The organism is Sedimentitalea sp. XS_ASV28 (assembly GCF_041224545.1).
In the GTDB taxonomy this organism is placed as follows: domain Bacteria; phylum Pseudomonadota; class Alphaproteobacteria; order Rhodobacterales; family Rhodobacteraceae; genus Sedimentitalea.
The window spans coordinates 1-41,170 of sequence record NZ_JBGFGP010000089.1 but is presented as its reverse complement, the minus strand read 5'-3'; the positions used below and the strand labels follow the sequence as shown (position 1 = coordinate 41,170).

The 41,170-nt window shown below is 62.9% G+C and carries 38 protein-coding genes and 6 pseudogenes; 23 read left to right on the top strand and 21 right to left on the bottom strand.

The annotated features are described in order from the left end of the window. Positions 1 to 287 (top strand): annotated as a pseudogene (locus tag AB9K34_RS04715) (DDE-type integrase/transposase/recombinase); the annotation flags it as partial. A gap of 136 nt (positions 288 to 423) precedes the next feature. Here the strand turns inward: AB9K34_RS04715 and AB9K34_RS04710 are convergent. The 3 genes and pseudogenes from AB9K34_RS04710 to AB9K34_RS04700 form a co-directional block, all read right to left on the bottom strand. Further along, positions 424 to 531, bottom strand: a pseudogene (locus AB9K34_RS04710) (IS6 family transposase); the annotation flags it as partial. Positions 532 to 655: 124 nt separating this feature from the next. Continuing rightward, complete coding sequence (locus AB9K34_RS04705) at positions 656 to 1,102, bottom strand: GAF domain-containing protein (RefSeq protein WP_369953277.1); 447 nt, start codon at positions 1,100 to 1,102, stop codon at positions 656 to 658. A gap of 23 nt (positions 1,103 to 1,125) precedes the next feature. After that, positions 1,126 to 2,787, bottom strand: coding sequence for a gamma-glutamyltransferase family protein (locus AB9K34_RS04700; RefSeq protein ID WP_369953276.1), 1,662 nt, complete (start codon positions 2,785 to 2,787; stop codon positions 1,126 to 1,128). A 97-nt stretch (positions 2,788 to 2,884) separates the two neighbouring features. Between AB9K34_RS04700 and AB9K34_RS04695 the strand changes: the two genes are divergently transcribed. The 4 genes from AB9K34_RS04695 to AB9K34_RS04680 are packed head-to-tail and all read left to right on the top strand — an operon-like array spanning position 2,885 to position 6,868. Then, positions 2,885 to 3,673: a GntR family transcriptional regulator gene (locus tag AB9K34_RS04695; RefSeq protein ID WP_369953274.1), complete on the top strand. Its 789-nt coding sequence runs from the start codon at positions 2,885 to 2,887 to the stop codon at positions 3,671 to 3,673. A 40-nt stretch (positions 3,674 to 3,713) separates the two neighbouring features. Further along, positions 3,714 to 4,652 carry a tripartite tricarboxylate transporter substrate binding protein gene (locus AB9K34_RS04690; protein ID WP_369953273.1) on the top strand — a complete coding sequence of 313 codons (939 nt, stop codon included), beginning with the start codon at positions 3,714 to 3,716 and terminating at the stop codon, positions 4,650 to 4,652. Beyond that, the gene (locus AB9K34_RS04685) at positions 4,649 to 5,272 is read left to right on the top strand and encodes a hypothetical protein (protein WP_369953272.1); all 624 of its coding nucleotides are present in this window, start codon (positions 4,649 to 4,651) and stop codon (positions 5,270 to 5,272) included. Before AB9K34_RS04690 ends, AB9K34_RS04685 begins: the two co-directional genes overlap by 4 nt. Before the next feature lie 9 nt (positions 5,273 to 5,281). Continuing rightward, positions 5,282 to 6,868 carry a tripartite tricarboxylate transporter permease gene (locus AB9K34_RS04680; protein ID WP_369953271.1) on the top strand — a complete coding sequence of 529 codons (1,587 nt, stop codon included), beginning with the start codon at positions 5,282 to 5,284 and terminating at the stop codon, positions 6,866 to 6,868. 264 nt (positions 6,869 to 7,132) lie between these two features. Here the strand turns inward: AB9K34_RS04680 and AB9K34_RS04675 are convergent. Beyond that, a pseudogene (locus tag AB9K34_RS04675) lies at positions 7,133 to 7,823 on the bottom strand (IS6 family transposase). Positions 7,824 to 7,834: 11 nt separating this feature from the next. On the opposite strand from AB9K34_RS04675, the gene AB9K34_RS04670 reads away from it, so the two are divergent. The 5 genes from AB9K34_RS04670 to AB9K34_RS04650 all read left to right on the top strand — a co-directional run bounded on the left by AB9K34_RS04670 (position 7,835) and on the right by AB9K34_RS04650 (position 12,010). Continuing rightward, positions 7,835 to 8,218 (top strand): DUF6522 family protein, encoded by a 384-nt coding sequence (locus AB9K34_RS04670; RefSeq protein ID WP_369953270.1) that lies wholly within the window; start codon positions 7,835 to 7,837, stop codon positions 8,216 to 8,218. Positions 8,219 to 8,415: 197 nt separating this feature from the next. Further along, positions 8,416 to 9,399 (top strand): ABC transporter substrate-binding protein, encoded by a 984-nt coding sequence (locus AB9K34_RS04665; RefSeq protein WP_369953269.1) that lies wholly within the window; start codon positions 8,416 to 8,418, stop codon positions 9,397 to 9,399. 2 nt (positions 9,400 to 9,401) lie between these two features. Beyond that, on the top strand, positions 9,402 to 10,193 hold the full coding sequence (locus tag AB9K34_RS04660) for an ABC transporter ATP-binding protein (RefSeq protein WP_369953268.1): 792 nt from the start codon (positions 9,402 to 9,404) through the stop codon (positions 10,191 to 10,193). 1 nt (position 10,194) lies between these two features. Further along, entirely contained in the window at positions 10,195 to 10,977 is a 783-nt protein-coding gene (locus AB9K34_RS04655; RefSeq protein ID WP_369953267.1) for an ABC transporter permease, read from the top strand. 121 nt (positions 10,978 to 11,098) lie between these two features. Further along, positions 11,099 to 12,010, top strand: coding sequence for a DMT family transporter (locus tag AB9K34_RS04650; RefSeq protein WP_369953266.1), 912 nt, complete (start codon positions 11,099 to 11,101; stop codon positions 12,008 to 12,010). Here the strand turns inward: AB9K34_RS04650 and AB9K34_RS04645 are convergent. The 13 genes and pseudogenes from AB9K34_RS04645 to AB9K34_RS04585 all read right to left on the bottom strand — a co-directional run bounded on the left by AB9K34_RS04645 (position 12,007) and on the right by AB9K34_RS04585 (position 26,411). Further along, positions 12,007 to 12,591: a UbiX family flavin prenyltransferase gene (locus tag AB9K34_RS04645; protein ID WP_369953265.1), complete on the bottom strand. Its 585-nt coding sequence runs from the start codon at positions 12,589 to 12,591 to the stop codon at positions 12,007 to 12,009. The two genes, AB9K34_RS04650 and AB9K34_RS04645, sit on opposite strands and share 4 nt — an antisense overlap. Before the next feature lie 27 nt (positions 12,592 to 12,618). Continuing rightward, positions 12,619 to 14,010, bottom strand: coding sequence for a UbiD family decarboxylase (locus tag AB9K34_RS04640; protein WP_369953264.1), 1,392 nt, complete (start codon positions 14,008 to 14,010; stop codon positions 12,619 to 12,621). A gap of 81 nt (positions 14,011 to 14,091) precedes the next feature. Then, a complete protein-coding gene (locus AB9K34_RS04635) occupies positions 14,092 to 15,036 on the bottom strand; it encodes an amidohydrolase family protein (RefSeq protein WP_369953263.1) in 945 nt (314 codons plus the stop codon). 31 nt (positions 15,037 to 15,067) lie between these two features. Further along, on the bottom strand, positions 15,068 to 15,997 hold the full coding sequence (locus tag AB9K34_RS04630; RefSeq protein WP_369953262.1) for an amidohydrolase family protein: 930 nt from the start codon (positions 15,995 to 15,997) through the stop codon (positions 15,068 to 15,070). Between the two features lie 326 nt (positions 15,998 to 16,323). After that, positions 16,324 to 17,358, bottom strand: coding sequence for a GTP-binding protein (locus AB9K34_RS04625; protein WP_369953261.1), 1,035 nt, complete (start codon positions 17,356 to 17,358; stop codon positions 16,324 to 16,326). After that, positions 17,355 to 19,667: a xanthine dehydrogenase family protein molybdopterin-binding subunit gene (locus tag AB9K34_RS04620; RefSeq protein WP_369953260.1), complete on the bottom strand. Its 2,313-nt coding sequence runs from the start codon at positions 19,665 to 19,667 to the stop codon at positions 17,355 to 17,357. Before AB9K34_RS04620 ends, AB9K34_RS04625 begins: the two co-directional genes overlap by 4 nt. Then, complete coding sequence (locus AB9K34_RS04615; RefSeq protein WP_369953259.1) at positions 19,664 to 20,161, bottom strand: (2Fe-2S)-binding protein; 498 nt, start codon at positions 20,159 to 20,161, stop codon at positions 19,664 to 19,666. The genes AB9K34_RS04620 and AB9K34_RS04615 overlap by 4 nt, the downstream gene beginning before the upstream one ends. Continuing rightward, a complete protein-coding gene (locus tag AB9K34_RS04610) occupies positions 20,158 to 21,021 on the bottom strand; it encodes a xanthine dehydrogenase family protein subunit M (RefSeq protein ID WP_369953258.1) in 864 nt (287 codons plus the stop codon). Before AB9K34_RS04610 ends, AB9K34_RS04615 begins: the two co-directional genes overlap by 4 nt. A 93-nt stretch (positions 21,022 to 21,114) precedes the next feature. Then, positions 21,115 to 21,831 carry a GntR family transcriptional regulator gene (locus tag AB9K34_RS04605; protein ID WP_369953257.1) on the bottom strand — a complete coding sequence of 239 codons (717 nt, stop codon included), beginning with the start codon at positions 21,829 to 21,831 and terminating at the stop codon, positions 21,115 to 21,117. A gap of 255 nt (positions 21,832 to 22,086) precedes the next feature. Continuing rightward, a complete protein-coding gene (locus tag AB9K34_RS04600) occupies positions 22,087 to 22,986 on the bottom strand; it encodes a LysR family transcriptional regulator (protein ID WP_369953256.1) in 900 nt (299 codons plus the stop codon). A gap of 28 nt (positions 22,987 to 23,014) precedes the next feature. Next, entirely contained in the window at positions 23,015 to 24,313 is a 1,299-nt protein-coding gene (locus AB9K34_RS04595; RefSeq protein WP_369953255.1) for an amidohydrolase family protein, read from the bottom strand. 445 nt (positions 24,314 to 24,758) lie between these two features. Continuing rightward, a pseudogene (locus AB9K34_RS04590) lies at positions 24,759 to 25,301 on the bottom strand (IS5 family transposase); the annotation flags it as partial. A gap of 120 nt (positions 25,302 to 25,421) precedes the next feature. Continuing rightward, on the bottom strand, positions 25,422 to 26,411 hold the full coding sequence (locus tag AB9K34_RS04585; protein ID WP_369953254.1) for a LacI family DNA-binding transcriptional regulator: 990 nt from the start codon (positions 26,409 to 26,411) through the stop codon (positions 25,422 to 25,424). Positions 26,412 to 26,613: 202 nt separating this feature from the next. Here AB9K34_RS04585 and AB9K34_RS04580 point away from each other — a divergent pair, with 202 nt between their 5' ends. Genes AB9K34_RS04580 through AB9K34_RS04555 form a run of 6 tightly spaced genes read left to right on the top strand, consistent with a single transcriptional unit; the run spans position 26,614 to position 32,460 of the window. Next, positions 26,614 to 27,630 carry a TRAP transporter substrate-binding protein gene (locus AB9K34_RS04580; protein ID WP_369953253.1) on the top strand — a complete coding sequence of 339 codons (1,017 nt, stop codon included), beginning with the start codon at positions 26,614 to 26,616 and terminating at the stop codon, positions 27,628 to 27,630. Continuing rightward, a complete protein-coding gene (locus tag AB9K34_RS04575; protein WP_369953252.1) occupies positions 27,630 to 28,163 on the top strand; it encodes a TRAP transporter small permease in 534 nt (177 codons plus the stop codon). The genes AB9K34_RS04580 and AB9K34_RS04575 overlap by 1 nt, the downstream gene beginning before the upstream one ends. Continuing rightward, entirely contained in the window at positions 28,160 to 29,437 is a 1,278-nt protein-coding gene (locus AB9K34_RS04570) for a TRAP transporter large permease (protein WP_369953251.1), read from the top strand. The genes AB9K34_RS04575 and AB9K34_RS04570 overlap by 4 nt, the downstream gene beginning before the upstream one ends. 10 nt (positions 29,438 to 29,447) lie before the next feature. Continuing rightward, on the top strand, positions 29,448 to 29,987 hold the full coding sequence (locus tag AB9K34_RS04565) for a VOC family protein (RefSeq protein WP_369953250.1): 540 nt from the start codon (positions 29,448 to 29,450) through the stop codon (positions 29,985 to 29,987). Then, on the top strand, positions 29,984 to 31,252 hold the full coding sequence (locus AB9K34_RS04560; RefSeq protein ID WP_369953249.1) for a RuBisCO large subunit C-terminal-like domain-containing protein: 1,269 nt from the start codon (positions 29,984 to 29,986) through the stop codon (positions 31,250 to 31,252). The genes AB9K34_RS04565 and AB9K34_RS04560 overlap by 4 nt, the downstream gene beginning before the upstream one ends. Beyond that, the gene (locus AB9K34_RS04555; protein WP_369953248.1) at positions 31,252 to 32,460 is read left to right on the top strand and encodes a four-carbon acid sugar kinase family protein; all 1,209 of its coding nucleotides are present in this window, start codon (positions 31,252 to 31,254) and stop codon (positions 32,458 to 32,460) included. Before AB9K34_RS04560 ends, AB9K34_RS04555 begins: the two co-directional genes overlap by 1 nt. A 405-nt stretch (positions 32,461 to 32,865) precedes the next feature. Here AB9K34_RS04555 and AB9K34_RS04550 read toward each other — a convergent pair whose 3' ends face one another. Next, positions 32,866 to 33,417 carry a helix-turn-helix domain-containing protein gene (locus tag AB9K34_RS04550; RefSeq protein ID WP_369953247.1) on the bottom strand — a complete coding sequence of 184 codons (552 nt, stop codon included), beginning with the start codon at positions 33,415 to 33,417 and terminating at the stop codon, positions 32,866 to 32,868. A 146-nt stretch (positions 33,418 to 33,563) separates the two neighbouring features. Here AB9K34_RS04550 and AB9K34_RS04545 point away from each other — a divergent pair, with 146 nt between their 5' ends. From AB9K34_RS04545 to AB9K34_RS04520, 6 genes are read left to right on the top strand one after another with little or no spacing between them, the layout of a single operon-like run. Further along, positions 33,564 to 34,652: a TRAP transporter substrate-binding protein gene (locus AB9K34_RS04545; protein ID WP_369953246.1), complete on the top strand. Its 1,089-nt coding sequence runs from the start codon at positions 33,564 to 33,566 to the stop codon at positions 34,650 to 34,652. 5 nt (positions 34,653 to 34,657) lie between these two features. Further along, the gene (locus tag AB9K34_RS04540) at positions 34,658 to 35,152 is read left to right on the top strand and encodes a TRAP transporter small permease subunit (RefSeq protein ID WP_369953245.1); all 495 of its coding nucleotides are present in this window, start codon (positions 34,658 to 34,660) and stop codon (positions 35,150 to 35,152) included. A gap of 1 nt (position 35,153) precedes the next feature. Continuing rightward, entirely contained in the window at positions 35,154 to 36,776 is a 1,623-nt protein-coding gene (locus AB9K34_RS04535) for a TRAP transporter large permease subunit (protein ID WP_369953244.1), read from the top strand. A 12-nt stretch (positions 36,777 to 36,788) separates the two neighbouring features. Continuing rightward, complete coding sequence (locus AB9K34_RS04530) at positions 36,789 to 37,448, top strand: glutathione S-transferase family protein (protein WP_369953243.1); 660 nt, start codon at positions 36,789 to 36,791, stop codon at positions 37,446 to 37,448. Further along, positions 37,445 to 37,912 (top strand): MOSC domain-containing protein, encoded by a 468-nt coding sequence (locus tag AB9K34_RS04525; protein ID WP_369953242.1) that lies wholly within the window; start codon positions 37,445 to 37,447, stop codon positions 37,910 to 37,912. Before AB9K34_RS04530 ends, AB9K34_RS04525 begins: the two co-directional genes overlap by 4 nt. Before the next feature lie 4 nt (positions 37,913 to 37,916). Further along, positions 37,917 to 38,855 (top strand): 2Fe-2S iron-sulfur cluster-binding protein, encoded by a 939-nt coding sequence (locus AB9K34_RS04520; RefSeq protein WP_369953241.1) that lies wholly within the window; start codon positions 37,917 to 37,919, stop codon positions 38,853 to 38,855. 29 nt (positions 38,856 to 38,884) lie between these two features. Here the strand turns inward: AB9K34_RS04520 and AB9K34_RS04515 are convergent, their stop codons facing one another. The 3 genes and pseudogenes from AB9K34_RS04515 to AB9K34_RS04505 form a co-directional block, all read right to left on the bottom strand. Continuing rightward, positions 38,885 to 39,280: a PIN domain-containing protein gene (locus AB9K34_RS04515; RefSeq protein WP_369953240.1), complete on the bottom strand. Its 396-nt coding sequence runs from the start codon at positions 39,278 to 39,280 to the stop codon at positions 38,885 to 38,887. After that, positions 39,270 to 39,497, bottom strand: coding sequence for an AbrB/MazE/SpoVT family DNA-binding domain-containing protein (locus AB9K34_RS04510; RefSeq protein ID WP_369953278.1), 228 nt, complete (start codon positions 39,495 to 39,497; stop codon positions 39,270 to 39,272). The genes AB9K34_RS04515 and AB9K34_RS04510 overlap by 11 nt, the downstream gene beginning before the upstream one ends. 348 nt (positions 39,498 to 39,845) lie before the next feature. Then, positions 39,846 to 40,750 (bottom strand): annotated as a pseudogene (locus AB9K34_RS04505) (ISKra4 family transposase); the annotation flags it as partial. Here AB9K34_RS04505 and AB9K34_RS04500 point away from each other — a divergent pair. Next, positions 40,692 to 41,034 (top strand): annotated as a pseudogene (locus tag AB9K34_RS04500) (IS5/IS1182 family transposase); the annotation flags it as partial. The pseudogenes AB9K34_RS04505 and AB9K34_RS04500 sit on opposite strands and share 59 nt — an antisense overlap. Between the last annotated feature and the right edge of the window lie 136 nt (positions 41,035 to 41,170).

Genomic DNA, 41,170 nt, shown 5'->3' with positions numbered 1-41,170 from the left:
CAAGAGCGGCGCAAACCTGGCCGGCCTGCAGGCGGTGAACATGATCCTGAAATTCACCGGCGACGGCCGCCCGGTCGAGATCCGGCAGGTCAAATACCTGAACAACATCCTTGAACAGGATCACCGCTTCATCAAGCGCATCGCCCGCACGATGGATGGGCTTCAAGGCGTTCCACTCGGCCGCGGCGACCATCGTCGGCATCGAGACGGCCCATATGATCCGCAAGGGTCAGAACCCGGCCAACGGAGCCAACGCCTTTCAGGTGTTTGCCGCGCTGACAGCATAACTATATCCGGCTGCCGGGCCCGCTCAATCAAATACGAAGTTTGCGACACAACCCTCAATGCCGGGCCTGAAATAGCCATACGTATCGATAGCCCGCAATGGCGATAGGATATTGCGGAGAGGCAATGGCACTTCGGACGGAACAAGGTGGCGCTCTGCGTGCCGAACCGTTGGCACCAAACGCGGATGCGTTCCCAAGAGACGATCACACCTCTCTCTGCCAGCAGGTCTTCGACATCGCGCAGGATCAGATCCTTGCACCTTCGGCACCAGAAAGCGCCATCGCGGCTTATACAACGCACAGCACGCCGGCAATCGACCAAGCCACGAATGGACGCGCCACCTGGGGGCTGAATCGTTGTGACGAGATCAGAGTGTTCCGCGTCTGGCCAGGGCGGCGGCAAGGGTCAGGCCGGTGGCGACCTCTTCCACGGTAAATGGAGGACCGCTGCGCAGGTAATTGATCGTGCCAAGCGTTCGGCCGTCGGCCACGACCGGAAGGTTCAGTACCGCCAGCAGGCCAAGATCAAGAATCTTTTGGTGGTCGTCGAAGGCCCAGGCAATGTCGGCCGGGCCGTGGCCGCAGTTGTGCTCTTGCGCGATCAGCACCTTGTCGCCCCAAGGCGTAGACCTCTTGGGCTTGCGCCCGCTCACCGGATAGGCGGAGGTATTGGTCGAATAGAGTCGTTCTACCTCCATCGTGTCAGGGTGGAACCGCATCGCGGTGAAGAGGCCATTGTCGATCGTCGCGTCACAGATCGCATAGGCGTTTTCCAGTGGAACGGATGGGTCGGACAGGGGAAGCAAGTCGGTCATGGTGTCGGTTTCCGAAAAGTTGTTCAGGCGGGTCCGGTTACGGCAGAGCCCGCGCGGCGCGGATCGGCGACGGCCGTGACGCCCGTGTCGTCGCGCATAGCCAGACAGATGCCGCCAGCCATCCAGGTCGTTTCAGGCCAGGCTTCGAGTTCGTGCCCGCGAGCCTGCAGATCCGCGACCTGCGCCGGGTCGAGGTCGGCTTCGTAGAGCACCCGGTTGGGATGCACGCTGTGCGGTGCGAAGCTACCGGGGAAAGCATAGGTGGCGACGCGGGGCGCGCGCACGGCCTCTTCGGCGCTGCGTCCACCGTCCATAAGATGCAGCAGCACCTGAATCATCGCCTGCACCTGAACATCGCCGCCGGGGGTGCCGAGCGCCAGCCAGGGCTTGCCGTCCTTCAGCGCCAGGATCGGATTGGGCGTCAGCCTGGGCCGCTTGCCCGGGGCCAGCGCGTTCAGGTGGCCGGGGATACTGCGCGACTGCGACCCGCGCGACGACACCGACAGCCCGGTGCCGGGGATCACGACGGTATCGTAGCTGGGATCGCTTGGCGTCGCGGAAAAAATGTTCCCCGCGCTGTCGATCACGCTGACATGGGTCGTATCGGCACAGCCGACACGGAAGGGCGCGGCTCTGTCGTCATCGGGTATCAGGGCAGGGCCGGGGGTGGGCAGAGGGTCAGAGGTGGGGCCGATGCTCGCCAGCCGGTTGGCGAGAAAGGTCGGGTCCAGAAGTGCTTCGGGCGGGATCTGCATATAGTCAGGATCGGTCACATAAGCCTCGCGGTCCGCAAAGACGCGCTTCAGCACCTCAAGCAGGAAGTGCAGATCGAGGCGGCCATTGCGGTGGGCGGCCTCCGGCCCGGCGGCTTCGATCATCGCAAGGGTTTCGGCCATGGAGATCCCCTGACTCCAGGCGCCGCAGCAATGCACCTGCGCGTCCCGGAAGGTGACGGGCAGTGACGGCTCGTTGCGCACCGCATAGCCTGCCAGGTCCGAAGCGGTCAGCAAGCCGCCGTTCGCCGCATGAAAGGCCGTGATCTTCTGGGCCACCGGCCCTTCGTAAAAGGCAGCGCGGGCGGCGGCCAGCCCGGCACGGCGGTCACCGGTGCAGGCGGTTTCAGCGGCAACCATCTGGTCGAGCGTCCAGGCGAGGTCATGTTGCACGAAGATATCACCCGCGCGGGGCGGTTCGCCATCGGGCAGAAAGATCGCGGCAGTCGACGGAAAGCGGGCGTACTTGTCGCGGCGCGCGGCGATGAAATCGGCCAATAGGGGATAGACCTCGAACCCGTCGCGAGCGGCGGCCCGGGCCTCCTGCGCGATGTCGGCGAAGGTCATCGTGCCATGATCGGACAATGCCTTGATCCAGCTGGCCGGGGCGGCGGGAATCACGGTGCGCAAGATGCCCTCGGGCACATGGTCGCCGTGATCGCGGTGCATCCGCTCGACATCCGCCGCGGCGGGCCAGCCGCCGATGCCATCCTGCGTGGTCACGGCACCGGTCGCGGCATCATACATGATGATCGGCGCAACTCCGGCCACAGACACAAGATCGGGCTGCACCACGCCAAGGGTCAGCCCGGCGGCGACACCCGCGTCCACTGCATTGCCCCCCGCCCGCAGGATTTGTTCGGCGGCCTTCGTTCCCAGAGGATGCCCGGTGGCGACTGCCCAATTCTTCATCTTTCGGTCCCGCTGCCGTTAATGTTGATATATTTCCGATGTTAGATCGTTAACTACGTAGTTGACAAGCTGAAAGCTGAGATATTAGCATTGTTATATGAACATGTCGCCCAACAAGTTGTCACTTGAGCCTCTGCTGGCCCATTGGAAAGCGGCCGAGGACCGGCCGGTGAAGTACCAGCGCCTGACCGAGGCCTTCACCGCCTGTATCCGGTCCGGTGCTTATGCACCCGGCGGTCATCTGCCCAAGGAAACCGAAATCTGTGCCGCCTTGCCTGTAGGTCTGTCGACCGTGCAGAAGGCGCTGGCACAGATGGTCGAAGAGGGGCTGGTGGTGCGGCGGCGCAAGCTGGGCAGCTTCATTGCCGAGGCCAGCAACCAAGTGCCAGAGGTCCACATCTATCGCTTCACCGACCCGGTGACCGGCGACGAGATGATGCCATTTACCCGCGTGCTGCGCGTCAGCCGGGTTCAAACGTCCTCCTTCGGGCCTCTTCTGGCCGATTTCGATGCCGACGAGGTGATGCGGATTGACCGGCTTGTCTGGGTGACGGGCGAGTCCCCGGCTTTCAGCAGCTTTTACATTCGTCGCGAATATACCGAGGACATGCCCGACAACCGCACGGAAACGCTGCACGGGGCGTCGTATCACCGGATCCTCTGGGAACGCTATGGCATCCGCATCGCGCGCGTTCGCCACGCCGCCTGCGCCGAGCTTTTGTCGCGCACCGCCTGCGATGCGCTCGACCTTGCCGCGCCGCATGTCGGGATGCTGTGGGATGCCTATGAATTTGACCGCGACGACCGGCTTCAGATCGTGCAGCGGTTCGAACTGCCGCGCGGGCACAGGCCCATGCAACTGGTGGAACGCAAGTCGGTCCTGTGACGGACAATACTCTATAAACGACAACAGTGGAGATACTGAGATGAAAAAGACCCTGATGATGACCGCGGCCCTGACACTTCTGGCTGCACCCGCCTTTGCGGAATGGAACCCCGACGGGCCGATCCGCTTGTGGATCGGCTATGGTGCCGGGGGCGGAACCGACGTTCAGGGCCGCACACTCGCCAAAGAGATCGAAGCCCTGCGCGGCTGGAAAATCCTGCCCGAGAATAAGGCCGGCGAAGATGGCACGGTGATGTCCGCCCAGCTGAAGGGCGAAACGGCCGATGGCCAGACCTTGGGCTTCGCGATCACCACGACCTATGATTTCGCACCGATGAACAGCGACAACCTGTCGCCCGAGGATTTCACCTACATCACCACGACCGCCGGGTCGCAGATGGCCGTTCTGGCCCGCGCCGAAAGCGGCTGGCAAACGCTTGAAGATCTGAAAGCCGCTGCCGACGCAGGCGAACAGATCGTCTGGGCCAACTGGGGCACGCAGGTCGAAGCGGGCGCCGAAATCGTAGCCCGCGCGCTTGGCATCAACGTCAACCATCTGCGCACCAAGGGCGGCAAGGGTGCGTTGAACGCGCTGGTGTCGATGGACGCGAATGTCGGCTGGGGCGGTGGCGTTCAGAAACCACTGGTCGAAGCCGGCGTGCTGAATATTCTGGCCTCGGCGGAAACCACCCCTGTGGCCCTGGCGCCCGAAAAACCGACGCTGAAGGATGCGGGGGTCGATCTGAACCTTGGCTATCAGTACATCATCACGGCACCTGCGGGCCTGCCCGATGATATCCGGGACGAAATCGCTGGCGTCGTTGCCGAGATCCTGAACAACCCAGAGAGCGAAACCCGCCAGTTCATCGAAAAACAGTATCCGCCGGCGCCGATCGTCACCCAGGGCGAGGCGCTGCGCGAGCAGATCCTGACCACCTATGACGCCAACGTCGATATGATGAAGACCCTCGCGGAATGAGCCGCCGTCCTGCGGAAGATCAGGCCGACATACGGCAAGGTGGAAGCTGGAACCTCTGGCTTGGTCTGGGCACGCTTGCCTTCGTCGTACTTTGCCTGACGGTCTGGTTTCCGCGGGACATCGGCAGCGGCTTTCTGCAGAAAAACCTCACTGGGCGCACCGTGCCCGGCGATGCCTTCTTTCCGGTGTTGCTTGTAGGGCTGATGGTGCCGCTGGCGGTGCTGCTGGTCCTGTCGCAACTGCGGCCGCGCGCCGGCTCAACGGGCGAGCCCGTTGGCCACATCGGCCTGTCGAACCTGTTCTACCTCGGCCAGATCATCGTGCTCACCGCCCTGTCGCTAATAGCGATGAATTGGGCCGGGACGGGCCTTGTCGCGTTGACAAATGCCGTCGGGCTGACCGAGTTCAGCGGCTATCGCGCAGCCTCGGCAACCTTTCCATTCGACGTGTCGGGGTTCTTTGCTGGCGGCGTGTTGCTGACCTGCGGGTTCATCCGCATCACCTGTCACCGCCTGAGCCTGCGGCACTTCCTTATCGCCGTGGCCGTGGTGGCGGGGCTTGTCCTTCTCTTCGACGGCCTGCTGAATGACATCCAGCTGCCCCCGAACGCCGACCTTTGAGGGCCCTGCATGGATCTGCTGTTTCAATATATCGGCCTTGGCGTATCCTCGGTCTTTCAGGGACCAGAGGATGGTTTGTGGCTTCTGCCTGTCGGCATGGTGCTGATCGGGGTGCTGATTGGCATCATCATCGGTGCGGTGCCGGGCATGTCCGGGCCCTTCGCCATGGCGATCGCGCTGCCAATCCTCGTTTCGATATTCGGATACGGGAACGAGGCGCTCTATCCTGTGCTGGGCTGTCTTTTGGGCATCATGAAAGGTGCGACCGTGGGTGGCGCGGTGCCAGCGATCCTGTTTCGTACACCCGGCACGCCAGATGCCTTTCTGACGACGCTCGACGGGTATCCGATGGCGCAGAAGGGGTTAGGCCGCAAGGCGATCCAGACGGCGCATTTCTCGTCGGTGCTTGGGGACAACTTTTCCGATCTTGTATTGTTCATCGCGGCACCTGCTATCGCGCTGGCGGTCGAACGCATACTCGGCCTGCCCGAGAAATCTGCGCTGATTATCCTGTCGCTGTGCTTCATGGCGGCCGTGGTCGGGCAAGCGCCGCTCAAGGGGCTTCTTGGCGGGTTGCTGGGCATGTTCGTGTCGCTGATCGGGTCGTCGATGTCCGGCAACGGCCCGCGCCTGACCTTCGGCCTGCCTGAACTTGGCAACGGCTTGCCGCTGACCTCGGCGGTTCTGGGGGTTCTCGTGATCTCGGAAGTGCTGGTATCGATCGAGGACATGCGCAACGATCGCACGGGGCAGGCCGAGGGGCCGAACGAGCGCCCCGAGATGGGGCCGCAGCTGACATGGGGCGAACGGGCGCGGATGCTGCCAGGCATCCTGCGCGGCGCATCCATCGGAACGGTGATCGGCGCGCTGCCGGGGATTGGCACGACCACCGCCGCCACGCTCAGCTACGACAGCGCGCGTCGCGCCTCGAAAAACCCCGAAGAATTTGGAAAGGGCACGCCCGAGGGCGTCGTCGCCACCGAATCCGCGAATTCCGCCGTGTCGGGCGCCAACCTCATTCCGGTGATGAGCCTCGGGATCCCGGGCAATTCGGCAGCCGTCTTTATCATCCTCGCGGTGGAAACCATCGGTGACTTTGCCTTCGGCCCGCAGGTTTTCCAGTTTACCCCGATCCGCGAGATCGAGGGCTTCGATACCATCATGAACGCGGGCCTCGTCACGGCTTTCGGCATGTTCACCATGATGGTCATCGCGAACGTCTGGAACTGGACCCTCGGCGGCATGCTGATGGGTCTTCTGGGACATCTGGTCAAAATCCCCAAGTCGATCATCCTGCCGGTAATCCTGACCGTGTCGCTAACAGCGGCCTATACGCAGGATGGCGGCTATCTGGGGCTGCTGACGGCCGCAGTCTTTTCGCTGATCGGCTATGGCCTGCGGCGGCTGGACGTGTCGATTCTGCCTTTCGTCATAGGCTTTCTGCTGGCCCCGACCCTCGAAGGACTGGTGCGCGGGGCTTTCACCGCCTCGGGCGGAGATCCGTTCTTCCTGCTGAAATCGCCGATCGCGCTTGGCATGCTGGCGCTGTCGGCCTTCCTTCTGATCCGTATGGCGCGTCAGACCCGCCGGGCCTGATCCCGAGCCCCAATTCCGAAAGGACCCGCCATGAGGGGCTTTACGACCCGTCCCGAAATCCGCGGCAGCTTTGGAAGACGTTGTCAACTTAACCCGCTGGCCCCGACGAAATGGCCTGTCTTGGAGCCTCAGATGCTCGCGGCTCCCTTCCAAGCGTCGAAGGCTTCAATTCGACGATAGCGTGTTGCGTTTGTGGAGCGGCGGCTGGCGGGAACCGAGAAACGGGCATTGCCAACTTATTTGCATCCGCCTGACCCACGCCCGTCAGGCGGTCATTTCGAATGTGTAGGTTCTCCAAAGATCGAAGGTATCGGCTCTGGAATGGTGATAGGATTTTGCGGTAAAACGTAGCGGCGGGGACGGAAAATCGTATTGATCTGGTCATGTGCGCCCAGAAATCTCTGCGCCTGTCCAGGTGACTTGAACCGTCCCACGAGTTTCTCCCGCTTTCGGGTCGGCCGATGGGATCCTTCGATCCGGTTGTTCAAGCCCTTGTGCGCCCAATGATCAGCATTCGGCGCAAGGTAGCGGATCGGCCTGATGTAACTGCGCAGCTTGTCGGTGATCGCGGCCCGCGGAGTGTCAAACCGTTCGATCAGCCGCTTTAGGAACCTGCTGGCGGTCTTCACATTACGTTGCTTTTGCACGAGAATATCGAGCTCGTTCCATTCTCGTCGACAGCCCGCCAGAGCCAGAACTTCTCGCCATTTATCGGGACAACAACTTCACCCAAGTGCCATTTGTCACTGGTGCCGGGCCTGTCGCGCTTGACACAATCGGCGACATGGCGGCCAAATCGGTTCACCCAGTTCCGGACGATTTCCCGGCTGACTATTGCGCCGCGTTCGGCAAGCAGATCCTCGACATCCGCCGTGCTAAGCGCAAAATGATGATACGCCCAGACCACATAGGCGATGATCTCGCGAGGAAAACGGTAGCCTTTCAGGTCAGGCATCGTGCAAGGACGTGGATGTCGGACGCTGGCGGTTGACCTTTTGCCGCCAGGGCCGCGCCTTGCACCTGATCTTCGACGACCGGGGCACGGTCCTGGGCAAGCGCACCTTTACCGTCCCCCAGCTCCCCCGCAGACGCCCCCCCGACGCCCAGCTCACCGTTCCACGTGCCTTTGCCCGGCGCGCAATGCACCCCGTGCGCCTCGCTGATTCCCCGGTCACAAGGCCCCTCAGACCCCTTACGGGGCCGGTTTTTCGGACAGGAAAAGCCGGCCGAGATTTTTCCAGCGTTTCCCTAAACTTACCCAAGGTAACCCGCAGATTTTTCCAATCCAGACGGTTTGATATTGTTGACAATTCGGAAATTTCTCTTCCAGAATTGAAGATTACATGGTAGCATGATTTCGAGTAGAAGCGAACTTGGCCCTCTGGGACTTTGGTAATTGCTCTGTATTCGTGCAGATTGCCCAGGGAAACATGTTGATGGGGTCGCCAACGCAACTGCTCAACATTCCCACACGGTGATCTGTTTCAAATCGGCTCAAAAAGGTCGTCGGCTCGTGCGTTTTGCGACCAACGACAGGGAGAAAACTAATGAAGGTTATCGTTATAGCAACCGCGATGTTCCTCGCCGGGGCGGCATCCGTCCAGGCCGCCGACAAGGTCACCTTCCAGATGGATTGGTTGCCAGGGGGCGATAAGGCTGCCATTTTCGTCTGCCTCGAACGCGGCTTCTGCGAAGATGCCGGATTGGACGTGTCGCTGGAAACCGGGCGCGGCTCTTCGGAATCGCTGACCAAGCTGGCCACGGGATCCTCCGACATCGGCAATGCCGACATTGGCGCGCTGATGGCGGCCCGCGTGACGGAGAACCTGCCGGTGACCGCCGTGATGTCCTACTATAATCAGGGGCCGCACGCCTTTTTCACGCTCAGAGGCAACGGTATCGAGAAATTCGCGGATGTGAAGGGCAAGCACCTCGTCACCTCTCCGTTTACCTCGTCGAATGTCTACCTGCCGCTGGTGCTGAACGACAACGGCCTGACGATGGATGACATCACCCTGACCAAGACCGACCCCGGCGCGCTGAACCCGATGCTGGTCACCGGCCGCACCGATGCAGTGATTTCCTGGATCACGGATGTGACCCGCTACACCCGGCAGGTCGAGGATGCCGGGCGCGAAATGATCGTACTGCCCTGGGCCGATGCCGGTCTGGTGATGTACTCCGGTACAATCGTGGCCTCTGACAAGTTCCTGGCCGAACGCCCCGACGTGGCCCGCCGCTTTGTCGCCGCCCTGCTGGAATCGGTGAAATACATGCGCGAGAACCCGCAGGACGCCGCCCAGGCCGTCAACGACGCGGTGCCGGAACTGGACCACCCCACCGCGATGGGATCGCTGCAGGACGCGATCGGCCTGATCTTTAACGAGGTGACGGAAAGGGACGGTCTCGGCGCCTTTGAACCCGAACGCCTGAAAGCCACCTGGGACCGTGTTGCTGCCGCCCAGGGCCTGGACGCGGATGCGCTTGATCCCGAATCCGTGGTCAACCGCAATTTCATGCCGGAGAACTGAGAATGGTCGAACAAGCAACCGTCACTCCGGCCATCCAATTCACCGATGTCGAGATGACATTCGACACCAGGGCCGGTGAACTGGTCGCCCTGCAACACGTCAACCTGGCGATCAACGATCACGAGTTCATCGCCGTCCTTGGCCCCTCGGGCTGTGGCAAGTCCACACTGATGCGCATTGTCGCCGGGCTGCTGAAGCCAAGCGCCGGGATCGTATCGGTGCACGGGGAACCCGTGGCCGAACCGCGCGACGACATCGGAATCGTGTTTCAGAAGCCGACCCTACTGCCCTGGGCCACGCTGGAGGACAACGTCGTCTTTCCGATGAAGCACAAGTTCGGCCGCGTCACCACGGACCAGCGAGAGCGCGCGCGCGCGCTACTGAAACTGGTGGGCCTGGCCTCGCTTGAAAACCGTCGCCCCGGACGATTGTCCGGGGGGATGCAGCAAAGGGTCGGCATCGCGCGTGCCCTGCTGCACAACCCCCACATCCTGTTGATGGATGAACCGTTCTCGGCGCTCGATGCCCTGACCCGCGAGGAAATGGGCTACGAGTTGCAGAACATCTGGCAAAAGCACCGCAAGACCGTGATGTTCATCACCCATTCCATCGTCGAGGCCGTTCTCCTGGCCGACCGGATCATCGTGATGAGCCACGGCCCAGGTGCCCATGTCGCCGAAGACCTGCGGGTTCCGGCCCCGCGACCGCGCACCGGTGATTCCATGCGCCTGACAGAGATGCAGGACCTGGTATCCCACCTGCGCGACATCCTGATGACAAAGAAGGTGGCATGACATGACGGCAACATTGACTCGTGTGAACCGGGTGCCCGGGCTGCTGCCCGGACTGACCTTCCTGATCATCCTCGTGCTATGGGAAACCTCGACCCGCGTCTTTTCCATCCCCACCTTCCTACTGCCGGCGCCCAGCCGGATCCTGGAAGGTTTTGACGCGGTGACTCTGACGCGCTGGCTGGCCCATGCCTGGGCGACGCTGCGGGTGGCCATGCTGGGCTTCGTGACGGCCATCATCGTGTCGCTGCCGCTAGCGATCCTGCTGACGCGGTTCAAACTGGTGTCCAGCGGCATCTACCCGCTGCTGGTTGTGATCCAGTCGACGCCGATCGTCGCGGTGGCGCCGATCATCATCGTGACGATGGGGTCCGGCGACATGTCCCGCGTCCTGATCACCTTCATGATCTCCTTCTTTCCGCTGGTCGTCTCGATGACCACCGGCATGAAGGCGACACCGGAGGAACTGATCGAGCTCAGCCATTCGCTGAAGGCGCCGGCAATCCGCGAATTCACCCAGATCCGCATTCCTTATGCGATCCCCTATATCTTTTCGGGGTTGAAAATCTCGGTGACGCTGTCGGTGATCGGCGCGGTGGTGGCGGAATTCGTGGCGGCGGAAAAGGGAATTGGCTATTTCATCCAGTTCTCGACATCGCTGTTCAAGATCCCGCAGGCCTGGGCCGGGCTGGGCATCCTGGTGCTGATGTCGCTGACGCTGTTCCAGATCATCGCCCAGACGCAACGCATCTTCTTTCCGTGGAGCCTGCCGCGCGACAACAACTGACGCAGGGCGCAACGCCCCACGCAGCAGTCCCGGCCGGTTTCCCCAGGCCGGGACATTGCTTTTGCGCCGCCACCCTCTGCCCACTCCCTGCCCCACATTGCCTCTGAATGGACCGCCGCCCATGCCAAGCCTGACCCGCCTGATCCCCTTTCTCTTCGTGTTGATCTGGAGCACCGGATTCATCGGCGCGAAATTTGGCCTGCCCTATATGGAGCCGTTATTCCTGCTGGTCACCCGCTATGCGCTGGTGCTGGTGCTGTTCGGCGCCGGGCTTCTGATCTGGCGCAAGCGGCTGCTGGCGGCGCGCGACGTGCCCGCCCAACTGCTGGTCGGCGTGCTGATCCACGGCGCTTACCTGGCCGGCGTGTTCTACAGCATCTCACGCGGGATTCCCGCCGGGCTGGTGGCGATCATCGTCGGGATGCAGCCGATCCTGACCGCGCTGCTGGGCTGGCTCTGGCTGGATGAGCGCCTGTCGCGCGCGACAATCGCCGGGCTGGCCCTGGGCTTTGCCGGGATCCTGCTGGTGGTCTCCGGTGCCGGGGCGCTGTCCGGACAGGGTACGCTGGACCGTCCCGGCCTTGCCGCGACGTTGTTGGCGTTGCTGGGGATCTCGCTGGGCACCATCCTGCAAAAGCGCTGCGGCGGCGACGTGCCGGTGCTGGCGGGAACCACGGTGCAATACGTCGGCGCCTTGCTGGCCACCCTGCCCCTGATGCTGCTGTTCGAAACACGGCAAGTGACGCTGAGCTGGCCACTGGTGTTGACCATGACATGGCTGGTGCTGGGGATTTCCGTCTTGGCGATCAGCCTGCTGATGGTCATGATCCGCCGCGACCAGGTCGCGCGCGTGACCAGCTATTTCTACCTGGTGCCGCCGCTGGCCATGCTGCAGGCATGGCTGTTCTTCGGGGAAACGATTTCGCCGCTCTCGGCGCTTGGCACGGCTCTGGTGATTTCCGGCCTCTACCTCGTGATCCGCAAGAGCCAGCGCGCCGCCGGGGCCGACAGGCCCCTGCACGCGCGCGGCTAGGCCCGCGCCGCCTGGGTGCCGGTCCAGCGCTTGACCGTGCCGGCGTCCAGATCGAACAGGTCCAGCACCCGCCCTATTGTATGGTCCACCATCTCGTCCAGACACTGCGGCCGGGTGTAGAAGGCGGGCACCGGGGGATAGATGATCGCCCCCATTTCCATCACCGCCGACATGTTGCGCAGATGGCCCAGGTGCAGTGGTGTTTCGCGCAGCATCAGCACCAGCCGTCGCCGTTCCTTCAGCACCACGTCCGCCGCCCGCGACAGCAAGTTCGAGGTGGTGCCATTGGCGATCTCGGCCATCGTCTTGACCGAACAGGGCGCCACCACCATGCCCATCGTCCGGAAAGAACCAGAGGAACAGCCAGCGCCGATGTCCTTGTTGGAATGGGTGTGATCGGCCAGCGCCTCCAGGTCGGCGGCGGTGAAATCGCATTCATGCGCCATCGTGATGCGCGCGGCATTGGACATGACCAGGTGCGTCTCGATTTCCAGCGCGCGCAGCACTTCCAGCATCCGCTTGCCATAGACCACTCCGGATGCGCCGGAGATTCCGACGATCATGCGTCTTGGCTCTGTCATCCCCGGTCTCCTTTCCTGCCTTGTCGTTTACCCGCTTAGCCCCTGCAAGAGGGCCGCGGCGCGGGTCTGTGCCTCGGGGCTGATCCGGGCGCGGGTGCCGTGGAAATCCGGGCCACGCGTCGCGTCCAGCCCCATCCGCGAGGTGGTGCCGATGCCGCTGGCCGAGGGGTCCAGCGCATTGCCCGGCAGCCCCTCGACGATCACCACGTCCCGGTGCGGCTGGAAATGGCTGGACACCGCCCAGAGCACTTCCTCGTCGCGGGTAATGTCCACGTCCGCATCCACGACGATCACGTTCTTCAGGTACTGGTCCCAGCCCAGCAACCCCAGCATCACCTGCCGGGCCTCGCCCTCGCGGCTCTGGTTTATGGCGACGTAGGCGTGAAAATGCGTCCCCGAGGCCGGGTAATGCACCGCCGTCACCGAGGGGAAGCGCGCCCGCAGCTTCTCGACCATCTCCGCCTCGCGCGGGATGCGGCCCAGGTTCAGGTGCTCGGCGGAGTTGCCGCCCGCCACGCTGACCAGAATCGGCGCGTTGCGGCGCAGGATGGTTTCCACGGTGAACAGGTTGTTTGTGGACCGGTCAGAGGAATAGCCGGTGAATTCGCCGAACGGCCCTTCCTCGACCGTGGCCTCGTGGTCTATCACGCCTTCCAGCACGATTTCGGCATGGGCTGGCACGCGAATCCCGTATTTCGGTGTCTTGACCACCTCAAGCGGCGCGCCCATCAGCCCACCGGCGATGTCGCGTTCATCCTCTTCAAAGGACAACCGCGCCGATGCGGCCAGCATGAACAGGGGATGGCCTCCGATGATCATCGCCACCGGCATAGGCTTGCCAAGTTCCTTGGACATGTTCAGCAGCCGCCACAGGTGGCCGCGCGAATGCAGCGAAGTGGCCAGTTGATTTTTGGCGTGGATCATCGCGCGATGATAGGACAGGTTGCCGATCCCGCTCTCCGGGTTCTCGCCCAGGATCATGCCCGAGGTGATGTATTTTTTACGGTCGGTTTCGAAATGCTGCAGCATCGGCAACAGGTTCAGGTCGACCTCTTCGCCGGAAATCATCCGTTCCAGGACCGGGCCATCTTCGACCAGCCGCGGCGGTACCGCCGCGCGGGATCGTTGTTGGTATTCTGCATGCAGTCCCGGTTCATCCGTGCCAAACAGCCGGGCGATCCGTTGTCGCGATCCAAAGACATTGCACAGGACCGGCATATCCAGATGTGCCACCTTGTTGAGCCGCAAAAGCGGCTGCCGTCCCTGCGCTGCCAGAGCCCAGATCAACGCCGTGGCGTCCTGGTCGTCAGACACCTGCTGGTCGATCTCGATCACGTCACCGGGATGCCCTGCGGTATATTCGGCCAGGAAGTGACGGACATCCTGCGGATGAAAATTCTGGGTTTCGGTCATGAGCATCGCAGGCGTCCCCGGCTTCGATCAGGTCAAGGGTGGCGTGGCTGGAGGGCGGCGCCAGTGTCTGGCGCCGCCCGGTCCGTGTCAGACCGGTTCCAGCAGTTTTCCGGTGGCGCGGTCGACGCCCGCATAGGTATCCGTCAGGCGGGCCTGTGCGTCCTTCGCATCGCGCGGCGGCGGCGTCGGGTCGATCCCCACCAGCTTGGCGATGTTGTTGCCAAGGTAGCCTTCGAGATCCTCTTCCGACAGGTTCATCCCGTGCGGCGGCTCGTGGCAGAGCACCTCCAGCTCGCGAAGCCACATGCCCGGATCGTTGGGCGGGCTGTCGGTGCCAAAGACGATCTTGTCCTTCGGCAACTGCTGAGCGAACTCGACGATCCGCGACTGGAAACACCAACCGCTTTCGCAATAGACATTGGGCGTGTCCATTGCCATCCAGAAGGCCTCGAAGCTGTAGTTGCCGCCGGTCTGGATGCCGAAATGGCCGATGATGAAGTTGACCATCGGGAATTCGCGGATGATCGGATAGAACATTGTCGGGATCGTGTAGGGCCCGTCGCCGGTATGGATCAACACCACGATATTGTACTTGGCGCACATCTCCATCGCCGGGCGCAACCAGTCCAGCGCCCTGTCAGGCCGGTAGCCATGCATGTTGGCGTGCAGCTTGATCATCTTGAAACCGTATTCCTTGTGGTGGAATTCGATCTCCTTGGCGCCGTTATCCGGGCCCCAGCGCGGGTTGTAATTGAAGTTGCCGATGAAGCGGTCGGGGTATTTCTGGCACAGCTCGGACACATAGGCCATGTAGTCGCGAATGCCTTCGCGGCCCATGCGGTTGCCGTCGCGGTAGCCGGTGTTGCCCGGAGGCGGCTGGATAAAACCCATGTCGATCCGGCGCGGCTTGCCGTTGATCATGTAGGGGCCGTCCATCATTTTCAGCATCCGCTCGCCGGTGAAGGGTTCGCCCGTATGGCGCCACGCCTCGTCCACCAGGTTGGTCGGATGAAGATGGGTGTCGATAATCATCTTGGTCTCCTTCGGAAAGTCTTTGGGCGGCTTATTCTGCCGGTTCCAGCACGACGCCGTTGTCCCGCAGATAGGCCTCTGCCTCGGCCACGGATTTCGGCGGCGCGGTCGGCTCCAGCCCGATCATCCGCGCGGTGTTGTTGCCCAGGTAATCCTCGAGTGTGTCCTCATCGAGGTTCAGGCCCTGCGGCGGCTCGTGGCACAACACCTCCAGCAGGTTGATCCACATGCCCGGTTCGTTGGGCGGCGTATCGGTGCCAAACAGGATCTTGTGTTTGGGCAGTTCCTTGGCGAATTCGACGATCCGCGATTGCAGGCACCAGCCGCTTTCGGCGTAGACATTGGGTTCGTCCATCGCCATCTGGAACGGTTCGAAGGTGTAGACACCGCCGGTCTGCACGCCGAAATGGGCCAGGATGAAGTCCACCTCGGGGAATTCCCGGATGATCGGCACAAATTCGGTCGGGATCGAATAGGGCCCGTCGCCGGTGTGCAATTTGACCATGATGCCCAGGTCGGCGCAGACGCGCATTGCCGGGCGCAACCAGTCCAGCGCCCGGTCGGGGCGGTAAGCATGCATGTTGGCCTGCAATTGCACCATCTTGAAATCGAACTCCTTGACGTAGCGTTCGATTTCATCGGCGCCGTTCTGGGTGCCGTAGCGTGGGTTGTAGACAAAGCAACCGATGAAACGGTCCGGATGTTCACAGACCATCTTTTCGGTATAGCCCATGTATTCGCGGATTGCGGCCTTGCCTTCCTTTTCGTGGATGCCGTGGGTGTAGATCGTGTTGCCCTGCGGCGGCTGGATGAACGCCTTGTCGACGCGACGGGGTTTGCCGTTCACATAGAACGGGCCGTCCATCATCTTCAGCAGCCGCTCTCCGGTGAAGGGCTCGCCGTCGTGGCGCCAGGCCAGATCGACGAGATCCGTCGGATAGCAACTCAGGTCGATAATCATGAGGAACCTCCTGGAACGAGGTGCCTGGGTGCAATGCCGGGCCCGCCCGCGACCGGCTCGGTCGGGGTCGCGCGGGGACTGGCCCCGTCAGGGCCGATCCGGTTCGGGAAAGCGGGGAATGTCGACATCGCAGCCTCACCTCTCAATGGGTTGGTGAGCAATTGGCTGCGCTTCTACTCTTGTTCCATCCTAGACCCGAACGCAGCGAGGGTCAACAAAAAAATCGTTCAACCAATTGTTTTTATTATAATTTCAAACAGAACAAACGGCCCGCGCGCCGGTCGCGCGGGCCGTTCACCTACCTAGAGCCGGAGGAGAGGGAGGAGTCAGTCAACCAGGCAGGAGGCAAGTTTCCGTTCGATCTCGTCCCGGTCCAGGTCGCGCCCGATGAACACGATCTTCGACCGGCGCTCCTCGTCCTGCCAGGGGTGATCGGGGCGCAGGTCAAAGAGCTGGTGCACCGCCTGCAGCACATAGAACCGGTCTTCCCCGGCCACCGACAGGATGCCCTTGGTGCGGAACACCGCCGGCCCCTTTTCCTCCAGGAAGGAGGTCAGCACCGCGTGCAGCTTGTCCAGGACAAAGGGCTGGTCGAAGGTCATGCTGACAGAGGACACGGTTTCATCGTGCAGGTGGCCGTGATGGTGGTGCTGGTCGTCGTCCGCCTCCATGTCGATCTGCAGGATCTCGGCGCGCTCCTTGACGTAGGAGGGCTGAAAGCCGTTGACGTTCAGGATGTTGTTCAGGTCCACCACCCCGAACTCCGAGCGCATGATCTCCGCGGTCTGGTTCAGCCCCCGCAGGTCGCTTTCCAGCTTGACCAGCCCGCCCTCGTCGGCCAGGTCGACCTTGTTCACGATGATCCGGTCCGCCGCCACGATCTGGTCCACCGCCTGGTTGTCGCGCCCGTCCAGCACCGGATCATACAGGTGCTGGTCGATGTGCTTGGCATCCACCAGCGTCACGATGGCATCCAGGTTGACCTCGTCCGCGACACTGCGATCGGCGAAAAAGGCGGTCGCCACCGGCGTCGGGTCGGCCAGGCCAGAGGTCTCGACGATGATGTGGTCGAACTTGTCCTTCTGGGCCAGCAGCTTTTTCATCACGTCGATCAGGTCGTTGCGCACGTCGACGAAACAGCAGATGCAGCCGTTCTGCATCTGGTAGATCTCCTCGTCCGAGGCCAGCACCAGGTCGCTGTCCACGTCCACCTCGCCGAACTCGTTCTCGATCACCGCGATGCGGTAGCCGTGCCTTTCGGTCAGTATGTAGTTGAGCAGGGTGGTTTTCCCCGACCCCAGGAACCCGGTCAGGATGGTGATCGGCAGCTTGTCTTTGGGGATCTCGTGAACGTTCATCATGATTGGCGCTCCTTCTCGTTGAGGGCATTCAGAATGTCTTCGGGGGTGATCGGGTAATGGCGGAACCGCACCTCGATGGCGTCATGGATCGCGTTGGCGATGGCTGGGCCAATGGCGATGATCGGGTCCTCGCCCACCCCCTTGGCGCCCCAGGGGCCGCCGGGATCGGGGGCCGCCTCCAGGATCACGGTGTCGATGTCGGGCATGTCCATCGACAGCGGCATCTTGTAATCCACCAGCCCCGCGTTCAGCGACCGGCCGGTTTCCGTGTCGATGATGTAATCCTCGGTCAGGGTATGGCCGATGCCCTGCTGGATGCCGCCCTCGATCTGGCCGGCGGCGGCGATCGGGTGGATCACCTTGCCCACGTCATGCACCGGAACCACCCGGTCCACCGTCACCAGGCCGGTTTCCGTGTCCACCGTCACCTCGACGAAATGCGCCGCAAAGGAATAGGACTTGGTCGGCTCATAGGTGCCCCGCCCCAGAATATTGGCCGACGGGATGCCCGGTGTCGGGCCCATCGCCTCGGCCACGGTCAGCCCGCTGTCGGGGCTGGCACGCAGAAAGATGCGCCCCTCGACCATGTCCAGCGCCTCGGCCGTGGTCTGCATCTTTTCGGCGGCCCGTTGCAGGATGCCGGCGCGCGCCTCGGCGGCGGCCATCCGGGTGGCGCTGCCCACCAGGTAGGTGGTGTGGCTGGCAAAGGCGCCGATGTCCCAGGGCACGGCATCGGTATCGCCATGCACCACCGACACGCTTTCAAACGGCATGTTCAGCTCTTCTGCGGCGATCTGCGCAAGCGCCGTATGCGCCCCGGTGCCCAGGCCCGCCGCGCCGGTCATCAGGGTGACGGAGCCATCCTCGTTGATCTTGATGATCGCGTTGCCCTGTTCCTTGATCCCCGGATAGGCGGATGAACCATGCATTTCACAGCCCAGGCCCCAGCCCTTGCGGAGATGCGACGCCGCCGGATCAGGGCTGTGCGACCGCTGCCGCACCGCCGGCCAGTCAAAGACGCGGATGCCATGTTCGATACAGGCCTCCAGTCCGTGCCCGACGATGGGGTGGCCAGAAGGCGCGATATCGCCTTCGCGCACCGCGTTCTTCAGCTTAAGCTCGGCGGGGTCCAGGCCCAGCCGCTCCGCCGCCTCATCCATCTGGATATCCAGGGCGTAATAGGTCTGCACCACGCCATAGCCCCGGTAGGCGCCGGCAATCGGCGTGTTGGTATAGACCGCGCGCCCGTTCAGCCGCACGTTGTCGCACCGGAAGAGCGAGGTGGCCGAATTGGTGCCCACGGTCGTCACCCCCGGGCTGTGAGAGCCATAGGCACCGGATTCATAGACGATCCGCATGTCCCGCGCGGTGATCGTGCCGTCGTTGCGGAACCCCTGTTTCAGCCACAGCTTGAACGGGTGGCGAGACCGCCCCGCGAGAAAGGTCTCGCGCCGGGTGAACTCCATCCGCACCGGCTTGCGCGTGGCGCGGGCCAGCAGCGCACATAGGAATTCATGCTGGAAACAGTCCTGCTTGGCGCCGAATCCGCCGCCCATGTGATCGACCAGCACCCGCACCTTGTTACGCGGCAGGCCCAGCACCTCGGCCAGGATGCCCCGCACCATGAAAGAGCTCTGGGTCGAGGTCCAGAAGGTCAGCTTGCCGGACCCATCCCAATCGGCCAGGCAGACATTCGGTTCCATGTAACCCGGCATTGGCCGGCCGCCGGAATATTCCCCTTCAAGGATGAAATCCGCCTCGGCAAAGCCCTTGTCGACATCGCCGCGTTCCACATGCACCGGGTCCTGCACCAGGTTGCCGCCGGGGCCGACCTCGTGGATCTGCGGCGCGCCCGGTTTCATCGCCTCTTCCGGGGTAAAGACGGCGGGCAGTTCCTCGTATTCGACCTCAATCAGGTCCAGCGCCTCGTCGGCGATCTCTTCACTGATCGCGGCCACCGCGGCCACGCCCTCGCCCCAGTACCGCACCTTGTCGTCCAGGATGTACTGGTCCTTCGTGCAGGAGATCGACCGCGGGTGCGGCGAGCCGTGATGCAGCACGCGCGGCACGTCCTTGTGGGTCAGCACCGCCTTGACGCCGGGATAGGCCAGCGCCTTCGATACGTCGATGCGGGTGATCCTGGCATGGGCCACCTCCGACCTTTTCATCTTGCCGTAGAGCATCCCGGTCGGTTTCAGATCGGCGACATAGGCGCCTTCGCCCGTGACCTTCTCGATCACGTCGTCGCGCTTGACGCTCTTGCCGATGGTGGTGAACGCATTTGTCAGGGTTTTGGCGGGTTTGTTCATGCCGTTTCCTCCTGAGCGCGCTTGGCGCGGATGTCGGCCGCCGCGCTGCGCACGGCGTCGAAAATCTTGGTATAGCCGGTGCAGCGGCAGATATTGCCGCTCAGACCAAAGCGGATCTCCGCGTCGCTGGGATCGGGGTTGTCTTCGATCAGCTGCCGCGCCATCATCAGGATGCCCGGCGTGCAGAACCCGCATTGCGAGGCGCCGTGGCGCATGAAGGCATCTTGAAGCGGGTGCAGGATGTCGATGCTCTGCTGCATCCCCTCGACGGTCTCGACATTGCTGCCCTGGGCCTCGACCGCCAGCACCAGGCAGGCATTGACCGGCTTGCCGTCAACGATCACCGTGCAGGCACCGCAATCGCCCACGTCGCAGCCCTTTTTCGTGCCGGTCAGCCCCGCCTCTTCGCGCAGCGTGTCCAGCAACGACCGGTGCCCCTCGACCGCCAGGCTGTGGGGGTCTCCGTTGATGGTCAGTTCCACGATCTGTTTCATTGGGTCGCCTCCATTGCGGTCCTGACGGCACGGCGGGTCAGCACGCCCACCATGCTGCGGCGGTAATCGGCGCTGGCGCGCACGTTGCTGATGGGGGTGCATTCGGCCATTGCCTTTTCCCCCGCCCGCGCGATCAGCTCCTCGGTGATTTTCTGGCCCTTCAGCAGCGCCTCGGCGGCCCCGGCGCGCAGCACCGTCGGCCCAACCGCGCCAAGCGCGATGCGCGCATCGGTGCAGATGTCGCCGTCGCGGTTCAGGCTGACCGCCACGCCCACCGTGGCCAGTTCCATCGCCTTGCGGCGGCCAAGCTTGAGATAGCTGCGCCCGCTGTCGGGGGCCGGGGCCGGCACCACGATGCCGGTGGCGATATCGCCGCGTTCCAGCCGGGTACGGCCGGGACCGACAAAGAAATCGGCCAGCGGCATCCGGCGCATCCCCTTCGGCGTGTAGATATGGATGATCGCCCCATCCGCAATCAGCGGCGGGATGGTATCGGCCGAGGGAGAGGCCCGGCAGAGATTGCCGACCACTGTGGCCCGGTTGCGCACCTGGATTGAGGCCAGCAGGCGCAGCGCCTCGGTGAAATTCGGATAGGTCCGCTGCACGCCCGGCAGGGTTTCCAGCTGCCGCGCCGTGACCAGCGCGCCAAAGGTCAGCCCCACCGCCGGATCCCAGGTGATATCGGTCATGCCGGGGATCTTCTTGATGTTCACAACGTCAGACACATCGCGCAGCCGCTCGCGGATCTCGACGAAGAGATCGGTGCCACCGGCCAGCACCTGGGCCTTGTCGCCCAGTTCGACCAGCAGGCCAGAGGCCTCTTCCAGGGTCGATGGTTCGTGATAGGCAAAGCGTCGCATTTGGCCTCCTTCAGATCGCAGCGCACCTATCGTGCCGCTGGCGGTTGAGTGATGGCCGCTAATCCTTGAAAGGGGCTTCGCCGGGTGGTCTCTTCAGGCCGCAGGCGACCCGTCCGTGTCTTCGCTCGCCTTGATGTCGAGCAGCATTTCCGATTTCAGCGCCAACAGGAGCTGGTTGTTGTAATGCACTGCCTCCTCCCCGTCGCCGCGGGCCAGGGCGGCCAGCGTCTTGATATGCAGGTTGTGCCCCGAGAATTCCGAGGGCCGCCCGCGTCGGTGCGACATCAGCAGCGGTTGGCAGTTGATCAAGTCATCCAGCAGGCGCGACAGGTGCCGGTTGCCCGCCAGGTGACCCATTTCCATATGGAAAAGCCGCGAATGGTGCCGCGCCTCGACGACGTTGCCCTCTTCATAGGCGGCCCCCTCGGCGCGCAGGATGTCCTGCAACCGGGCGCCCGCCTCGGCGGTATAGGTCCGCGCCAGCCGGTGCAGCAGTCCGGTTTCGGCCACCATACGCGCCTCGAAGACCTGCTCGGCATCTGTTGCGCTCAGCCGGACGATCCGGGCGCCCTTGTTGCGGCTGGTCTCGACCAGTCCGGCATTGACCAGGCGAAGCAACCCGTTGCGGATCGCCTGCCGGTTGGCGCCCGCCGCCTCGGCCAGTTCGCGTTCCACCAGCCGGTCACCGGCCTTCAGGCGCTGATCCTGCACCGCCTCGACGACCTGCGCAAAGACGCGCTCTTCAGCGGCAAGCCCGCTCTTGAGCTCTGTCTTGGCTGCGGCCTTTCTGCGGAACTGGGGTTTGGTCACTGCAACCTCATCTGTCATTGGACAAAGGCTAGACCGCGCAGAATATTTTGTCAACAATATCATAATTATCTATATTTATCATAATTATAATACCGAAACGATCCACCCCTTTCCGGGTCCGCACCCGCTCGGGATGGGGCAGGCGAATCAGCTCCGCGCCCAGCGGGGCGGGAGCAGGCAGACCAGAAACTCGGCCCACGGTTCTGGTGGTGTCGGGTCAGGTGGTTTCAAGTCGGGCGGGCCGGGAAACGGCGGTCAGGCACTGGCACCCGGAAAGGCTTCCAGGATCAGCGCCCTGAGTTGTTCGGCAGGCGGGGAAAGACTGCGCCCCTTGTGCTGCATCACGCAGATATCGCGGGTGATCAGCGGATCTTTCAGCGCCACGCAGCGCACCCGCGCGCCCACGCTCAGCTCCATCGCGTTTTCGGGCAGTACGGTCACCCCCAGACCGGCGGCCACCATGCCGATCGCGGTGGTGGAAAAGCGAACGTCATAGGCCGGGCCGAAATCCGGCGCGACGCCGATCATCGTTCGCTCGACGATCTGGCGCAGGGGGTTTTCGCGCGCCAGCACGATCAGGTTCTGGTCCGCCAGTTCTGCCCAGCCCACCGCCTGCCGCGCGGCCAGCGGATGATCGTCGCGACAGGTCAGGGTCAACCGGTCCTGACCGACCGTCTGCGACAGGATTTCGGCGTCATCGTCCAGCAGCGTCCCCAGCGCAAGATCCGCCTCTCCGCGGATCAGTGCCGGACGGATCTCTTCCTCGGGCATGTCGCGTAGCTCGACCGAAATGGCCGGATGCCGCGCAATGAAACGCGCGATCAGGGCGGGCAGCGTGGAGGCGGAAAAGATGATCGAACTGGCGATGACGACCTTGCCCTTCTTCAACTGGACATGTTCCCGTACATTGCGCGTAGCAATGTCCAGGTCTTCCATCGCCTTGCGAGCCTGGGGTAGGAAATCATGGCCGATGTCGGTCAACTGCACCTTGCGCGTATGGCGGTCGAACAGCCGCACGCCCAGTTCCTGTTCCAGGTCCTTGATCAGCAGGCTGACCGCCGCCTGGGTCAGCCCCAGCGCGCCGGCCGCCAGGTTGAACCGGCCCAGTTCTGCCACGGCCAGAAAGGCCCGGATCTGGCGCAAGGTGACGTTCAAGACCCCGCCCCCCGTTCGCCTCGCTGCCCTACCCGGCCCCGGCCAGCGCCTGCGGCAGCACCGTGGCGGTTTCCGACACCAGCCGACCACGCGCCAGGACCCGCGACTGCATCGGGCCACCGGCCACCAGCGTATCGGCATCCTCGCAATCGGTCAGCACCAGGTCGGCCCAGGCCCCCGCGCGCAGCCCGTAATCCCCGCCCAGCCCCATCAGCGCGGCGGGAATATCGGTGATCATCCGGTGCACGTCGAACAGCTCATCCGCCATCAGGTTCCCGGCCAGCAGGGTCCAGCGGGCAATTTCCAGCATGTCACCCGATCCGGTCGGCACAAAGGGGTCCTGAATATTGTCCGAGGCGGTGGCGATCTGCCCGCCTCTGCGCAACAGCTCGGCCACGCGGGTCAGCCCGCGCGGCGGCAGCATCGCCCGGTCGCGGGCCTGCAGGTACAGGTTCGCCGCCGGCAAAGTCACCGCGCCGACCTCCAGCGCGATCATCCGGTCCATGATCGCGCGGGCCGCCTCCGGCTCCATCGCGCTCAGGACAGAGATATGGCTGAACACCGTGCGCCCCTGCATCCCGTAATGCTCCACCCGGTCCAGCGCCGCCTCCATGTGCAGGTGCCCGGGATCGAGATGCTCGTCCAGGTGCAGGTCCACGGGCTTGCCCGCGCGGGCGGCGGCGTCGAATATGATATCCATGTAGCGGCCCGGGTCCTCGCTGACCGCGGGCGTCCCGCCCACTGCATCGGCGAAGCCCACCGCCGGGTCGATATTCTCGCGCAGCCAGTCCAGGTCCTGACCCGGATGCGGCGTCATGAAGGCCACCAGTTGCAGGGTCATCCGCTCGGCCCAGGCCTGACGCAGCCGCGCCAGCGCCTCCATCCCGTTGAACCCGGCATCCTTGTCGACATTGACATGGCTGCGGATCGCCGTCGTGCCCCGCGACAGGCAACGCGACATGGTTTGAGAGGCCCGCCTGGTGATATCCTCCGGCCCCGCCGTCCTGGCATATTTGGCAAAGGCCTCGCGCGCGCCCTGCAAGGTGCCCGACGGGTTGGGCGTGAACCGCAGCACGCCGGTCTTGTCCAGGTGCTGGTGCATGTCCACGAACCCCGGGGACACCAGGCTCCCCGATACGTCGATGCGCACCGCCTCGGGCTGTGGCGGCAGGTCTGGACCGACGGCGGCGATCCGGCCGTCGGTACCGATCAGGATATCGGTCTGCTCGACCTGGCCTTCGGCCTCAATGATGCGCCCCCCGGCCAGCAGGATCGGCCGTTCACGGTTGGCCGCAAAGAATGAAAGCTGATCGCCGACGGTGCCCATGTCCAGGTCCTTTGTTCTGAAATCTCCGCCGCAGGGTAGTGCAATGCCAACTCATTCCGCAAATTAAAGATTCTTTTCTATTAATAAGAAAAACGAAATTATTGGCATTCTCTCAGTGTCCCATCCATCCGCCGTCGACGACCAGCAGCGCGTCATTCACATGGTCAGAGGCGGCGGAGGCCGGAAAGACGACCGGCCCGGCCAGGTCCTGCGGCCGATCCCAGCGCCCCTGCGGAATGCGGCCAAGGATCGGTCCGGATCGTCGCGCACCGCCTGCGTGTTGTCCGTGGCCACATATCCCGGCGCGATGGCGTTCACGTTGACAGCCTTGCTCTGCTTTGTCAGGCTGCTGGCGCCTCATCGGCTGAATAGTTCTTCGTCATGCTGAACAGGCCTTGTTGCACAAATTGGCTGAGGTCCGGTCTCCCCCTTTCCCCGGACGGACTTATCCTATGGGAACAGTGACGGGTATGCCGAGCGCGGTGTAGCCGTTCAGCACGGCGATGCGGACCTGCAGCTCCGCGACCTGGCGATCGAAGTCTCGAGCCATCAATGATTGACCAAGCAGCTTGATGCAGTTCATCCTGGACCCGACACGGCTCCGGCGGTGGTTACCAGACCATCCTCGCCAGATCGCGCGACCCAGGTACTTTGAGGCCCGCAAAGCTTCGTTGCGCGCGACGGCACCCGGGCTCGTCGGTTTCCAGGGCCTGGCGTTCGTGCGGGGTGGGATGACGGCAGCGGCGCCGCGAGCCGCGATCGCTTCGTGGCACTTTCAGGTGTCACAGGCGCCGTCGACGGTGACGCTACCGATCTTCTGATCCAGCGGGTTCCGGTCCAACAGTTCTGGCAATATGGGCGCGTCAACAATGTTGCCGCCCGTCATCTTGACCGCCCGGACTTCCAGCGTTTCTTCATTGATGCCGATGTGTATCTTGCGCCAGACACGCCGTTTCGCGCCACCATGCTTGCGCGCGTTCCATTCGGCGCGTGCACATTCACCGACATGTTCGAGACCATCGCACAAATCTGCTATCTCTACTCGCCACAAGAAAGCTGGAACTCCTTCAGAGCTGCCGGGTATGTCTCAAGTTAACGGCGGGGCGTTTTAGGGAAGATTTTCTCGAAACACGATCTCGAGCTTCATGGGCAAGACCTGACGCTCCGGCTGGCAAATCGCGCCGATTGCCCTGTCGATCAGTGTTTCAGGATCCGTATGGAACACTGCGTCCATCACGCCCTCGACCAGCGCATTGCGGGTGTCCTTGGTCAGCCCGTGGCCGATTAAGGCCACGTCGGATCGCCCGCGCTCGGCCAATGCCCGCGCGACCCCGCCCGAGGAACCACCAACGTTATAAATGCCCCGCAGGTCGGGGTTCTGATCCAGCAGCGCGATGGTGTGGCGATAGTTTTGGCCGCTGTCGTCGTGCCCCTCGTGCATTCCCACCAGACGTAGATGCGGAAACATCTCCTCCTGGATCGACAGGAAACCCGCTTCGCGTTCGCTATGCGCGCGGTAATGGCGCGACCCCGCGACCAGTGCCACCGCCCCTTCCCGCTCGGCGATGAAGCGCCCGATCAAAAGCCCGGCCGTTCTCCCGACTGATCGGTTCTCATGCCCAACATAGGCATCGCATCCCGAATGCCCGAGATCCGAGACCACCGTCACCAGCCGAACGCCCGCCGCCGCCACCTCGGCCACGGCCTCGCGCACAGCCGGGTGGTCGATGGCAAAGAACGCGATGCCATCGGCCCAGTCGGCATTGCGCTGGATCGCCTCTGCCAACGCGGTTGCGTTGAAGCCTTCGATGAAGAAACAACGCACCCTCGGGCTGCCTTCTTCCCTCAGCGCCACGCGCTGGCGTAGATGGTCGCCAAGATCGCGCAGATAGGGGTTCGTCCCCGCCGGTAGCAGGAAGACGATATTGGCTTCGCGACGGTCACGGAACCTGACCATCTCGTCCGCGCCCAGGAACCCCAGTTCCAAAGCGGCCTCCAGCACCTGCTGGCGGGTCCGTTCCTTGACGCCCTTGCGCCGGTTTATTACCCGGTCGACGGTTGCAAGCGACACCCCGGCGCGACCGGCAATGTCGGTCATCAGAGCGCGACCATTTCCGGCAACCCTCGCGCTACACATCAGAACACCTCAAAAAACATCATCTGTTTTATTTTGACTCAGCATGGAGCCAAAATCTATTTTGGTCAACAAGTCGTCGCATTTTGTAGAAATCTGCTTACAGCGTCGGGAGGAGATGGTGAAAACCCATCAAAACACATCAGGATTCTGAGGGAGGAATTCCATGTCCAAATTACACGCTTCGTTTGGCCGTCGCTCCGTTCTCGCGCTTGGTGGCGCAGCAGCCGTGACCGCTGCCTTACCGCTGCGTGCCCGTGCGCAGACCGTCTTGCGCTATGGCCACAACAACGAGCCCGCCTCGGTTGCCGGCGCGCAGGCCGAATGGTTCGCCGAGGCGCTCGGCGCGGCTTCGGGCGGTGACATCAAGGTCGACGTCTACCCAGCCAGCCAACTCGGCAAGCTGCAGGAACTGGCCGAGGCTGTATCGCTTGGCACCATCGCCTTCTCGCACAACACTGCCGGCGCCCTGGGATCGCTCTACGAGCCTTTCGCAGCCCTCGACACGCCCTATCTCTACCGTGACGTCGATCACCTCATGAAAGTGACGGACGTCAATTCTCCGGTGATGCAAGAGCTGAACGAAGGGCTGATCGCCGCTGCCAACGTCCGCGTTATCTATGCCCATTACTTTGGCCGGCGGAACCTGACCTGCAACAAGGCGGTCATGTCCCCGGCTGATCTCGCCGGCGTCAAGATCCGCGCTGTGCCCTTCCCGATCTACACCACCGCCGTCGAGGGCATGGGGGCAGTCGCCGTTCCCGTCGACTGGTCCGAAGTGCCGACCGCGCTGGCCACCGGCGTGGTGCAGGGACAGGAGAACCCGGTCAACGTGGTGCTCAAGGTCAAGCTCTACGAGGTCCAGTCGCACCTCATGCTGACCGGCCACATGTCGAACGCCGAGGTCGTCGTGATGAACGAGGACACCTGGCAGGGCATGAGCACCGAACAGAAAGCCGCCGTCGAGAAGGCGGCCAACGAAACCCGCGAGAAGGCGACCAAGGCGATCCTCGACAACGAAGCGGCCGAGACGCAAACCCTGCGTGATGCCGGCATGACTGTGATCGGCGAGGCCGACGGGCTTGACCTCAAGGCCTTCCGTGAGAGCGTGAACAAGCTGGTGCAGGAACGCTTCGGCGCCAAGTTCGGTCCGCTCTACGAAAAGATCACGGCTGTCGCTTGATGGCCAACGAACGTCAAAGCCGCACGATCCTCGCGCGGCTTTCCCTTGTCGGGATCTGGCTGGCCATGGCGCTGCTGGCGCTTATGGCCGGGCTGGTCGTTCTGCAGGTCGCAGCCCGCAACCTCGCCGACCTTGGTCTGCCGTGGGCTGACGAACTTGCGCGGTTCAGCTGCATCGGCCTCGTCTTCGTCGGCATTCCGGCGCTTGCCGGGCGGCAGGCACTGGTCGCGGTCACGATCCTGCCCGACATGCTGGGTGGACGGGCCAAGACCGGGCTTATCCTGATCTCGGACCTAGCGACTCTCGCCTTCTGCGGGCTGCTGCTCTGGGGGTTCGCCCAATTCCTGCCGCGTGCAGGAAAGTTCCTGACACCTGCCCTGCAGCTGCCGAACTATTTCTACTACTCGCTCGCCCTGCTCGGCTCGGTCTTCCTGGGCCTTGTCACGCTCTATCGCCTGGCCAACCTGCTGCGCGGACGCACCCCCTCGGCAGGCTTCGCGGATAGCACCGACCCAATCGGACAGATTGAATGACCTCCCTTCTTCTCGCCCTCTTCGTCATGCTGCTTGTCTGTGGCGCGCCCATCGCGGTCTGCCTGGGCCTGTCCTCAGCGATTGTCATCGTTGTGCAGGGCCTGCCGGTCTCGGTACTGGCGCAGCGCAGCCTGAATGCGCTCGACAGCTCCCCATTGCTGGCGGTGCCGCTGTTCATCCTGGCCGCGAGCCTCCTGAACGCCATCGGAGTCACCACCCATCTGTTTGACCTGGTGCGCATGATCTTCGGCCGCATACGCGGTGCCGTCGCGCAGGTCAGCATCTTCGTTTCGCTGATTTTCTCGGGCATCTCCGGTGCCGCGCTGGCGGATATCGGAGCTCTCGGCGCGGTGCAGATCAATCAGATGACCGCGCAGGGATACCGCAAGGAATTCGCCTCCGGCCTCACAGTCGCGGCCGCCACCATCGGTCCGATCTTCCCGCCCTCGATCCCGATCATCATCTACGCGTCGGTTGCGAATGTCTCGACGGTGCAGCTGCTGCTTGCCGGAATCGTGCCCGCGCTCGTGATCACCGCGCTTCTGATGGCGCAGGTGGCGATCATCGCCAGAGTCTCGAACCTGCCGCGCGACGACATGCGCCCGGCCATAGGCGACGTGGCAAAGAAGTTTGTCGTGTCCTTCCCTGCCCTTCTGGCGCCTGTCCTGCTGATCGGCGGACTGATGTCGGGCTGGTTCGGCCCGACCGAAGTGGCAGGCATGACGGTTGCCTACGCGCTGTTCATCGGCATCTTCATCTATCGCAGTCTCGCCTTCCGCGCCACGCTCAGCGCCCTGCGCGAGACCGTGGAGGCCACCGCGAACATCCTGTTCATCGTCTCGACCGCCGCCCTCTTCGCCTGGGTGCTGACACTCGACCAGGTACCGATGAAGGCCTCGGCCTTGTTGCTGTCGCTCTCGGACAACCCTCTGGTCCTGCTGCTGTTGGTCAATATCCTGCTGCTGGTGGTTGGCATGGTGCTGGAAAGCATCGCCGCCATCCTGATCATTGCACCGATCATCGCACCGGCCCTGACCGCCGCCGGGATCGACCCGCTGCAACTGGGCGTCGTTTTCGTGCTGAATCTGATGATCGGCCTGCTGACTCCGCCCGTGGGCATGAGCCTATACATGGTGTCGATCATAACCAAGATGCCGATCACCCGTGTCATCGCCGGGGTGATGCCGTTCTTCATCCCGCTATTCCTTTCGCTGCTGGCCGTCTCTGTCCTTCCCGGACTGTCGACCTGGCTGCCCAACCTCCTGATGAAGTGAGACAATTCTCATGAGTACCCTTCTCGGCCCCATCCGACAGCTCGGCTATATCGTGGACGATATCGAAGCCGGAATTAAATACTGGTCCGAGGTCATGGGCGTCGGCCCATGGTTCTACAACTCGCAGGTGCCGATCGAGGACTACCTTTACGACGGCCAGAGCTACCGGCCGTACAACTCGGTCGCACTGGCCAATTCCGGCGAAATGCAGGTGGAACTGATCCAGACGCGTAACGACGTCCCTTCGATGTATCAGGACTTCAAGGATAAGGGCCTGCGGGGGCTGCAGCATGTCGCCTTCTGGACCACCCAATACGACGACGACCTGGCCATGATGATCGGACGCGGATTCACGCTGAAGATGTCGGGCCGCGTCGGCGTGAACGGCCGCTTCGCCTATTTCGCCGAAGAATATCATCCCGGCACGGTGATCGAGCTCTCCGAGGTCATGGGGCCGAAGGGCAAGATGTTCGGCATGATCCGCGCTGCCTCCGAGGGCTGGGACGGATCCGATCCGATCCGACCCTTCCCGGATTTGAGCTCGCTATGATGGACCGCGTCGTCGCCGACTACCTGCTCGAAACACCTTTTCCGCCCGAAAAGGTCGCCGCCAGCATGGCCGGTGAACAGTCGAGCGGCACATTTGTCCGTGTCGCGGGAGAGTCGGACGAGCTGCACGCGCGTTCGGCAGCCGAGGTAATCGCGGTCGATCCGCTCGGCGAGGATGCCACCCCGACGCTCGCCTCGGCCTACCTGGACCGCAAGAACGTCAACGGCCCGTACCACCTGTCGCGGGTGCGCATCGCCTATCCTACCGGCAACATCGGCAAGAACCTGGCGACACTGGCCTCGACCGTATCGGGCAACCTCTATGACATCGGCGAAATTACCGGGCTGAAGCTGCTCTCGCTCGACATTCCTGCCGCTTATCGCGCCCGCTATGGCTTTCCGGCACAGGGCATAACCGGCACGCGCGCGACGACCGGTGTCCAGGGTCGCCCGATCTTCGGCACCATCATCAAGCCCAACGTCGGCATGACCCCGGAGGATATCGCCGCGTTGGTCGACCGCCTCTGTGCCGCCGGCGTCGACTTCATCAAGGATGACGAGGTCTGCGCCAATCCCGACATCGCGCCCATCACCCGGCGCGTCCCCGCCGTAATGGCGGTCATCCGCAAGTGGCGGGAGAAGACCGGCCGCCAGGTGATGATGGCTTTCAACATCACCGACGAGACCGATGCCATGCGCCGCCATGCCGATCTGGTGACGGCCGAGGGCGGTTCTTGTGTGATGGCCAGCCTCAACTGGTGCGGGCTCTCGGGCATGGAGACTCTTCGCGCCCACACTCCGCTGGCGATCCACGCCCACCGCAACGGGTTCGGCGCGATGAGCCGCCATCCCCGCCTCGGCATGGGCTTCCAGGCCTACCATGCGCTCACCCGCCTCGCGGGGATCGACCACATGCACGTGCACGGCATCGGCGGCAAATTCGTCGACAGCGCCGAGGAGGTCACCGAGGCTGCGCGCGCCTGCCTCGCGCCGCTGTCCGAGGGGGGCGACGACGACCGTGTCATGCCCGCCTTCTCCTCCGGTCAATGGGCGGGCACCCTGCCCGCAACGCTGAAGGCCGCACAGGGCCCGGACCTCATGTTCATGTGCGGCGGCGGCATCCTTGCACATCCGCAAGGGCCGGAGTCCGGTGTCGCCTCGCTACACGAGGCCTACGATGCCCTGAGCGCGGGCGAGTCCCTGGCCAGCGCGACCAAGACACGCCCTGCCCTCGCCGCAGCCATCGATTTCTTCGGCAAGCGCTGATGGTGCGGGCCGTCTTCATCGGCGACGATTTCACCGGAGCTTCGGACACGCTGGCGACCTTCGCCAGCGCTGGCTGGCGCACGCGGCTGTTCCTGAAGCCGCCAAGACCGGAGGACTGCGCGGGACTGGACACGATCGGGTTTGCCACGTCGCTTCGGGCGCAGGCTCCCGACGCGGCACTGGACGTGATCGCCGACCTCTGGCCGGCGATAGAAGCGCTGGCGCCGCAAACGATCCACCTCAAGGTCTGCTCGACCTTCGACTCCTCGCCAATGATCGGCTCGATCGGGGCCATCGCGAACGATCTGGCCCGCCGCTTTTCCCCAAAGCATCTCGCAGTGATCGGCGGGCAGCCAAACCTCGGCCGTTATTGCGTCTTCGGCACACTCTTCGCCTGGGCGGCGGATGGCGTGGTGCACCGCATCGACCGCCACCCGGTTATGGCGCATCACCCGGTCACGCCGATGACCGAGGCCGACCTGCGCCGCCTGCTCGCTGCTCAGGGGCTTGAAGGTCTGGACCTTTGCCTGTCACAGGAAGCCGTCGCCCTGCCCTTGCGCACGCTCTTCGATGTCCGCGATGCCTCGGACATCCGGTCTATCGCTAACACACTCGCCCCGCTAGCGGGGCGCCGCCTGCTGATCGGCGCCAGCTCGGTGGCGCAGGTCTTGACCAAAGGCACACCGGGCACCGGCTACACGGAGCCTCCCAGGCCGCCCGCCCACAAAGGGGTGCTGGTTTTCGCAGGAAGCCGTTCGCCCGTGACGAAGGCTCAAGTCGCCTCAGCGACTGAGTTCCGTTGCATCCCTGTACTACCTGTTGACTTCGTCTCCCCCACCGACCTGAGCAACACGGCCTGTTCTGCGTTGGACGAAGGCATCCCCGTCCTGCTCCACACCGATCCCGACCTCGACTACGGGATGACACCGGATGAACTTGCCAACGCGTCGGCAGGCCTGCTTGGCGAGGTTCTTGCCTATGCCCGCATCGGCTGGCTCGGGATAGCCGGTGGAGACACATCCAGCCGCATCTGCGAATTGATGGAGTTTTCTGCAATCGACTTCTTGGAAGAAATCTCGCCCGGCGTCGCACTTTGCCGAGTCCTACATCCTGCAAACCAACTGGACGGGCTGCGACTGATGCTGAAGGGCGGGCAGATGGGCGACGAAACCTTGTTCAATCGCTTCCTGGGTTTGGCGAGGTCCTAAGACCGCGCGGGAAGGGCGGACAGATGGGTCAATCCTCCCCTAAGGTTGGACAGGATCTGGCGTGACTTGAGCAGCTCTCTGCCCCTGCTGGTCGGTTTCGATCTTGTTGCAGTAGACCACGCGCGCGGTTGTCCGCAATTTCGGAGAAGCCTGGATTCGAACTTTGAGCCTGAGTTTTTCAGATTAAGCTGGCGGTGATTGCCTGCTGTATGATTACAACGTAGATCACAGCGATGCAGATACGTTCCATCAGCGACAAGTGGCACCGGTTCCTGCCCGAGATCTTGCGATCAGCAAGGACACGGTGCTCGAAATCATGAAGCGCTACCGGAAAAGCAACTTATGATTAGATTCTGCCCTCTCCGGCACTCGACCTCCTGAACCGCAAAGTGCCGGTGATCGCCGTCAGACGATCACCAGAAGGAACGTCGCCTCTTCGGAAACGCTTTCGACAAGGTGCGGGATGCTTCCAGGGAATTCCAGGTAATCGCCCTCCTTCAGCACGAATTCCTTGTCCGCGAGCGTGACGCGGATGGTGCCGGATCGCAGGTACAGCAGTTCGAGCCCGGCGTGATGCGCGCGGCTTTCGTGTTTCCTGCCGCGCTCCAGCTTGATGAAGAACGTGCTGTGCGTGCCCTTGCCGCTCAGCAGCGCATAGTGATAGGCGGCCTCGGCCGGTCCGGTGCGTTCGAACCTCGCCTCCCCGGCACGCAACCGGTGGTAATCGGCCTCTTCGATCTTCTCTCCGAAAAGCTGCCCGACCGTCGTCTCGAGCGCCTCGGCAAGACGCAGCAGCGACGTGACCGACAGCGCCTTTTCCCCACGTTCGAAGCGGGACAGATGGCTTTTCGACAGCTTCAGCTTCTCGGCCAATATGTCGAGCGTGAATCCCTTGCCCACGCGCAGCGTCCGGGCGTGGCTGCCCGCCAGTTTCTGCTGTTCGATCGATGATCCCATCTGATGCCCTTTGTGCGATCAGCTCGGATTATTGATGACAATCCACGCAAACCGCAAGCGGTTCGGCCTTCTGTCTAGCACCGTGCTTCACTATTGACAACAAGTTGTCCATTGGGCAACATAGGGCAAACTACAGGGACGAGATCATGAAAAGAAGAGATATCTTGCTGCGGAGCGCGACGCTGCCCGTCGTTGCGGCGTCGGCACTGGCCACCCCCGCACTGGCCCAATCCAGCACCAAGGTGCGCTGGCGGATGCCCACGTCCTTTCCAACCGGGCTTGCAACGCTGTATGGCGGCGCCACATTCCTGGCAGAACGGGTCGCGGCGCTGACCGATGGAGCCTTCGAAATCACGCCCTATGCGGGCGGCGAAATCGTGCCCCCGCTCGGGGTGCTCGAGGCCGCGCAGAACGGCACGGTAGAGGCGGGTTTCACCGCGGGTTTCTACTATCTCGGCAAGAACCCCGCGCTGATGTTCGACACCGGCGTGCCCTTCGGCATGTCGCCGCGCCAGCACAATGCCTGGATCAGCCAGGGAGGCGGGCTTGAGATGATGCGCGAGCTCTATGCCGAGTTCAACGTCATCAACTTTGCGGCCGGTAACTCCGGGGCGCAGATGGGCGGCTGGTACCGCAAGCCCATCGACACGCTCGAAGACATCAAGGGCCTGCGTATCCGCGCGGCCGGTCTGGTCGGGTCGGTCTTTGCCGAACTTGGCGCGGTGCCGCAGTCGATCCCCGGCTCGGACCTCTACCCCGCTATGGAGCGCGGCGCGCTCGACGCGGTCGAATTCGTCGGCCCGTACGACGACGAACGCCTCGGTTTCCAAAAGGTCGCCAAATACTACTACGCGCCCGGCGTGCTGGAACTTGGCGCCTCGATCTGCCTGATCGCGAACATGGACGCCTACAACGAACTGCCCGAGACCTTCAAACAGGTGCTTCAGGCAGCTTCGGCCGAAGCGAACACCGAAATGCTGGCCCGCTACGATTCGCTGAACATCGAGGCCCTGCGCCGCCTGATCGGTTCGGGCGTCGAACTGCGGTCCTGGAGCGAGGAGATCATGCTTGCTATGCAGGCGGCGACGCAAAAGCTGCTGGATGAAGAAGCGTCGAAAGACGCGCGGTTCAAGGACATCCACGACAAATGGAAGGCGTTTCGGGACGACCAGATCCTGTGGTCATCGGTCAACGACGGTGCGGCCCAGACATTCCTCGCGGGCAACCGCGGCTGAACCTCGTGGATCGTGCAGCCCGTTGCATCGACCGCCTGAACACGGTCATCGGAAAGGCGACGATTTGGCTCCTGCTGCTTTCGGTGTTGGTCAGCGCAGGCAATGCGCTGGCCCGCAAGTTCTTTTCCATCGGCTCCAACGCATTTCTCGAACTGCAATGGTACCTCGTCGGAACGATGGTCGTCCTGGGCGCAGCCTGGGTGCTGCGAGAGGACGCTCATGTCCGCATCGAAGTCTTCTCGGCGAAGTTTCCGCTCCGCGTCCGCAAATGGACAGAATTGCTGGGTCACCTCCTGATGCTCGTGCCCTTCGCTGCGGGTATGGTCGTCCTGTCCTGGCCCTTCTTCGTGAGGTCATGGGTACAGAATGAAGGCTCGCTGAGCTACGGCGGGCTGCTGGTATGGCCGATGCGGGGCATCATCGTGCTGGGATTCGTGCTTTTGCTGCTGCAGGCGTTCGCCCAGATTCACCACGCGATCCGCGCACTTTCGCGGGACTGACATGCTGGACCTGATCGCGCACAACCTCGCACCGCTCATGTTCTTCGTCGTCATGGGCCTGCTGCTGCTGGGCTACCCGGTCGCCTTCACACTGGCTGCGGGCGGACTTGTCTTCTTTGCCATCGGTGTGCTGTTCGACAGCCTGACGCCGGACATCATCTCGCTATCCTGGCCGATGCTCAATGCGCAGCCGGACCGCATCTTCGGCATCATCAGCAATGACACACTGCTGGCGGTGCCGTTCTTCACCCTGATGGGCGCGCTGTTCGAAAAAACCGGCATCGCCGAAGACCTGCTCGGCGCGGTGGCAAAGCTGTTCGGTCCTTTGCGCGGCGGGTTGTGCTTTGCCGTGATCCTGGTCGGCACGATCATGGGTGCCACGACCGGCGTCGTGTCGGCTTCGGTCATGACGATGGGGCTGATCGCCCTGCCGATCATGATGCGATCGGGATACGATCACCGGATCGCGGCGGGCACGGTCACCTCCGCCGGGACCCTGTCCCAGATCGTGCCGCCGTCGCTGGTGCTGATCGTCATGGCGGACCAGATCGGCAAGCCGGTGGGCGACATGTATCATGCAGCGCTGGTGCCTTCGGCCATGATGATCGGGCTTTACGTCGTATTCATCGCAGCCGTCGCCCTGTTCTTTTCCCGCACCATGCCCGCAATGCAGGGTGCTAATGTGCGTCGACAGGATTACCTCAGCCTCGTCGGCATGATCCTGTTCGGCACGGCTGCGGGATACGTTACCTATCACTCGATCGACCTGTTCGGGACCGATGCCGGGCGTCTCATGTTTGCCGTGGCAATCGGCGCGGGCGCGCTGATGCTGGCAACCGTTCTCGCGGGGCATTACTGCACCCCGCTGACGCGGCGGACCGTCCATGCCATCGTCCCCACGCTGGGTCTGATTTTTCTCGTCCTCGGCACGATCTTTCTGGGAATCGCCACCCCGACCGAAAGCGGGTCGCTGGGCGCGGTCGGCGCGATGCTGCTGGCCCTCGCGCGCGGCAGGTTGGGCGGCAGCGCCCTGACAGATGCCCTGCGCCGTACCGCGCAGCTGACCATCTTCGTCTACTTCATCCTGATCGGTGCGCGACTGTTCAGTCTGACCTTCTACGGTCTGGACGGGGACCGTTGGCTGCACGGGCTCCTGATGATGCTGCCGGGAGAACGTATGGGTTTCATCATATTTTCCATGGTGCTGATTTTCATCCTCGGCTGTTTCCTCGACTTCTTCGAGATCGCTTTCATCGTCGTGCCGCTTCTACTGCCGACGGCCGCCGCACTGGACGTGGACCTGCTGTGGTTCGGCATTCTGATCTCGATCAACCTGCAAACCAGTTTTCTGACCGCGCCCTTCGGCTTCGCGCTGTTCTACCTGCGCTCTGTCGTGGACCCGCCGGGGCCGGGGAGGCAGGGCATATCGACCGGCGACATCTACCTTGGCCCGCTGCCGTTCATCGCGATGAACGTCTGCGTCATCGGTCTGCTGCTGGCCTTCCCCGACCTGATCCTGCCGGAACCCGTGCAGTCACTGGCACCCGGCGAGATCGTGATCACCCCCGGCACCCCGGCCACAGGGGACCAGGGCTCGCAATCCCTCAACCACCTGTTCGACTAGGAAGAGTTTCGCATGACATCAACGCAGCCCCATCGTGTGCTCTACGATCATCCCATGTCCGCCAATTGCCAAAAGGTCCACATGATGCTGGCCTGTCTGGACCTGCCCTACAAAACCGAATTCGTCGATGTGTTGAACGGCGCGACGAAGCAACCCGTTTTCACTAGGATGAACCACATGCAGCAGGTTCCGGTCCTGCGCGACGGGGCGGATACGATTGCCGACAGCCAGGCCATCCTCGTCTACCTCGCGGCAAAGTACGGGCCGCAATGGGCAGATACAACGCCGCTTGGCATGGCAAAGATCGCCGAATGGCTGTCTTTTGCCACCAAGGAGGTCTCGAACGGCCCGCAGATGGCACGCCTGTGGCACTTGACCAAAGAGAAAGGCATCGACATCGACCTCGCAACCGCCGCAGGTATCAAGGTGCTTGCCCGGCTCGACGGCTGGCTGCAAAGCCATGACTGGCTATGCTTGGGCCGCCCGACCATCGCGGACATCGCGGTCTTTCCCTATGTCGCCATCGCGCGGGACGGGAAGCTGCCGCTGGACGATTACCCGGCGGTGATCGCGTGGCTGGAACGCATCCGCGCCCTGCCCGGCTACCGCCCCCTGAAAGGCGCCCCGGCAATGGCCCACACGTACCGGGACAGCAAGGAGGCCTACGCATGACATTCACGGGCAAAGTCGAAGGGCTCCATGTCACGCCACGGTCCTTCCTGCCGATGCGCAACATGGAATCGCTGGAATTGATCGAGGGTCTTGGCATCGAAGGCGACCGCCACTCGATGAACGAAGCCTTCCATTCCGACCGACCCGAGGAAGGCCGCCAGATCACCTTCTTCGAGGTTGAAACGCTGGAAGCGTTGGAACGCGACCACGACATCGTGCTGCGGCCCGAACAGCACCGCAGGAACGTGACCACGAGGGGCGTGCCGCTCAACCATCTCGTGGGTCGGCGGTTTCGCGTGGGGGACTGCGTGGTCGAGGCGACGCGCCTGACGACACCCTGCCGCCATATCGAGCAGATCACAGGGCTGGAGATTTACGAGGTCCTGCTGCACCGCGCCGGGCTGAACGCGAAGATCGTAAAGGGTGGGCACATACACCTCGGCGACGTCATCGAACCGGAGTAGGAACATGGTCAAGAGCATCCACCGCGTCACCACCCGTGTGACTGGGATCGACCAAATCGATCCGCGTGTGCGCCTTATTCACCTGCAGGACCCCGATGGCTGGGAACTGCCGCCCTTCACCGCAGGTGCCCATATCGACGTGCACCTTCCCTCCGGCCTGATCCGTCAGTATTCCCTGTCCGGGGACCCGGCGCGGAACGACACCTATACCATCGCCGTCCAGCGCGAGGAAGATGGCCGCGGCGGATCGCGCGAGCTCCACGACGCGGTGCAGGTCGGTGACCAGCTGCTGGTCTCTCTGCCCCGCAATACCTTCGCGATAGAGGCCGATGCACCGCTGGTCATGGTCGCTGGCGGCATCGGCATCACGCCCTTTCTTTCGGCCCTGCCGGGGCTTCGAGAATCCGGCCAGCGCTTCGTGCTGCACTACTGCGCGAGCTCCGCCGACAAGGCCAGCTTTGCCGCGATGCTGAAGGAACTGGAGCTGGGCGATCGGTTGCAGCTTCATTTCAGCGAAACCGGCGCGCGTCTCGACCTAGACACCTTCGTCACCACGCTGAGCGGCGACGATCACCTCTATTGCTGTGGCCCGACCCGCATGCTGGAGGCTGTCGAGCGCCAGGCCGGCACCCTCGGTCCGCGACTCCATGTCGAACATTTCGGTGTCGCCGCTGGCGCCGATCCCGCCTACGAAGTCGAACTCGCAAGGTCTGGCAAGGTTGTTGCCGTGGCCCCCGGCCAGACCATGCTGCAGGCGCTGCGGGCAGCCGAGGTCGAAGTTCCCGCCTCTTGCGAGGGCGGTGTCTGCCTGGACTGCAAATGCCGCTGGCTGGCTGGCACGCCCATTCACCGCGACCTGACGATGAAACCGGGGGACCGGACGGAATGGATCACGCCCTGCGTCTCAGGTAGCGCGGGAGCGCGTCTGACGCTCGATCTCTGACACCCCCCGACATGCGCGCCAGGCCGGAATCAGGCGAACGGATTGACGATCCGCAGCCGGTCCTCAAAGACCAGCCCGTCATGCATGTCCTCGCTCCACAACGTCGTGCAGCCGGCAATCAGCGCGGCCGCCACTATCATCGCGTCGTAGACCGACAGCCTGTACCTTTCCGCCAGAGCACGGCCGACCTGATGGGTCTGCACCGTCAGCGGTTCGACCGGGCACAGGGTTTCGATCCCGGCAAGGAAAGCGCCGGTATCCTCCCAGCCAAGCCCTGCCTTCCTGCGGCAATTGACCAATGTCTCGTTCAGAACCTGCACGCTGATCCTCGGCCCCTGAGCGAGGATTTCCTCGGCCCTGTCCGCCTTCGGTCCGTCATCGAGCAGGTAGAGAATGACGTTCGTGTCGGCGAATTCAGCGCTCATGCACGGCGTCGCGGCTCAGCCGCGCGTCCCCGGGCAGCTTGCCCCGGAAACGCCGCAAGCGCTGAAGGATTTCATCAGCGCGCGGCTCGCGCCTGACCACGACCGCCCCGTCGCCCTTTACAAGGTCGATCTGGTCACCCTCCTTCAGGCCGAGTTCGCGCACAAGCTCGACAGGCAGCCGGACGGCAAGGGAATTTCCCCATTTGGCAACTTGCATCTGGACCTCTCCCGGTATGGATATACGCCCGAATATGTATATCCACCACGACCAGATGACAAGTCCCTGAACCGGTCCACTCAGCTCCAGCAGTTCGCCCTCGACGTCCAAGCGATTGTGGGCATAAAGCGCTGCGGGCTGGCCGACTTCGACGAACCTGTATGGCACGCCGTGCTTGCCGAATTTGATGCGGAGCATGTCGACAAGGCAATCCGCCACGGCTGATCCGAGCCCCGGCTTTGTCATGTTGCCGACGTCGTAGCGTCCGGGTAGTTCATTTCCATGTTGAACATCGAAGATTTGTCGCGGATCAAAGGCTTCTGGTTGGGAGTGGGCAAAACCTGGCGGTTAGGCGGCCAGTTTACTGTGCGAGACAGCCAACCGACCGTCGAGAACGGCAGCTCTGGTGACGACCACGCGGTGAGCGCCTTTCGGAGACCATCGCATCCTGCGAGATTTTCGCATACGAGCGTTTCCGATATCGTCGACACAGCCCTCGGCGCGGGAGGATGAAATCGAAAAACGATTCCGGTGCCGCCAGCTGTATTTGGTCAATGCATCCCAGTTGTTTGCCAGATAGGAGTACAGTTCGCGACAACGCGCGCAGAATCGTGCAGCAGCCTCGCGTACCACGGCGTCTTCTTTGGAGAGTCTGGAGCAATCGATCATCAGGCACTGAAGACGTGTACCAGCTGTCATGATTTTCCCGTGCCACAGGCACCATCGCAATGTTTCCGATGGGCGTTTGAAGAGTTCCGGCATCCCCGGAAAATTCTCCGCCTGCAAAGCCTTTTGACGGCGTTCGCGACATGTTGAACTCACATTGAGATATGCCACCAGTCGAGGATGTGACGGACGGGCCCTCGAACGGCGCGGCGAACCAGATTTGGAAGCGCGGTTTCCCCGTCGGAGATGACGGTGACAGGGTGATGGTCGTCCCATCCTAACGTGCATAGAACCTGCCGGAGTTCTTTGGCCGGAGATCGAACGGCTTGTTGCGCGAGGCCGAAGCGGCGGCTCCTATCGGGGCTTTCGATTCTCCCAACCAAAAGGTCTAGGTGCCGCTTCTGATAATCTGGCCGGCAGCGAATATGCGCTCCGTCCAGGAAGACGGTTAGCGGCGGCGATGGTGCCCCGACACCGACTGCAGGGACCGATTGTTCACGATCACTGATTTCTTCGACAATCCTGCCCAGCGTCGCCACCACCAACCAGGGCGGCTTCGTGGTCGGGATGCGGGCGCTGCCGGGCAATCCTCATGACGGTCACACATTGCACGAGGCGTTGGAGCAGGTCGAAATCCTGACCGACCAGAGACCGGACCTTGCCTTAGTCAACCGCAGGTACCGGGGCCATGGCGTGGAGCATGTGAAGGTCTTCATGACCGGCGCCCGGCGCGGCGTCACCCGAACCATCGCAAAGCTCCTTCGACGGCGCAGTGCAATCGAACCCATGATAGGGCATATGAAAAACGACGGCCGCCTGACCAGATGCCCGCTCAAGGGACCCGAGGGGGGACGCAATCTTCGCCGCGCTTGTCCCCCGTCAGCACCTTTGGAACATCTGATTTGATTTCGTAACGGAGGGTTTCTGGCTCATCGTAACCGCCAAGGAGTGGAGATGATACAGAAACCCGGAACGCAGAAAGAGCCCGCCGAGAAGGTCGTGAAGGA

Bases quoted from the DNA above. Each gene is read 5' to 3' on its own strand.
- AB9K34_RS04705 (WP_369953277.1), bottom strand. From the start codon at position 1,102: ATGACCGACTTGCTTCCCCTGTCCGACCCATCCGTTCCACTGGAAAAC.
- AB9K34_RS04700 (WP_369953276.1), bottom strand. From the start codon at position 2,787: ATGAAGAATTGGGCAGTCGCCACCGGGCATCCTCTGGGAACGAAGGCC.
- AB9K34_RS04695 (WP_369953274.1), top strand. From the start codon at position 2,885: ATGAACATGTCGCCCAACAAGTTGTCACTTGAGCCTCTGCTGGCCCAT.
- AB9K34_RS04690 (WP_369953273.1), top strand. From the start codon at position 3,714: ATGAAAAAGACCCTGATGATGACCGCGGCCCTGACACTTCTGGCTGCA.
- AB9K34_RS04685 (WP_369953272.1), top strand. From the start codon at position 4,649: ATGAGCCGCCGTCCTGCGGAAGATCAGGCCGACATACGGCAAGGTGGA.
- AB9K34_RS04680 (WP_369953271.1), top strand. From the start codon at position 5,282: ATGGATCTGCTGTTTCAATATATCGGCCTTGGCGTATCCTCGGTCTTT.
- AB9K34_RS04665 (WP_369953269.1), top strand. From the start codon at position 8,416: ATGAAGGTTATCGTTATAGCAACCGCGATGTTCCTCGCCGGGGCGGCA.
- AB9K34_RS04660 (WP_369953268.1), top strand. From the start codon at position 9,402: ATGGTCGAACAAGCAACCGTCACTCCGGCCATCCAATTCACCGATGTC.
- AB9K34_RS04655 (WP_369953267.1), top strand. From the start codon at position 10,195: ATGACGGCAACATTGACTCGTGTGAACCGGGTGCCCGGGCTGCTGCCC.
- AB9K34_RS04650 (WP_369953266.1), top strand. From the start codon at position 11,099: ATGCCAAGCCTGACCCGCCTGATCCCCTTTCTCTTCGTGTTGATCTGG.
- AB9K34_RS04645 (WP_369953265.1), bottom strand. From the start codon at position 12,591: ATGACAGAGCCAAGACGCATGATCGTCGGAATCTCCGGCGCATCCGGA.
- AB9K34_RS04640 (WP_369953264.1), bottom strand. From the start codon at position 14,010: ATGCTCATGACCGAAACCCAGAATTTTCATCCGCAGGATGTCCGTCAC.
- AB9K34_RS04635 (WP_369953263.1), bottom strand. From the start codon at position 15,036: ATGATTATCGACACCCATCTTCATCCGACCAACCTGGTGGACGAGGCG.
- AB9K34_RS04630 (WP_369953262.1), bottom strand. From the start codon at position 15,997: ATGATTATCGACCTGAGTTGCTATCCGACGGATCTCGTCGATCTGGCC.
- AB9K34_RS04625 (WP_369953261.1), bottom strand. From the start codon at position 17,358: ATGATGAACGTTCACGAGATCCCCAAAGACAAGCTGCCGATCACCATC.
- AB9K34_RS04620 (WP_369953260.1), bottom strand. From the start codon at position 19,667: ATGAACAAACCCGCCAAAACCCTGACAAATGCGTTCACCACCATCGGC.
- AB9K34_RS04615 (WP_369953259.1), bottom strand. From the start codon at position 20,161: ATGAAACAGATCGTGGAACTGACCATCAACGGAGACCCCCACAGCCTG.
- AB9K34_RS04610 (WP_369953258.1), bottom strand. From the start codon at position 21,021: ATGCGACGCTTTGCCTATCACGAACCATCGACCCTGGAAGAGGCCTCT.
- AB9K34_RS04595 (WP_369953255.1), bottom strand. From the start codon at position 24,313: ATGGGCACCGTCGGCGATCAGCTTTCATTCTTTGCGGCCAACCGTGAA.
- AB9K34_RS04585 (WP_369953254.1), bottom strand. From the start codon at position 26,411: ATGACCGACATTGCCGGTCGCGCCGGGGTGTCGCTTGCAACCGTCGAC.
- AB9K34_RS04580 (WP_369953253.1), top strand. From the start codon at position 26,614: ATGTCCAAATTACACGCTTCGTTTGGCCGTCGCTCCGTTCTCGCGCTT.
- AB9K34_RS04575 (WP_369953252.1), top strand. From the start codon at position 27,630: ATGGCCAACGAACGTCAAAGCCGCACGATCCTCGCGCGGCTTTCCCTT.
- AB9K34_RS04570 (WP_369953251.1), top strand. From the start codon at position 28,160: ATGACCTCCCTTCTTCTCGCCCTCTTCGTCATGCTGCTTGTCTGTGGC.
- AB9K34_RS04565 (WP_369953250.1), top strand. From the start codon at position 29,448: ATGAGTACCCTTCTCGGCCCCATCCGACAGCTCGGCTATATCGTGGAC.
- AB9K34_RS04560 (WP_369953249.1), top strand. From the start codon at position 29,984: ATGATGGACCGCGTCGTCGCCGACTACCTGCTCGAAACACCTTTTCCG.
- AB9K34_RS04555 (WP_369953248.1), top strand. From the start codon at position 31,252: ATGGTGCGGGCCGTCTTCATCGGCGACGATTTCACCGGAGCTTCGGAC.
- AB9K34_RS04550 (WP_369953247.1), bottom strand. From the start codon at position 33,417: ATGGGATCATCGATCGAACAGCAGAAACTGGCGGGCAGCCACGCCCGG.
- AB9K34_RS04545 (WP_369953246.1), top strand. From the start codon at position 33,564: ATGAAAAGAAGAGATATCTTGCTGCGGAGCGCGACGCTGCCCGTCGTT.
- AB9K34_RS04535 (WP_369953244.1), top strand. From the start codon at position 35,154: ATGCTGGACCTGATCGCGCACAACCTCGCACCGCTCATGTTCTTCGTC.
- AB9K34_RS04530 (WP_369953243.1), top strand. From the start codon at position 36,789: ATGACATCAACGCAGCCCCATCGTGTGCTCTACGATCATCCCATGTCC.
- AB9K34_RS04525 (WP_369953242.1), top strand. From the start codon at position 37,445: ATGACATTCACGGGCAAAGTCGAAGGGCTCCATGTCACGCCACGGTCC.
- AB9K34_RS04520 (WP_369953241.1), top strand. From the start codon at position 37,917: ATGGTCAAGAGCATCCACCGCGTCACCACCCGTGTGACTGGGATCGAC.
- AB9K34_RS04515 (WP_369953240.1), bottom strand. From the start codon at position 39,280: ATGAGCGCTGAATTCGCCGACACGAACGTCATTCTCTACCTGCTCGAT.
- AB9K34_RS04510 (WP_369953278.1), bottom strand. From the start codon at position 39,497: ATGCAAGTTGCCAAATGGGGAAATTCCCTTGCCGTCCGGCTGCCTGTC.